The sequence below is a fragment of the Modestobacter excelsi genome (assembly GCF_005930495.1).
Classification (GTDB): Bacteria; Actinomycetota; Actinomycetes; order Mycobacteriales; family Geodermatophilaceae; genus Modestobacter; species Modestobacter excelsi.
Genome location: NZ_SJEX01000045.1, coordinates 1 through 41,317, shown reverse-complemented (window position 1 = coordinate 41,317; position 41,317 = coordinate 1). Strand labels below are relative to the sequence as shown.

The following is a 41,317-nucleotide window of genomic DNA, read 5'->3' as shown; positions in this document are numbered from 1 at the left end:
CTCCAGGCGTTCGGCTCCGCTCCCCCGCCCGGTGGCCTCCTCGTGCTCGCTCGCACCCCGGCCGGGCGACCTCGCTCGCCCCGCCGTGCTGGGGTGCGTCACTGCTCCGCCCGGAGGGCGCTCCCGCGTTTCGTGTCCGGGGGTGCTCCCCCGGGGACGGCGGGCCGGTCGGGCGGCGGCGGCGTTGGGGATAACGGTGCGGTATGGTGCGCCGAGGCGCCGTCGCCAGGTCGGCAGCGCCCGACCGGGCGGCGCCCCACGGAACTCCCTAGGGTCGGCACGAGCTGCGGCACCGCCGCTCTCCCGGTCCCCGCCGGGAGCCCACGACCCGAGGAGCACCGGCATGGCCGACCGCCCCACCCCGCCGAACCCCTACGACTTCCTCCCGCAGGTCCCCTCGTTCTCGCTCGAGAGCACCGACATCGGGCACGGCGAGCGCCTCCCCGCCCCGCACACGAGCGGCGCGATGGGCGTCCCCGGCGGTGAGGACCGGTCCCCGCAGCTGAGCTGGTCCGGCTTCCCCAGCGAGACCAAGGGCTTCGCGATCACCGTCTACGACCCCGACGCCCCGACCACCAGCGGCTTCTGGCACTGGGCGGTCGCCGGCATCCCGGCCTCGGTGACCGAGCTGTCCAGCGGCGCGGCCTCCGACGGCCTGCCCGCAGGTGCGGTGCAGCTGCGCAACGACGCCGGGTTCGCCGGGTACGTCGGTGCGGCGCCGCCGGCCGGGCACGGGACCCACCGCTACTACGTGGTGGTGCACGCGCTCGACACCGACGACCTCGGGGTGCCCGCCGAGGCGAGCCCGGCCTACCTCGGGTTCAACCTGTTCAGCCACACCCTCGCCCGCGGCACGATCGTCGCGGAGTACGACGTCGAGTGACCCGGCGTCCCGCTGGGCCGGTGCGCCGGCTCAGCGGGACGGGCGCTCCGCCAGGCAGGTGGTGCCGGCCCGGGCGAACCCGGCCCGCTCGTAGACCCGGGCCACGTCGTCGTCACCGGCGGACAGGAACACCAGGTCGGCGGTCTGCCGGGCGTGCTCGACCAGCGCCGAGGTGAGCCCGGCGCCGAGGCCGCGGCCGCGGAACCGGGGCAGGGTCGCCACGCCGACCACCTCGCTGATCTCCACACCGTCGACGTCGACCGGTTGGTGCGAGCCGATCGCGACCGGCTGGCCGTCGTCGACCGCGACCATCATGACCGTGCGGCCGGCGGCCACCCGCTCGCGCAGCACCTCGGTCGGCGGCAGGTCCGCCGGTCCCGGGTCGCCGAGGGCGACGTCCGGGGTGCTCCGCCCGGCCGCCGCGGGGACGGGGGCCACCGGCCCGGGCGAGGCGAACGCCAGCTCGGCCAGCCGCTGGTACAGCCCCAGCTTCGGGTCGTCGGCGCCCACGAGGTAGAGCCGGACGCCCACCGGCAGCAGCACCTCGACCGGGTCGTCGGCGACCAGCAGCGGCAGGTCCTCCACGGCCAGCCCCGCCGACCGCGCGACCCCGGCCAGACCGCGGCACCGCTCGCCCAGCCACTCCAGCGACGCCGGGACGCCGGACCGTTCCTGCAGCGCGACGGCGGCCCGGACGTCGGCGACGGTGACGGCGGCCTCGCGCCCCGGCAGGGGACGCGCGGGGTACGGCCAGTCCGGCGACCCGATCGGCACGGCCAGCGAGCCCACCCGGTGCACCCGGGCGTCCGCCAGGGCCGCGAGGGCGAAGTAGCGCTCGATCCGGTCGAGGAGCCCGGGCGACGACACGCCCAGGACCCTAGACGCCGCAGCGCCACCGCCGGCCTCCCCGCACCCCGGGGACCACCCGGTCGGGGGGTGGGCGGAGCCCGGACGGCACCATGGGCGCCGTGACGGTCGGCACGCGAGCGCAGGTCTCGCCCTTCACCGCGTTCGACCGGGAGTCCTGGCGTGCCCTGGCGGCGGGTTCGGACCTGCCGCTGGACGCCGCCGACGTGCGGGCGCTGGCCAGCCTCGGCGACCGGATCGACGTCGACGAGGTCGCGACGGTGTACCTGCCGCTGGCCCGCCTGCTGCACCTGCACGTCACCGCGAGCCGCCGGCTGTGGGCGGCGCAGACCCAGTTCCTCGGGGCGCGCACGGCGAAGGTCCCCTTCGTCATCGCCGTGGCCGGCAGCGTGGCCGTCGGCAAGAGCACCACGGCCCGGCTGCTGCAGGCGCTGCTGGCCGCCGCCCCGGACACGCCCCGGGTCGACCTGGTCACCACCGACGGTTTCCTGCTGCCCAACGCCGAGCTCGAGGCGCGCGGGCTGCTGGACCGCAAGGGCTTCCCGGAGAGCTACGACCGGCGGGCGCTGCTGCGCTTCCTCGCCGACGTGAAGTCCGGCAGGCCGGAGGTGAGTGCGCCGCTGTACTCGCACGCGTCCTACGACGTGCTGCCCGGGGAGCGGCAGGTCGTCGACTCCCCCGACGTCCTCGTGCTCGAGGGGCTCAACGTGCTGCAGGCCGGTGGCCGCCCCGACGGCCGGGTGCCGGAGGTGTTCCTCTCGGACTTCTTCGACTTCTCCGTCTACGTCGACGCCGCCGAGCACGACATCTCGCGGTGGTACGTCGAGCGCTTCCTGGCCCTGCGGCGCACCGCCTTCTCCGACACAGCCGCCTACTTCCACCGGTTCGCCGACCTCACCGACGAGGAGGCGACGACGACGGCACGGGGCATCTGGCGGGGAGTCAACGAGCCCAACCTGCGGCTCAACATCGCGCCCACCCGCTCCCGGGCCCGGCTGGTGCTGCAGAAGGCCGCGGACCACTCGGTGCGCCGGGTGCTGCTGCGCAAGCTCTGACGAGGTCGCGCTGCGCGGCGGGCTCCCGACCGGACCGGGCGGATCACCACACACTGTGCCAACTCCGCAGCGTGACGTCGTCACCTCGGCCTCCGGGCGACATACGTGACCGCGCGCACACTCGGTCCACCGCACGGCAGGCCGCTCCGCCCGCCGACCGGGTCCGACAGGAGACCAGGATGTGTGCTCACGTACGTAGCTGCCCCAGCGCCACCGCCGACGACCGGGTGCTCGCCGTGCCCGTCAGCCGGCACCCCGAGCAGGGCTGGACCCTGCTGTGCAACGGCGTCGTGCTCTTCGACGACGACGGCGAGCTCCTCCCCGACGGCCAGGTCGTGCTCGACCGCCGCTGGCAGCTCGCCACCGCCTGACCCCGACCGGCCACCCAGCGCGGTCGGCACGCCGGGACCACTGCCCGCGAGGGCGGCATTCCGGGACGCTGTGCCGCATGGTCGGCTCCGGCGCCGCGCGCGTCCGCCCCGGCGCCGGCTCACGCCGACGACGACGGTGCTCGCGCTCACCGCCGCCCTCGCCTCATCGGTCGGCGAGTGCCCGCCGGCGCGAGCGGCGGACCCGCATCCGACCGCGGCCACCCGGCCCCCGCCGCGACCGGTCCCGGCCGGGCCGCCCGCTGTCCGGCTGCCCGGGGCCGTGCCGCCTCCCCCGGTCGTGGACCCCGCGGCCGGGCTGGCCGTGCTCACCGCCGCCGGGGAGGCCGCCGCCCGCGTCGGCGGGACGGTGCACGTCGCCGTCCTGGACCCCACCGGCGCGGAGGTGCTGACCGGCCCGGGTGCCCGCATCCCCGTCCTGACCGCCTCGCTGGTCAAGCTGCTGGTGGTCCAGCAGCTGTTCGCCCGGGACGCCGCCGGTCTGCTGCAGCTCTCCCCGGCCGACCTCGACCGGATGCGGCGGGCCGTCGTCGCCTCCGACGACGACGCGATGAGCCTGCTGTGGGACCGCTTCGACGGCGCCGAGCTGGTGGTCGCCGCGGCCGCCGACTTCGGGTTGACGGGGAGCGACCCTCCGGCGCAGGCCGGTCAGTGGGGCGAGGCCGTGACCACCGCGGCGGACACGGCGCGGTTCCTGTCCGCCCTCCCCGACCACCTGCCCGCCGACGACCTGGCCACGCTGACCGGCTGGATGGGGTCGCCGACCCGGGTCGCGACCGACGGCTTCGACCAGCGGTACGGGTTGCTCGCCCCCGCGGTGACCGCAGCGACCGCGGTCGCGGTGAAGCAGGGCTGGATGTGCTGCATCGACGCCCGCCGGCAGCTGCACTCGGCCGGCGTCCTCGCCGACGGCCGGGTCGTCGTCCTGCTCGGCGGCTTCCCGACCCGCACCAGCTGGGCCCGGGCCCGGGCGGCCCTGGACGCCGCCGCCCAGGCCGTCGTCAGCAGCACCTGAGGGGCTGCCCGGGCGTCAGTCGAAGGAGGCGGCGTCCGCGGCCTGGTCGAGCAGGGCGGTGAACGCGGCCTGATCCGGCTCGGCTCCGTCGGAACCGGTCTGCGCCAGCATGAGCGCGCGCGAGCCCTGGGTGACCACGCCCACCAGGCCCGACTGCGAGCCGGCCGGGGAGGTCACCGCGACCGCCAGTGCGGTGGTCGACCCGCCGCGGGCTGCGGCGTCGAGCTCGGTCACCGAGAAGGTCGCCGTCATCCCCCACGGCCCGGTCACGGTCACGTCGGAGCAGTTCTGCAGCAGCTGGTCGACCGGCAGCTGCAGGCCCTCCAGCGCCGGTCCGTCGGCGAGGACCTCGAAGGTGCGCAGCTGGTCGGTCGTGGCGACCTGGCCGGCGACGTCCGGCTCGTCGTCGGGGAGCTCCGGCAGGCTGGCCAGCACGTCGGCGCACGCCGCCGGCTCGACGCCCGTCCCGTCGGGGAGGCCGCCGGCCCCGTCGCCGTGCCCCCACCAGCCGCCGTGGTCCCAGCCGTCGTGCCCGGACCACCAGCCGGGCATGTCGTCGGGGAGCTGGACGACCTCGGCGTCCGGGCCGAACGCCGACTCCGGCAGCAGGCCCGCGGCCAGGTCGCCGGCGGGCGCCTCGGTGATCGCCGTGGCCGGGCCGGCGCTCTCCGTCGCCGCCGCCTCGCTGACCCCGACCGGGCTGGCCGCGTCCACCGCCGGTTGACTGCCGCACGCGGTCAGCAGCACCGCCGCCCCGGCCACCAGCACCCCGCCCGACACCGACCCCCGCACCGACGTCCTCATGCGGAGAGGGTCCACCCTCCGCCGGTGATCCGTCGAGCCCCTGCCGGCCTGCCGTTGCCAGACCGTGTTCAGGCCTGAGCGCCCACCACGTCGGCCGTCGTCCCGAGGTCGTCCGGGGCGCCCGCCGCGCGGGAGGGCTCCGTCGCCACCGGCGGGTGCGCCTCGTGCGGCTCCTCGAACGCCTCCGGCGCCGGGCAGGAGCAGACCAGGTTGCGGTCGCCGTAGGCACCGTCGATCCGCCGGACGGGGGCCAGGTAGCTCCGCCCGACCAGCCGCGGCACCGGGTGCACGGCGGTCTCGCGGGCGTAGGGGTGATCCCACTCCCCCGCCAGCATCTTCAGCGTGTGCGGCGCGTTCCGCAGCGGGTTGTCGGTGCTGTCGTACTCGCCGCCGGCGACCTTCTCGATCTCCTCGCGGATGAGCACCATCGCCTCGACGAAGCGGTCGAGCTCCGCCTTGTCCTCGCTCTCGGTCGGCTCGACCATCAGCGTCCCGGCGACCGGGAAGCTCATCGTCGGGGCGTGGAACCCGAGGTCGATCAGCCGCTTGGCGATGTCGTCGTTGGTGACGCCGGTGGCCTTGGTCAGCGGCCGGATGTCCAGGATGCACTCGTGGGCGACCAGGCCCGTGGCACCGGTGTAGAGCACCGGGTAGTGCGGGCGCAGCCGCTCGGCGACGTAGTTGGCGGCGAGGATGGCGTGCTCGGTGGCCCGGAGCAGCCCGTCGGGGCCCATCAGCCGCAGGTAGGCCCAGGAGATCGGCAGGATCCCGGCCGAGCCGAAGGGCGCGCCGGAGACCGCCGGGCCCTGCCCGCCGGTCTCGACCAGCGGGTGGCTGGGCAGGAAGGGCACCAGGTGCTCCCGGACGCCGATGGGGCCGACGCCGGGGCCACCGCCACCGTGCGGGATGCAGAAGGTCTTGTGCAGGTTGAGGTGGCTGACGTCGGAGCCGAACCGGCCCGGCCGGGCCAGGCCGACCAGGGCGTTGAGGTTCGCCCCGTCGACGTAGACCTGGCCGCCGGCGTCGTGCACCGCCGCGCAGATCTGCTGCACCTCGACCTCGAACACCCCGTGCGTCGACGGGTAGGTGATCATGATCGCGGCGAGCCGGTCGGCATGGGTGTCGACCTTGGCGTGCAGGTCGGCGAGGTCGACGTTGCCGGCGTCGTCGCAGGCCACGACGACGACCCGCATGCCGGCCATGACCGCGCTGGCGGCGTTGGTGCCGTGCGCGGAGGACGGGATGAGGCACACGTCGCGGTGGCTCTCCCCGCGGGAGCGGTGGTAGCCGCGGATCGCCAGCAGGCCGGCGAACTCGCCCTGCGAGCCGGCGTTGGGCTGGACGCTCACCGCGGCGTACCCGGTGATCTCTGCCAGCCCGGTGCAGAGCTCGTCGATGAGCCGGGCGTACCCGCGGGCCTGCTCGACGGGGGCGAAGGGGTGCAGCCCGGCGAACTCCGGCCAGGTGATGGCGGCCATCTCGGTGGCGGCGTTGAGCTTCATCGTGCACGAGCCCAGCGGGATCATCGTGCGGTCCAGCGCCAGGTCCTTGTCCGACAGCGAGCGCAGGTAGCGGAGCATCGCCGTCTCGGAGCGGTGCTGACGGAAGACCGGGTGGGTGAGGAACGGCGTCCGGCGGCGCAGGTCGCCGGGCAGGGCGTCGGCGCCGGCCTGGTCCAGGGCGGCGTCGTCGGTGGGCACGCCGAACGCCTCGGCCACCAGCCGCAGGACGGCGGGTGTCGTGGTCTCGTCGCAGGCGACGGCGACGGTGTCGGCGTCGACCAGCCGGAGGTTCACCCGGCGCTGCGCCGCGGCGGCGACCACCTCGGCGGCCCGGCCGGGCACCGAGACGGTCAGCGTGTCGAAGAAGTGCTCGTGCACGACCGGCACCCCGCCGGCCCGGAGCCAGCCGGCCAGCACCTGGGCGGTGCGGTGCACCCGGGCGGCGATCGCGGTCAGGCCCTCGGGCCCGTGGTGGACGGCGTAGGCGCCGGCCATCACGGCGAGCAGCACCTGGGCGGTGCAGATGTTGCTGGTCGCCTTCTCCCGGCGGATGTGCTGCTCGCGGGTCTGCAGCGCCAGCCGGTAGGCGACGTCGCCGTCGGCGTCCACCGAGACGCCGACCAGCCGGCCGGGGAGCTGGCGGGCCAGCCCCTCGCGGACGGAGAGGTACCCGGCGTGCGGGCCGCCGTAGCCCATCGGGACGCCGAAGCGCTGGGTGGTGCCGCACGCGACGTCGGCGCCCCACTCCCCCGGCGCCTCGAGCAGGGTGAGCGCGAGCAGGTCGGCGGCGACGACGACCGACGCCCCGGCCTCGTGCGCGGCGGCGGCGAGCGCCCGGTGGTCGCGGACCGCGCCGCTGGCGCCCGGGTAGGACAGCAGCACGCCGAACGCGCCGGCCGCGGGCAGGTCGGTCGGCCAGCCGGCGGACAGGTCGGTGACGTGCAGGCAGATGCCGAGGGGCTCGGCGCGGGTCCGCAGCACGGCGAGGGTCTGCGGCAGGGTGTCGGCGTCGACGACGAAGACCGCGTCGGCCCGGGCCCGTCCGGCCCGCCGGACGAGCGTCATCGCCTCCGCGGCGGCGGTTGCCTCGTCGAGCATCGAGGCACCGGCGACCGGCAGGCCGGTGAGGTCGGCGACCATCGTCTGGAAGTTGATCAGCGCCTCGAGCCGGCCCTGGCTGATCTCCGGCTGGTACGGCGTGTAGGCGGTGTACCAGGCCGGGTTCTCCAGGACGTTCCGCTGGATGACCGGCGGGGTGATCGTGCCGCTGTAACCCAGGCCGATCATCGAGGTGAACACTTCGTTGGCCGCGGCGCGCTCCCGCAGCTCGGCCAGCACGGTCGCCTCGTCGGCGGCGGCCGGGAGGTCGAGCGGGGTGCGGTCGCGCACGCTCTCGGGCACGCACGCGTCGGCCAGCGACTCCAGCGAGGAGTGACCGACGACGGCCAGCATGGCCTCGGTGTCGCCGGGGCGGGGGCCGATGTGCCGGGCCGCGAACGACCCCTGCGTGGACAGTGCGGAGAGCGCGGGGAGGGCCCCGGTCAGGAGTCCGTCAGAGCCAGGAAATCGGTCGGCCACTGCAACGACGCTACCAGCGGGCTGCGAGGGCCGACGTGGATCAGGTCACCTGATCAGAGTCCCTCCTCCCTCACCAGCGTTGCTGCAGGAGGACGGCCTTCGATCAGGTCACCTGATCACTGTCCCGGGGCACACCGACGGCGCGGGAGCGGGCTCGCTCAGGCGGAGGCGGCGCGGCGTCGGCGGCGCTGGGAGAGCTCGTCGTCGGCGTGCGGGGCGCCGTCCAGCCGCTCGGCGGGCAGCTCGGCGAGCTCCCCGGACAGCTCACGGAGGGCTCCGGACACCGCGATCCCGAACACGCCCTGACCGCCGGCGAGCAGGTCGACGACCTCCTCGGCGGAGGTGCACTCGTACACCGTGGCGCCGTCGGACAGCAGGGTGATGTTCGCCAGGTCCCTGACCCCGCGGGTGCGCAGGTGGTCGACGGCCCTGCGGATGTTCTGCAGCGAGACGCCGGTGTCCAGCAGTCGCTTGACGACCTTGAGGACGAGGATGTCGCGGAAGGAGTACAGCCGCTGCGTGCCCGACCCGGTGGCGCTGCGGACGGACGGGGCGACCAGCCCGGTGCGGGCCCAGTAGTCCAGCTGCCGGTAGGTGATGCCGGCGGCCGCGCAGGCCGTGGGGCCGCGGTACCCGACGGTGTCGCTGTCGACGTCGTCGTAGGAGAAGGCGCCCACCGCTGCGTCGCTGAACAGCTGACCCTGCGAACCGTTGTCCTGGTCGCTCACGGGCTCTCCTCGCTCTCAGCACCCAGCAGCTGGGCCGCGCCGGCTGTCGCCGGACCGGTCACAGCGCGCGGCTCGGGAGTTCCACGCACGTGATTCGCTGAAGGTAGGCCCGGGCCGGGGACCCGGTCAACCGAAAGGGGCGGCGTGTCGGTCGGCTCACCCCTCCGGAGTGAGCCCCTGACCTGCACACCGACCGTTCAGGCGGGGCCGCCGCCCGAGCCGGAGCCGGCGCCGAAGTCCTCCGGGCTGATGTTGTCCAGGAACTCCCGGAACTTCTCGACCTCGTCCTCCTGCTCGTCGGGGATCTCGATCCCGACCTCGTCGAGCAGGGCCTCCGCACCGTAGATCGGCGCCCCGGTGCGGACGGCGAGGGCGACGGCGTCCGACGGGCGGGCGCTGACCGTGCGCTCCTCACCGAACACCAGCTCGGCGATGTAGATGCCGTCGCGCATCTCGGTGATGTGCACGGCCTCCAGGTTGGCGCCCAGCGCGCGCACCACCTCGCGGAGCAGGTCGTGCGTCATCGGCCGGGCCGGCCGGACGCCCTGCTGCTCGAACGCGATGGCGGCGGCCTCGGCCGCGCCGATCCAGATCGGCAGGTAGCGCTCCCCCTGGGTCTCCTTGAGCAGCAGGATGGGCTGGTTGCCGGGCAGCTCGACCCGGACGCCGACGACTCTGAGCTCCTGCACGTCTGGCTCCCCTCCGCTGGAGTCCCCGCCGGGTCCTCCGTGGTGCACTGCTGTGCCCGTCTGGTGCTCGTCCCGCGGGTGCCCCACCTGCGGCCTGCGGAGCTGCCGGACCGGGGTACCCGCTGTGCCGCAACGGTACGCCAGCGATCAGCCGCCGAGGACCTCGCGCAGGCGGGCCTCGAGGAGCGCTGCGTGCAGCTGGGCGGACAGCCCGGCGAGCTCGGTCAGCTGCTCCGCGGCGCGGCTGCGGGCGTCGTCGGACCGGGCGCGCAGGGTGGGGGTCACCAGCTGCTCGAGCAGCGCGGCCTCCCGCTCGGCGGCCGTGCGGTGCAGCCGCAGGTGCCGCGGCTCGATGCCGTGCTGCGCGAGCCCGGCGGCGGCGCGGGCGACCGGGAGGTCGCTGGGCCGGTGCCGGCCGTGCGCGTCCGGCGCGACCAGGCCGAACTCGACGCAGTCGGCGAGCTGCTGCTCGGTCAGCCCGGCGGCCTCGGCGAACTCGGCGGCCGGCAGCGGGGTGGTGGGCACCGGCTGGTCCTCGGCGGCGGCGTGCCCGGGCAGCGGCTCACCGCGGTCGAGGGCGTCCAGGTGCTCCTTGATGACCCGCAGCGGCAGGTACTGGTCGCGCTGGGCGGCCAGCACGTACCGGAGCCGGGTCACGTCGGCCGTGGAGAACTTCCGGTAGCCCGAGGGGGTGCGCTGGGGGTGCACCAGCTCCTCGGACTCCAGGTACCGGATCTTGCTGATGGTCACGTCCGGGAAGTCCCCGCGCAGCGCGGCGAGGACCTCGCCGATCGTCAACCGGGGTGCCGTGGGGTCGGTGTCCCGGTCCGCGCTCCCGTCGGGCTGGGGCACCGCGGTCACGACGCCCGCGCGCCCGGGACTCCGCTGACCGGGCCGGTCATGCCCCGGCCGGCTCGCCCGTCCGCGGCCCGGTCAGGTACACCAGGCGGAACTTGCCGATCTGCACCTCGTCGCCGCCGGCGAGGGAGGCGACGTCGACCGGCTCCCGGTTGACGTAGGTGCCGTTGAGGCTGCCGACGTCGTGGACGGTGAAGCCGCCGCCCTCGCGGTGGAACTCCACGTGCCGCCGGCTGACGGTGACGTCGTCGAGGAAGATGTCGCTGTCGGGGTGCCGACCGGCGGTGGTGACCTCCTGGTCGAGCAGGAAGCGGCTGCCGGCGTTGGGGCCGCGCTTGACCACCAGCAGCGCCGACCCGGCGGGCAGGGACTCGACGGCCCCGGCGTGCGCGTCGGCGGTCGACTCGGAGACCTCGGCCTGCTCACCGGAGTCCTCGCCGCCGACCTTGGGGATGATGCTGGTCGACTCGCCGACCCGCTCGGGGCTCAGAGCCGAACCGCACTGGGCGCAGAATCGGCTGCCCTCGGGGTTCTGGTGGCCACAACGAGTGCAGGTCACGTCGGTCTCCTCCGGTGCAGGTGGCACCGCCGCGGGCCTGGGGTGGGCCGCGGTCGGCCGGCGGGCGTCGGGCCGGTCGGCCCGTCGCAGGTCGGCCGCCGCAGGATCGCGGTCGGGCCGGGGGTCATGGAACCGTGCGGCCGACCCGGGGGTCAACCGCACGTACAGCGTGAGGGTCGGGGCCCGCATCGGTCACGGGACCGGCCGTCCCGGTGATGATAGTGATCGTGTGCCGGGGCGCGGGGACGCCGGGGGGTACGACCCCGGGACGTCGGCCGCACCGCCCCGGCGGGGGGCTCAGGAGGCGCTGACGACGGCCTCGTAGGCGGCGGCGTCGAGCAGCTCCGCGGTCGGGTCGCCGCCGTCGGCCGGCACGGTGACCTCGATCAGCCAGCCGGCGTCGTAGGGGTCGCTGTTCACCGTCTCGGGGGCGTCGGTGAGGGTCTCGTTGACCGCCGACACGACACCGGAGACCGGTGAGTAGACGTCGGAGACGGACTTGGTCGACTCGACCTCACCGACCGGGTTGCCCGGCGCCACCTCGGCGCCGACCTCGGGCAGCTGCACGAAGACGATGTCGCCGAGGGCGTCCTGGGCGTGGTCGGTGATCCCGACCCGGACCACCGTGGAGGCACCCTCGGTGCCCTGGACCAGCGCCCACTCGTGCTGGTCGGTGTAACGGCGGTCATCGGGCGTGGCCATGCGGCATCTCCAGGAGTCGAGGGGTGGTGGGCTCGTACGGCCCTGCACGGGGGTCCTTGTTCAGTTGCCGCTGTCGGGAGCAGCGTATTGAGGCGCGTCGAGGGGTCGCAACGCGTCCACCACGACCCGGTCGGACTGCACGATGTCGACGCTGCCGCCACGGCCGCCGACGGTGGAGACGACGCCGCCCGGGATGCTCATCGCCGTCGCCATGTCCTGCGAGGAGCCGATGACCTGGAAGACGTAGGGCGCCTGGAGCTGCTGCCCGTCGATCGCCAGGTTCCCGGGGGTGCCGGTGACGGCACTGCTGACCCCGATCCGCACCTGGTCGACCTGCATGGTCTCCGCGCCGGCCCCGCGCAGCTCCTGGATCGCGGTGAGCAGCACCGAGGAGGTGATGCCGGTGGCGGGGTCGCGGATGGTCATCGTCATCCCCTCCCCCTGGGCGGCGACCGAGCCGTTGAGGATGGACAGCGCCTCCGCCCGCTCGCGGGCCTCCTGCAGCGCCACGGCGGAGTCGCTGTCGGAGCTGCCGAGCTGGTCCAGCGCGGAGCGCTGGTCGGCGATCTCCTGGCGCAGCCGGTCCTGCTGGGCGGTGAGGTCGTCGAGGATGCGGACCAGGTCCTCCTCGCGGGCCCCGGCGAGCTGGGTGTCGGTGTCGGTGCTGCGGACCTGGACGGCGAAGGCGAAGCCCAGCAGCAGGGTGAGCACCCCGATGAGGACGGCGGCGAGCGGGTCGCGGCGCCGGCGGCGCCGGGCGGGCGCGGCGGCCTCGGCAGGAGCCGGGTCCCCGGGTGTCCCCGCGGGTCTCTCCGGCTGCCCGGCAGCCGGTGCCTCGGCCGCCTCGGCCGCCTCGGCGGCCGGGACGTCGTCCGGGGTGCGGTCCCGCTCCGGGTGCTCGGCGCTCATGCCCGGAACAGGTGCCGGCGGATCGCGGCCGCGTTGCCGAAGATGCGGATGCCGAGCACGACGACCACGGCGGTGGACAGCTGGGCGCCGACGCCCAGCTGGTCGCCGAGGAACACGATGAGCCCGGCGACGACGACGTTCGAGACGAAGGAGACCACGAAGACCTTCGCGTCGAAGATCCGGTCGAAGCGGGCGCGGACGCCGCCGAACACCGCGTCCAGCGCGGCCACCACGGCGATCGGCAGGTACGGCTGCAGCCACAGCGGCACGCTGGGGTCCAGCAGGAGCCCGAGGACCACGCCGATCGCGAGTCCGAGGATCGGGATCACGCGTCAGCCTCCGTCGGTGGTGCGGTCAGGGGCGACCAGGTCGCTGCCCGGATCGGTGCCGGGAGCCGTGCCGGGATCGCTGCTCGGGACGGGGCCCGGGTCCAGCGGGGTGGCCCAGCGGAGCTCGGCGCTGGTCCCGGCCGGCAGTGCCAGGTCCTCGTCGCGGGCGAACTCGAAGACCAGACCGTAGTCGCGGCTCAACCCGGCCACCACGGAGGCCTCCGGGGTGGACAGGAAGGCGTTGCTGAGGTCCTGCGGGTCGCCGATCGCGGAGATCTCGTAGGGGGTGTTCACCGGGTTGAGGTCGACCAGGATCGCCTTGCCGGCCTGCCGGATGGCGGTGGTCGCCCCGATCCGCTGGCCGTTGATGCTGATCGCCTCGGCACCGGAGGCCCACAGCGCGTTGACCACCAGCTGCAGGTCGCCGTCCTGGACGATGCCCGCACCGGCGACCTCCTCGGAGCCACCGACCGGGTCGCTGTCGGCGGCGGGCGGCGCGTTGTCCATCGTCACCCGCAGGCCCGGGCCGGAGACGGCGACGACGGCGGCCGCCTGCCCGGCCACGGCGAGCTGCTCCAGCGCCCGCTGACCGACCACGCTGGCCTCCAGGGCCTGCTGCCGGGTGCGGGTGACCTGGGCGGTGAGCTCCTCCAGCTGGGCGGTGAGGTCGTCGGCGGTGTCGGACTGCTCACCGATGTCGTCGCGCAGCGCCTGCCGGGCCTGGTCCCGGCCCTGCGCGCCGGCGGCCGCCTCGTCGTAGGTGATCGAGGCGAGCAGCCCGGCCAGCAGCAGGGTCAGCGCGACCAGCAGCTGGCCGCGGTACCGCCGCAGCCACCCCGGCCCGGGGCCGCCGCCGTCGGGCCCGGCGGCGCGCGCCGTCCTCGCCGCGGCGGCCTGCGCGTAGGCCGGGTCGAGGGTCTCGGCGAGGACCTGGTCGAGCAGCGAGGCGCCGAGCGAGCGCTGCCGGCCTGGGGCCGGGGCGCTCACCGGGTCGCCCCGACCCGCCGGTCCCCGGCGAGGAGCCCCACCGCCTGCACGACGTAGAGGACCCCGGCGAGCACGTACAGCGCCGCACCCCAGACGGTCAGCGCGTAGGCGATCGGCTGGACGACGGCCGCCACCGGGTTGTCCCCGTCGGCGAGCAGCAGCAGCGGGAAGGCGTAGAGCAGCAGGAAGGTCGCGGCCTTGCCCAGGTAGTGCACCTGCAGCGGAGGCCAGCCGGCCCGGCGCAGCAGCAGCAGCGTGACCCCGAGGACCAGCTCCCGCCCGAGCAGGACCAGGACCACCCACAGCGGCACGACCTCGCGGATGGCCAGCGCGACCAGCGTGGCGACGATGTAGAGGCGGTCGGCCGCCGGGTCGAGCAGGGCGCCCAGCCTGCTGGACTGGCCCAGCGCGCGGGCGAGCTTCCCGTCGGCCCAGTCGGTGAACCCGGACACCGCCAGGACCACGATCGCCCACCCGTCGGCGTGCGGGCCGAGCAGCAGCCAGAGGAACAGCGGGACGCCGAGCAGCCGGAGCACCGAGAGCAGGTTGGGCAGCGTGAGCACCCGGTCGCTGAGCTGGTCGCGGCCCAGCGACCGGGCGGCGGCCCGGCCGGCGGGGGTGCCCGCGGGGACGTCGGCCGCCCGGTCGTCCGCCGTCGTCATCGCCGCCTCACCTCGCCGTCCACCGCAGGCCAGGTTAGTGCCCGGCACCGGCGATGCCCGCCGCGACCGGCCCGACGCCAGGATCCCGCCGGTCGCGGCGTCCGGTCAGCCGACAGCCGGTCAGCCGACAGCCGGTCAGCCGACAGCCGGTCAGCCGGCGGCCGGTCAGCCGACGGCAGGCCCGGGGCGGAAGGTGGCCAGTGCGGTCGCCAGCATCTCGTAGTAGCCGACCAGCCAGACCAGCGCTGCCAGGCCCGGGGTGCCCAGGACGGCGGACGCCCGCTCGAACAGCGGGTCGTCGAGGGTGTGCCGCGCCAGCAGTGCCCGCACCACCTGCAGCCCCACCTCCTCGGCCGGGGCCAGCCCGCCCGGCGCCCGGTCGTCCAGCAGGTCCTGCAGCTGGGCGGGCTCCGCACCGGCCTCCAGCGCGGCGGCCTCGTGCGCCGCCCACTCGAACTCCGAGCCGACGGCCGCGGCGACCGTGAGCACGGCCAGTTCGCGCAGCCGGGCCGGCAGGTCCTCGTCGAACCTCAGCGCCGCGCCCACCGACTGCACGGCGGCGCCGATGCGCGGGGACAGCAGCATCAGACCGAACGGGCCGAGCAGCCGGCCGTCGCCGTCGACGAGGGGCACCCTGGCCTGGGCCCGCCGGGGACCCTCGGCGATCAGCGACCACAGTGCCCGGCGCTCGTCGTCCAGCTCCTCGGGGCGCGGTGCGCAGCTGCGGGCCGGTCCGGGCTGCGCCGGCCGGCCGGTCAACTCGGCGTCAGGTCGCACGGGCGGTCCGCGCGGTCCGGGCGAGGTGCTGCCAGGTGTCCACGACGGTGTCGGGGTTCAGCGACATCGACTCGATCCCCTGCGCGACCAGCCACTCGGCCAGGTCGGGGTGGTCGCTGGGGCCCTGCCCGCAGATGCCGACGTACTTGCCGCGCTCCAGGCAGGCTGTGATCGCCATCTCCAGCACGGCGAGCACCGCCGGGTCGCGCTCGTCGAAGGCGCCGGCGACCAAGCTGGAGTCGCGGTCCAGGCCCAGCACGAGCTGGGTCATGTCGTTGGAGCCGATGGAGAACCCGTCGACGTGGTCGAGGAAGGCGTGCGCCCGCAGGGCGTTGCTCGGCAGCTCGCACATCATCACCACCGACAGGTCGTTCTCTCCGCGGCGCAGTCCGTGCTCGCCGAGCAGCCGCACCACGCCCTCGATCTCGGCCACGGTCCGGACGAACGGGATCATGATCTTGACGTTGGTCAGGCCCATCTCGTCCCGGACGTACCGCAGCGCCGCGCACTCCATGGCGAAGCACTCGGCGAAGTCGGCCGACAGGTACCGGGAGGCCCCCCGGTAGCCCAGCATCGGGTTCTCCTCGTGCGGCTCGTAGAGCTCGCCGCCGAGCAGGTTGGCGTACTCGTTGGACTTGAAGTCGCTCATCCGGACGATGACCGGCTCGGGCGCGAAGGCCGCGGCGAACATCGCGACGCCCTCGGCGACCCGCTGCACGAAGAAGTCCCGGGCCGAGGGGTAGGCCACGATCCGCTCCTCGACCTGCGCCTTCAGCGGCGCGTCGAGGGTGTCCAGCTCCAGCAGCGCCCGCGGGTGGATGCCGATCTGCCGGTTGATGATGAACTCCAGCCGGGCCAGCCCGACGCCGGCGTTCGGCAGCCGGGAGAACGCGAAGGCCTGCTCCGGCGTCCCGACGTTCATCATGATCTTGGTGGGGATCTCCGGCATGGCGTCCAGCCGGGTCTCCTCGACCTCGAAGCCGACCTCACCGGCGTAGACCAGGCCGGTGTCCCCCTCCGCGCAGGAGACGGTGACCGGGTCGCCGTCGGTGAGCCGGCGGGTGGCGTCGCCGGTGCCGACGACGGCCGGGATGCCGAGCTCGCGGGCGATGATCGCCGCGTGGCAGGTGCGCCCGCCGCGGTTGGTGACGATCGCCGAAGCCCGCTTCATGATCGGTTCCCAGTCCGGGTCGGTCATGTCGGCGACCAGCACGTCGCCGGGGGTGAAGCTGTCCATCTCGTCGATGTCGGAGAGCACCCGGACCGCGCCGGCGCCGATCTTCTGCCCGATCGCCCGCCCCTCGACCACGACGTCGCCGCTGCCGGTGAGCCGGTAACGCTGCGAGGTGTTCCCGGACCGGGACTGCACGGTCTCCGGTCGGGCCTGCAGGATCATCAGCTCACCCGTGAGCCCGTCCTTGCCCCACTCGATGTCCATCGGCCGGCCGTAGTGCTCCTCGATCCTGACCGCCTGCCGGGCCAGCTCGGTGACCTCGTCGTCGGTGAGGGACAGCAGCCGGCGGTCGGCCGGGTCGACGTCGACGAACTCGGTGGTCCGGCCGACCTCGGCGTCGGAGGTGTAGACCATCTTGGTGGCCTTCTCCCCCACCCCGCGCTTGAGGACGGCGGCCCGCCCGGCGGCCAGCGCGGGCTTGTAGACGTAGAACTCGTCGGGGTTGACCGCCCCCTGCACGACGCCCTCGCCCAGCCCGTAGGCAGAGGTGATGAACACGGCGTCCCGGAAGCCGGACTCGGTGTCCATGGTGAACATGACGCCGGACGCGCCGACGTCCGAGCGCACCATCCGCTGCACGCCGGCCGACAGCGACACCGCCTCGTGGTCGAACCCGTGGTGGACCCGGTAGGCGATGGCCCGGTCGTTGTACAGCGAGGCGTAGACCTCGCGGACCGCCTGCAGCACCGCGTCGATGCCGCGCACGTTGAGGAACGTCTCCTGCTGGCCGGCGAACGAGGCGTCCGGCAGGTCCTCGGCGGTGGCGGACGACCGCACCGCGAAGGAGGCCTCGGCGTCGTCGCCGGCCAGCCGGTCGTAGGCGGCCCGGATGTCGGCCTCGAGCGCCGGTGGGAACGGCTGCTCGACGACCTCGCGGCGGATCTGCCTGCCGGCCGCAGCCAGTGCCCGGACGTCGTCGGTGTCCAGGTCGCGGAGCTGGGCGTTGATCCGGTCGGCCAGCCCGGTGTCGCCGAGGAACCGCTGGTAGGCCGCCGCGGTGGTGGCGAAGCCGTCGGGGACGCTGACCCCGGCGTCGGCGAGGTGGGAGATCATCTCGCCCAGCGAGGAGTTCTTCCCGCCGACCACCTCCAGGTCGACCAGCCCCAGCTCCGCGAACCAGCGGACGTTGTCGGTGTCGTCGGCGGGGGTGCGCCCGGTGGACGCCTCGGGTGCGGTGTCGGTGCTCATGAGCGGGTGGTCCTTCCTCGCGGGAGGTCGTGGCCGGACGGGGGGCGGTCACCGGCGCTGCGGCGTTGCCGGGCCAGGGTCTGGATCACCACGGCGGCGATCTCCTCGACGGAGGCCGCCGAGGTGTCCACCGTGGGCAGGTGGTGCCGGTTGTACATCGCCGTCGCCCGGCGCAGCTCGAAGCGGCACTGCTCCTCGGAGGCGTAGCGCGAGTCAGGGCGTCGTTCCTGCCGGACGCGGCTGAGCCGGGCCACCGTGGTGGTCAGCCCGAAGCAGCGGTCGCGCAGGTCCTTCACCGGGCGGGGCAGGTCGGTGGTCTCCAGGTCCTCGTCGACGAGGGGGTAGTTGGCCACGAACAGGCCGTGCTGCAGGGCCAGGTACATCGCCGTGGGGGTCTTCCCGCACCGCGAGGGCGCCAGCAGCACGACGTCGGCCCGGTCCAGGCCGCGCGGGCTCAGGCCGTCGTCGTGCTCGATGGCGAACTCGATCGCCGCCATCCGGCTGTTGTAGCGCCGGACGTCGCCGACCCCGTGCAGCCGCCGGGCCTCGCGCAGCCCGCGGGCCCCGAGCTGGGCCTCGACCCGGTCCATGTGCAGGCCGAAGAAGTCGATGATCGGGGCCGTGGTCTTCAGCAGCTCCTCGCGGACCTCGTCGACGGCGGCGGTGGTGAACACCAGCGGGGTGACCGGGCCGGCCATCACCTCGTCGAGCTGGGCGACGACCTCGCGGGCCTCCTCGACCGAGGAGATGAAGGGGATCAGGGTGCGCTCGAAGCGCACGTCCGGGAACTGGATGAGCAGCGCGTTGCCCATCGTCTCCGCGCTGATCCCGGTGCTGTCGGACAGGAAGAACACCGGGACCACGGTGTCGGCGTCCAGCGCCCGCGCCCCGGCGGGCGACGGATCGGTCAACGGGCACCCCGGCGCGACGCCCGGACGGGCCGTCGGGAAACGGTCATCTCCAGCACCTCTGAGGTCACGCGTCGTTGCATGCAGGTCAGGTGGCTCGGCCGTGAGTATCGCCTGCCGGGGTGCTCCGGGTCACCCACCCCCTACCCTCCGGCCATGACGCTCACCACACTCCTCACCGGTGGCTCCTTCTTCGAGGGCCCGCGCTGGCACGACGGCAGCTGGTGGGTCTCGGACTTCTACCGCGGCACGGTGAGCCGGGTGTCCCCCGCCGGTGAGGAGACCGTCGTCCTGGAGGTGCCCACCCAGCCCTCGGGACTGGGCTGGCTGCCCGACGGCTCCCTGGTGGTGGTGTCGATGACCGACCAGCGGCTGCTCCGGTGGGACGGCGGCACGGCGACGACCCACGCCGACCTGGCGCCGTACTGCGGCGGGCTGCTCAACGACCTGGTGGTCGACCGCGCCGGGCACGTGTTCGCCGGTGACTTCGGCTTCGACCTGATGGCCGGCGGCGCGCCCCGCCCGGGCAGCCTGAAGCGCGTCGACCCCGACGGCACGGTCACGGTGGTCGCCGAGGACCTGCTGTTCCCCAACGGCATGGTCATCACCGCCGACGGCGGCACCCTGCTGGTCGGCGAGACGCTGGGCAACCGGTACACCGCCTTCGACCTGGCCCCCGACGGCGCGCTGTCGAACCGGCGGACCTGGGCGGAGTTCGGCCCCGCGCCCTCCGGCGCCACCCTGGACGAGGTGCTCGGCCAGCTGGTGCTCGCACCCGACGGCTGCGCCGGCGACGCCGACGGCCACGTCTGGGCCGCCGACGCCGTCGGCGGCCGGGTGGTGCGGGTGGCGCCCGGCGGGGAGGTCGTGGACCAGGTGTCGGCGCCCGACGGCCTCGGGGTGTTCGCCTGCGCCCTCGGCGGGGTGGACGGGCGCACGCTGCTGCTGTGCTGCGCACCGGACTTCCTCGCGCACCTGCGCGCGCCGGTGCGCGAGGCCGTGCTGGTGACCGCGTCGGTCGACGTGCCGGCCGTCGGCCGCGGCTGACGGCGGACGTCCCCGGCCGTCAGCCGCTCGGGTCGAGGACGAACGCCAGGGCCAGCAGGCCGGTGACCGCCCCGCTGACGGCGAGGGCGGCCATCGGCAGGCCCCCGGCGCGGACCGCCGACAGGCCGCCCCCCGAGGTCAGCGCGCGGCGCACGGCCCGGTACCTGCCGGCCGCGCGCCAGCCGACCGCGACCGCCTGGAGCAGGCCGAGCCCGGCGAGGGCGAGGGCGACCACGCCGAGCGTCGGGGCCGCGAGCCGCCCGGCACCGGCCGCGGCCACCGCGAGGGCCAGCGACGTCCGCCGCCAGGCCAGCGCGGTGCGCTCCGCCTGCAGGCCGGGGTCGGGGGCCGGGTCCGGCGCGCCGGTCACCCCAGCAGCAGACCGAGCAGCAGCAGCACCCCGGCGACCAGGGTCCCCACTGCGATCAGCGGGCTGAGCAGCGGGGACGGCAGCGGCCGGCGGCAGCGCATCGCCCGCTCGCTCGCCGCCCAGCCCCACCACGCCTGCACCGGGGCCAGCACGCCGAGGCAGACCAGCAGCAGGGCGCAGGCCAGCCGCAGCCCCCGGGCCACCGGGACGTCGAGCGCCTCCAGCGCCACGCCCGCCGCGGACAGCGCCAGCGACGTCCGGATCCAGGCGAGGAACGTGCGCTCGTTGGCCAGGCTGAACCGGGGGTCCGGCTCCTCGCCCACGCCGTAGACCGACCGCGGGAACCGGGCGCGGCCCGGCGCGCCCGTGCTGGTCACCGCAGGCCCCCTCCGCGCTCGCCGTCCTCCGCGGAGCAGTAGACCACCGCCGCAGCAGGTCAGCCGACCGCGCGCCGCTGAGCGCGGGGTCCTGCTGCTCGGCTCGTCGGCCGTTCCCGGGTCGGCCGACCGACGTTCCGGAACGATCGGGCACCGGACGGCGAGAACCGACGGTCGGCGGGGTAGGGACAGCGGCATGGAGTCTCTCTCAGCATCCCCCACCCCGTCCGGTCACACCCCGGCAGGCGGTGTGCTCGTCGGCAGCGACGGCGCCCGCCGCCGGCTGGTCGTCTTCGAGGACCCGCAGTGCCCCTACTGCCGGCACTTCGAGGATGCCTCGGGGGACCTGCTGCGCCGGGAGGTGGCAGCCGGTGCGGTCGCGGTGGAGTACCGCATGCGGTGCTTCCTCGGCCCGGAGTCGGTGCGCGCCGACAACGCGCTCGCCCTCGCCGCGGAAGCCGGCCACTTCGACCAGCTGCGCCGCGAGCTGTTCGCCGCCCAGCCCGACGAGCACAGCGGCGGTTTCACCGTCGAGGACCTGCTCGACCTGGGCCGCCGAGCCGGACTGCAGAGCCCGGCCTTCGTGACGGGGGTGCGCGAGGGTCGGTACGACCTCTGGGTGACCGAGGTCGACCAGACCTTCCAGGAGCAGGATCCCCAGGGCACCCCGGCAGCCCTGCTCGACGACCAGCCCGTCGACGCGGCGGTGCTGTACGACCCCGCGGCGCTGGGCGCGCTGCTGCGCGGCTGAGCAGTGGTCCGTCCAGGGCTCGCCCTGCGGGCCGCCACGCAGGAGCACCTCCCCACCGAGATCGCCGCCGCCGCGAGCCGACCCGGCGCGCGACCGGCACGGGACCGGCACGTGACCGGCACGTGACCGGCACCGGCATGCCTTGACCGCCTTCCGACACCGGTGGTTCGCTCGGGAGGCACGTCACAGCTCACCCATCCGCGCCAGGTCCAGCGGTCGCCGTGGCAGCAGGCCACGGACGCCCCCTTGACCGGGCGTGGGTCGGTCCCTGCCCTGGACCCGACTCCCGGAGGCGCCCGGTGACCGTGACCCAGCCACCGTGACCCGGACCGGACGGTCCTGCGACACGACGGCCGGGACACGACCGCCGCGGCGTTGCTCGCGGCGGTCCACCGGTACGCCCGGGCGCTCGCCCGGCTGGGGACCGGGCGAGGGGACCTCGTCGCGCTCCACCCCCCGAAGCACCCGGAGGCGCTCGCCGTCCCGTGGCCCGGGAGGACCGTCTCCCCCACGGCGTGCCGGGCCGCTGTCGCCGACGCGTACGGCGCGGAGGTGGCCGGCACCCTCGTCGTCCTGCCGCTCGACCGCGTTCCCCTGACCGAGCAGGGGAAGCCGTCCCGGCCCGAGATCCGACGCCAGGCACGGGCCGCCCACCTGGCCACCTCCTCCGAGGGGACGACCCCATGACCGCACCGCCCGCCCGCCCCGCAGCCGACGACGACCACCGGACCGTGCTCGTGGTGGGCGCCGGGCCGGTGGGCCTGACCGCGGCCTGCGAGCTGGTCCGCCAGGGCAGCCGCGTGCGGCTGGTCGACGCCCTGCCCGAGCCGACCACCCAGTCGCGCGCCGTGATCATCCACCCGCGGACGCAGGAGCACCTGGCCGCGATGGGGGTGCAGGACGTCGTCGAGCGGCAGGGCCTGCCGCAGACCGCGATCGAGCTCTACACCGGGCGGGAACCCACCCGTCGGGTGCACCTCACCACCGAGCACGTGGACTCCCGGTTCCCGAGCCCGCTGGACCTCGCCCAGCCGCAGACCGAGGCCGTCCTCACCCGGTTGGCCGCCGACCTGGGCGTCGTCGTCGAGCGCAGCACCACGCTCGACGGCCTCGAGCAGGACGACGACGGGGTCACCGTCACCCTCACCGTTCCGACCGGGACCGCCCGGCACCGGTACGGCTGGGTGGTCGGCGCCGATGGTGGCCACAGCGCGGTCCGGGCAGCGGTCGGCACCCGGATCGAGGGGGTGTTCCAGGGGCAGCACTTCCTGTTCGCCGACGTGGCCGCCCGCTCCCAACGCTCGACGGACACCATCCGGATGTTCGTGCACCCGGACGGGATCGGTGCGCTGTTCCCGATGCCCGGGGGCCGCACCCGGTTGATGTTCGAGGTCGACGACCCCGGACCGGGTGCCGTGCCCACCGTGGAGCAGGCACAGCGGCTGGTCGACGAGCGGATGGGCGGGCAGTGGCAGGTCGGTGACCCGAACTGGCTGCTCTACTACGAGGTGCACCACGGGCAGGTCCCCCAGTACCGCCACGGTCGCGTCCTCCTCGCCGGGGACGCCGCGCACGTGCACAGCCCCGCGGGCGGTCAGGGCATGAACACCGGCATCCAGGACGCCGTCAACCTGGCCTGGAAGCTGGCGCTGGTGAGCACCGGCCGGGCCGGGCCGGGCCTGCTGGACAGCTACCACGCCGAGCGGCACCCGGTGGGCGCCGCGGTGGTGCGGCAGACCAACGCGATGACCGACGCCATGACCCTCGAGGGACCGGCCGCGACGCTGCGCGCGGTCGCCCTGTCCGTGCTCGGGCACCTGCCGGCGGTGACCGACCGGCTGATGACCACCCTGACCGAGACGGCCATCGCCTACCGGGGCAGCCCGGTGGTGGGCGGCGCGCCGGCCCACGGCCGGCACGCGCTGCCTGGGGACCACGCCCCCGACATCGCCGGGCTGAGGACGGTCGACGGCGCCGAGGCCTGGATCGGGGACCTGCTCCGCCGCCCCGGGCACCTGCTGCTCAGCACCGCCGCCCAGCCCGCGGTGCTGGACCGGCTGCGCGACGCCCTGGGAGCGCTCGGCACGGTCGTGCCCGTGGTCCGCGCCGCGGCAGGGGCACCCGCGGACGCGCTGGTCGACGCAGCCGGGGCGGTGGCCCGTCGGTACGGCATCGGCGACTCAGGGATGGCGCTGGTCCGGCCCGACGGCTACCTCGGCTGGCTGTCCACCCGCGCCGACGAGGCTGCGGTGACCGGCTACCTCGACGGCCTGCACGTGCCGGCCCGGCCGGCGGTGCGCGCCGCCCCGGTCACGCCCGGCCCGGTCAGCTCCTGATCTCGGGGAGGTCGTCGTCCCGCCACTCGGCCGGCCCGGTGTCCGCGGCGCCCGCCAGGGCCTCCTCCCGGCCGCGGAGCTCGACCCGGCGGATCTTCCCGGAGATGGTCTTGGGCAGCTCGGCGAACTCGATCCGGCGCACCCGCTGGAACGGCGCGAGGTGCTCGCGGGCGTACCGGAGGATCGACACCGCGGTCTCCCGGCTCGGCTCGTGCCCGGGGGCCAGCGCGATGTAGGCCTTCGGCACGGCCAGCCGGATGGCGTCCGGTGCCGGCACCACCGCGGCCTCCGCGACGGCCGGGTGCTCGATGAGGACCGACTCGAGCTCGAAGGGGCTGATCTTGTAGTCCGAGGCCTTGAAGACGTCGTCGGTCCGGCCGATGTAGGTCAGGTACCCGTCCTCGTCGACGCTCGCGACGTCGCCGGTGTGGTAGTACCCACCGGCCATCGCCTCGGCGTTGCGCTCCGGGTCGCCGCGGTAGCCGGTCATCAGCGGCAGTGGCGACCGGGACAGGTCCAGGCAGATCTCGCCCTCCCCCGGTCCCTCGACCCGGGCACCGGTGACCGGGTCGACCAGGGCGACCGGGACGCCGGGCAGCGGCCGCCCCATCGAGCCGGGCACGACCGGCGACCCGGGGGTGTTGGCGATCTGCGCGGTGGTCTCCGTCTGGCCGTACCCGTCCCGGATGGTGAGCCCCCAGTGCCGTTGCACCTGGGCGATCACCTCGGGGTTGAGCGGCTCCCCGGCGCCGAGCACCTCCCGCAGGGTCCCCGGTCCACCGCTGAGGTCGGTGTTGATGAGCATCCGCCAGACGGTCGGCGGGGCGCAGAAGGAGGTGACGCCGTGCTCGGCCAGCCGCCCGAGCAGCGTCCCGGCGTCGAAGCGCGCGTAGTTGTGGACGAAGACGGTGGCCTCGGCGATCCACGGGGCGAAGAAGCACGACCAGGCGTGCTTGGCCCAGCCCGGCGAGGAGATCGCCAGGTGCACGTCACCGGGCTGCAGCCCCAGCCAGTACATCGTGGTCAGGTGTCCCACCGGGTAGGACACCTGGGTGTGCTCCACCAGCTTGGGGCGTGAGGTGGTGCCCGAGGTGAAGTACCACAGCAGCGGGTCCCCGGGCGCGGTGCCCGGGTGCGGCGCGGGCCCCGCGTCGAGTGCGGCAGCCTCCCGCAGGTCGGCCCAGCCGGCGGCCGCCCCGACGCTGATCCGGGTGTACCCACTGGGCACCGAGGCGAACTTCGCGGTGTCGGCGGCGTTGCAGATGACGTGCCGCGCACCGCTGCGGCTGATCCGGTCGGTGAGGTCGGTCGGGCCGATCGCCGTCGTGGTCGGCATGACCACCGCACCGAGCTTCATGATCGCCAGCATCGACTCCCACAGCTCGACCTGGTTGCCGAGCATCAGCAGGACCGGGTGGCCGGTGCCGACGCCGCGCTCGGCCAGCCACGCGGCGAGCCGGTCGGAGGCGCGCGACATCTCGGCGAAGCTGCGCTCGACCGAGGACCCGTCCTCCTCCACCACGACCAGGGCGGGGCGGTCGTTGCCGCGGGCGATGGCGTCGAACCAGTCGACCGCCCAGTTGAACCGGTCGCCGAGCTCGGGCCAGGCGAACTCGGCCACGGCGCGGGCGTGGTCCCCGCGCAGCGCCAGCAGCTGGTCCCGGCTGGCGCGGTAGGCCGCCGTTGCGTCCATCGGTGTCTCCTCGTGGCGCCCGCACCGCGGGTCCGACGTCGGGCCGGACGTCACCCGCCAGGTCGACGGGGTGTCGACGGCTGTGACGGGCACCATAGACACCCACCCGCCGGCCCGGCAGCCCTGGCGTCAGACCGCCCGCTGCGGCGCCGGCGGATCGTGTCGTCCGACCAGCGGGGGCGCGTCGGTCCCCAGCTCGTCGACGACCGCCGTCTCGTAGCGGCGGGTCACCCGGCGCCCGAGGGCGATGATCAGGCAGGTCTCGAGACCGAGGCCCAGCAGGCACACCAGCACCCACACCATGGAGTCGCCCCTCCGCCCGGCCGCGTCGACGTGCCGTCGTCGCCCGCGGCCATCGTGGGGCGGTCCACCGGGTGAGACCTCACCCGGTGGAGGTGAGGTGGGAGGGACCTCCGAGGTGGTGTCCCACCTGGCGATCACCTCCGGGCTGCTCGAGGACCCGATCGACGGGTCGACGCCGATGGCCGGGTTCGTCGAGTCGCTGCGGCCGCTCCACCCGGCGGAGGAGCGGTTCGCGCACTCCTCCCGGGAGTCCCGGCTGGTGGTCCCCGAACCCCTCGTGGCGCTGCCCGGGGTCTGGCGCGAGGTGCCGGCGGGGTCGGCGGAGGTGTGCAAGGGGCGGGTGGACCAGCTGCCCTTCACGCCGCGGCCCCTGGCTGAGCGGACGTCTGCGGGGTCCTGGCCGTTCCTTCCGGGCGGCGTCGTCCAGGTCACGGCCGGGGCACCTCCGGCGGTGACTCACGGCGTGAACGGGCCCGCCGGGGCGCGACGCGATCGGCATTGTCCGATGCCACTGCGTGAGTAAGTTGTCGCCCGTGACGGCAGAGGAGCTCCCCGACGCAGATGACGGGGAGCCGGCGAGCCTCGGTGACGTGATGAGCCGGGTGGCCCGGCAGCTGCAGCAGGACCACGGCGACGTCGACGCGACCCTGCGGACCATCACCACGGTCGCCGCCGCGACCATCCCCGGTGCCGACGAGTGCGGCATCAGCTACGTGGTCGCCCGCCAGCAGGTCGAGCGCCGCGCCTGGACCGGGGACCTGCCCCAGGACGTCGACACGCTGCAGGGCGACCTGCGGGAGGGCCCCTGCCTCGACGCGGTCTGGGAGAGCACGGTCGTCCGGGTCGACGACGTGGCCGCCGAGGAGCGCTGGCCGGCCTTCGCGCGGAAGGCCTCGGCGCTGGGGATCGGCAGCATGCTGTGCTTCCAGCTGTTCGTCGAGGGCGACAAGCTCGGCGCCCTGAACCTCTACAGCCGGCAGCGGAACGTCTTCGACGACGAGTCGCGCGACATCGGCCTGATGTTCGCCGGCCACGCCGCCGTGGCGCTGGCAGGCGCCGAGCACGAGGAGAACCTCCGCGGCGGCATGGCGCACCGTGACGTGATCGGCTAGGCCAAGGGCATCCTGATGGAGCGGTACAAGCTGACCGCGGACCAGGCGTTCGGGGTGCTGGTGCGCACCTCGTCGCTCACCAACCGCAAGCTGCGCGACATCGCCGACGACCTGAGCACCACGGGTCAGCTGCCCGCGACCGCGAGCTGACGAGGCGACCCCACGAGCCGGTTGCTCGACCGGCGGGGTCTGACCTCGGTGACTGCCCGGAGCCGTCACAGCGGCTGGGGCCAGCATCTCCCGCGCGCACCGGCCGGGCCACCTGACGCACAACCGGACTGCACGTACGCCCGGCCTCCCTCCCCTGCTGCTGCGCCCGGAGGGCGCCTCCCGTGAGGTCCGGACGTCTTGCTCAGCCGGGGACGCCACCCGGGATTCGGCGCGTTTGTTGGGGATAACGGCTGAGGTCAGGGCGTCAGGCGTCCGCTGAGCCGCCCCCGGCTCCGTCGTCCGCACGGGACGGGACGCGATTCCTACCTCAACGCACCGGCGGTCTGGGTGGTCGCTGGGGCGGCCGCGCGGGTGGCTGGGCGCGGCGAGCCGGGAGAGCTGTACGGCTCGGGGATCAGGGACCAAAGCCCCGAGCCGGGGCCTCCGCCGGCCAGCACGATCGGCAGGAGCCGCCGGGACCACCGTGCGCAGAGGAGCAGCCATGGCGACCCCCTCCCCCGCCGTCGTCGTCGGCGTCGACGGCTCGCCACCCGCCGCCGAGGCAGCCCGCGCCGCGGCGCGGGAGGCGGGGGGCCGGGGGCTGCCGCTCCGGCTGGTCCGTGCGTTCCACTGGCCGACCGGTGACGTGGCCGGTCTGCCGGCCGCGTACGACGCGTGCGCCGCCTCCCGACGGTCGGCGCACGCCGACCTGGAGCGGATGCGCACCGGCCTCGCCGACCTCCTCCCCGCGTCGGCGGTCACCACCGAGCTCGTGGACGGCCGCCCGGGAAGCGTGCTCTGCCGGGCAGCCGGCGCGGAGGACCTGCTCGTCGTCGGGGCCAGCGGGCTCACCTGGGGCGCCGGCGACCTGCTCGGCTCCGTGGCCGAGGCCGTCGCGGTCACCGTGGGCTGCCCGGTGCTCGTCCACCGCAGCCCCTCACCGCTGGGTCCGCGGCGGTCCGGCGTGGTGGTCGGGGTGGACGGCTCGGCCGGCAGCGCAGCGGTCCTGGCCACGGCCGCCACCGAGGCGCAGCTGCGCGGCGAACCGCTGCGGGTGGTGCACGCCTGGCGGCAGCTCAGCGAGGACGCCGTCCAGCGGCTGCGCTGGCGCCTGGACGAGGCCACCAGCACCAGTGCCGAGACCGCCGCCGTCGAGCCGCTCGTGGTCGGGCTGCGCTCCCGCCGACCCGCCCTGCCGGTGGCGCTGGACGTCGCGAAGGGCCGGGCGGGTCAGGTCCTGGTGCAGGCGACGGCCACGGCCACGCTGCTGGTCGTCGGCCGCCGGGACGTCACCGCCGGCGGGCCTGGCGCGACCGTGCACTCGGTCCTGCACCGGGTCGGCGTCCCGGTGCTGGTCGTGCCGGTGCCCTCGCCGGTCGGGCCCGGGCTCCCGGAGCGGGCCGCGGTGGCCGCCACCGGCTCGCGGGAGGGCTGAGGGCGTCGCGGCTCAGCCGACGGTGCCGAGCACCTCGGCGACCGGACCGCGACCCGTGGCGGGAGGCGGCTGAACGGGCCACCCCAGCCGGAGCAGCATCTGCGGGTGCCCGACCGACGACAGCTGCAGCTGCAGCCGGGTGCGCGTGGCCGGCCAGTCCAGCGCCTGGGTGAGGGGTGAGGCGGCCAGCCCGGCCGCGGTGACGTGGAGCAGCGCAGGACGGTGCTGACCGTCGCCGTCGGACGGGCCGGAAGGGGTGCCCCGGGAGCCCCGTGGCTGCGATCCTGCAGGGGATGAGCACCGCGTCCGCGCCGTCCCAGGAGCCCGCCGCCGGCGGCGGGCCGGACGGCGCGGTCTCCCCGCTGGCGGGCATGCGGCTGACCGAGCTGCTGGACGAGGTGCAGGAGCGGTTGTCGACCGTGGCCCGCGCGCAGGCGCGGGTGGAGGACCTGCTGGACGCGTTCCTCAGCGTCTCCAGCGGCCTGGACCTGGACACCACGCTGCGCCGGATCGTCGAGGCCGCCACCCGGCTGGTCGACGCCGGGTACGGCGCGCTGGGCGTCCTGGCCCCGCAGGGCGGGCTCAACGCGTTCATCACCGTGGGGATGACCGCCGAGCAGCGGGGGCGGCTGGACCACCTGCCCGAGGGCAAGGGCGTGCTGGGGCAGCTGATCACCGACCCGCACCCGCTGCTGATCGCCGACCTCGGCACGCACCCCGCCTCGGTCGGCCTCCCGCCCGGGCACCCGCCGATGCGCACCTTCCTCGGGGTGCCGGTGCTGGTGCGCGGCACCGTGTTCGGCAACCTCTACATGACCGAGAAGCACGGCGGCGGTCTGTTCACCGCCGAGGACAGCGCCGTGCTGGTGGCGCTGGCCGGGGCCGCCGGCATCGCGGTCGACAACGCCCGGCTGTACGCCGAGGGCGAGCTGCGCCGCCGGTGGCTGACGGCGGTGGGCGACGTCCGGTCGACGCTGCTGGCCGGCCTGTCCCCCGACGAGGCGCTGCGGCTGGTCGTCGGCCGGGTGGCCGAGCTGACCGGGGCCGACGGCGCCTGGCTGGTCTCCGGGCCCGACCCGGACGGCGGCGGTTACCAGGTGAAGGCCCAGACCGGTGCCGGGCTGGTCGACATCACCGGCACGGTGCTGCACCCGGACGAGGCACCGGCGCTGCAGGCCGTCGTCACGGCCGGCACCGCGACCACCCTGGACATGACGGGCATCCCCTACGACGGGCCGAACGGGCACGTGACCTGGGGGTCGACCATCGGCGTGCCGCTGCGCAGCACCGACGCCCGCGCCGCGGTGGTGATCGCCGCCCGGCGCGGGGGCCGCCCGGGCTTCGACCCGGCCGTGGCCCCGTTGATCACCGAGTTCGCCGACCAGGTCGCCCTGGCGCTGGACATGGCGGCCCGGCAGCAGGTCGCGCGGCGGCTGGACGTCTACGAGGACCGCGACCGGATCGCCCGGGACCTGCACGACCACGTCATCCAGCGGCTGTTCGCTGCCGGCCTCAGCCTGCAGGCGGCGGCCACCCGGGTGCGCGACGACCCGGTCCGGCAGCGGCTCTGCGCCGTCGTGGACCAGCTCGACGAGACCGTCCGGGACATCCGCACCACGATCTTCGACCTGCACACCACCGACGGCGCCGACCACCCCGACAGCCTCCGCCGCCGGCTCCTCGACATCGCCACCCAGAGCGCCGGGGAGTCGCTGCGCCCGACGGTGCGGATGTCCGGCGCGGTCGACAGCCTGGTCACCGGCGAACTGGCCGCGGACGTCGCCGCCGTCGTCCGCGAGGGGGTGAGCAACGCCGCCCGGCACGCCGGCGCCCGGCACGTCGTGGTCACCGTGGAGGTGACCGACACGGTCGTCCTGGAGGTGCGGGACGACGGGCGGGGGATCGATCCCACCGTCGCCCGCAGCGGGTTGCGGAACATGGAGCAGCGGGCGGAGCGGTGGGGCGGTCGCTCCTCGGTGGCGCGGGCGGCCGACGGCGGCACGCTGCTCCGCTGGCAGGCACCGCTGCCGGTGCGCCAGGACGTCTGACCGACGGTCAGCCGCGCGGGGAGGCGGCGCCCGACCCCCTCAGCTCGGTGGCCAGGATCGCCGCCTGGGTGCGCCGTTCGAGCCCCAGCTTGGCCAGCAGGTGGGAGACGTAGTTCTTCACGGTCTTCTCGGCGAGGAACATCCGCTCGCCGATCTGCCGGTTGGTCAGGCCCTCGCCGATCAGCAGCAGGACGGTGCGCTCCTGCTCGCTGAGCGTGGCCAGCGGGCCGGCGGGCTCCGCCGCCCGGCGCATCCGGGCGAGCACCGCGGCGGTCGCGCTGGGGTCCAGCAGGGACCCGCCGCCGGCCACCGTGCGCACCGCGGCGACCAGGTCCTGGCCGAGGATCTGCTTGAGCAGGTACCCCGACGCCCCGGCCATGATCGCCTCGAACAGGGCCTCGTCGTCGCTGTAGCTGGTCAGCATCACGACCTTGAGGTCGGGCATCCTCGACCGCAGCTCCCGGCACACCGACACCCCGTCGCCGTCGGGCAGCCGCACGTCGAGGACGGCGACGTCCGGGCGGAGTGCCGGCACCCGGGCCAGCGCCCCGGCGGCGTCCTTGGCCTCGCCCACCACGGTGATGCCCGGATCGGTCTCCAGCACGTCGGCGACGCCGCGCCGGACGATCTCGTGGTCGTCGAGCAGGAACACCCGGACCGGGGATCCGTGGCCGTCGGTGGTGGTCACGGCAGCACCCCGTCCGTCCGGCTGCCCGGCGCAGGCAGCGACGACGCCGACCGTAGGCCCCTGACCCGGCTGCCGGCCCAGGGTCGAAGGTCCCGCCGAGCCGGCTCGGTGGCGCTGCACGTGGCGGCGCACTCCCGCTGCCCGGCCGTGGTCGTGGTCGTGCGCGGCGACCGGTTGCCGACCGGGACCTCCGGCCCTGCGCCGGCCGTCCCCGCTGCGGTGCGATGAGGGCCGGGAGGTCCCGCGCGCGGCCCGGCCCGTGCGGGAGGAGTGGGACCGGCTGGCCATCGGGACGACGGCACCGGCGACCTCCGGGCCGGAGCCGCTCACCGGTCTGCCGGAGCCCGCCCGGCGCTGGCTCACCCACGCCATCGCCCCCGGGACCCCGCTGTGGCGGACCGTGGAGCTGGTCATGGCCGGCGAGCTCCGGCTGGGCCGGAGCTGGCGGCCGTTCACCGCCCGCCAGGTGCTCGCCCCGCCGTCGGGCTTCATCTGGGCAGCGCGGGCACGCGTCGCCGGGTTGCCGGTCACCGGCTACGACCGGTTCAGCGCCGCCACCGGGGAGATGCGCTGGCGGCTGCTCGGGCTGCTGCCGGTGGTGTCCGCCGCGGGCACCGACGTGTCACGCAGCGCCGCCGGCCGGCTGGCCGGCGAGGCCGTCCTCCTCCCCACCGTCTTCCGGGCCGCCCGCTGGGAGGCGGATGAGCAGCCCGACACCGCCGTGGCGGTCTGGCGGCTGGCGACCGGTGAGGAGCGCACCCGGCTGCGTGTCGGTGCCGACGGCCGGCTCCTGAAGGCGTGGATGCAGCGCTGGGGGAACCCGGACGGCGGGTCGTTCGGTCGTCACCCCTTCGGTGTCACCGTCGAGGAGGAGAGGACCTGGAACGGGGTGACCATCCCCTCAGCCCTGTGCGCGGGCTGGTGGTGGGGCACCGACCGGGCCGCGGAGGGCGAGTTCTTCCGGGCCCGGATCCTCCCCGCCCGCTTCTCCTGACTGTGAGGCCGCCGGGTCACCGGTCCTGACCCGCAGGACGCGGCACGGCATCGAGGGACGCGCCGGACAACGGGCCGCCGCACCGGCCGGGGCGCCGCGACCCGTAGACCGGACCCCCGGCGCACCCCCAGACTGAGCGGCACTCTTCGGTCAGGGGGCCCCGCGCGTGGAACTCGGCATCGATCTCGGTACCGCCAACACGGTCGTCAGCCACGGCCGCCGAGGCATCCTCTACGACGAACCGACCGTCATGCTGCTCCGCTCGGGCCGCTCCCGGCGGGAACGCGTGCTGGCCGTCGGGCACGAGGCCGCCGACCTGCTCGGTCGCACCCCGGCCGGGCTCGCCGCGGTCCGGCCGCTGGACGACGGGGTGGTCACCGACCTGGAGACCGCCCGGACCTACCTGCGCTCGGTCCTGCACAAGGCCGGGCGGCGGGGCTGGAGCCCCGGCGTCCGCGCCGTGATCGGGGTCCCGGTCGGCTCCACCGCGCTGGAGCACCGCGCGGTCCTGGAGGCCGCGGAGGAGGCCGGCATCCGCCCGGTGACCGCCCTGGACGAGTCGATCGCGGGCGCGATCGGCTGCGGCATCGACCCGCTGGAACGGCGGGTGCACATGGTCGTGGACGTGGGGGGCGGCACGGCCGAGACGGCGGCCTTCTGCTTCGGCGGGGTCCTCGCCCACCGGACCAGCAAGCTCGCCGGGAACGAGATGACCCTGGCCGTGGCCCGCTACGTCCGCGAGCAGCACCAGCTGCACGTCGGCGAGCTGGAGGCCGAGGCCCTCAAGATCCGTGCCGGGGACGAGCTGGACGGCCCGCTCGTCGTCCAGGGCCGGGACGCCGTCACCGGGCGGCCGCGGCTGGCGACGGTGCAGCCGGCCGAGGTGGCCGACGCCGTGCGGCCGGTCACCGACGACATCGTCCGGACGCTGAGCGCGTGCCTGGACGACCTCGCCCCGCAGGCCATCGCCGACGTGATGGCGGAGGGCGTGCTGCTGTTCGGCGGGTCCTCGCAGGTCCCGGGTTTCTCCACCGAGCTGGAGCGGAGCCTGGGCCTGCCGGTGAAGCTCGCCGAGGAGCCGCTGACGTGCGTGGCCGAGGGCGCCGCCCGGGCGCTGCGCAACCGCCGGCTGCTGGCGGCCTACGGCCGCAGCTGACCGTCAGGGCGCCTGCGCCGGGCCGGTGGCGACGACGTCCTGCTGGTGCTCGAGGTAGTGCCGCAGGCCGTCGGCCACGACCGCCGACGCGCTGTTGGCGCCCGTGCCCGGCCCCTGCACCATCGCCGTCATCACGATCTCCGGGGCGTCCATCGGCGACGCGGCGGTCATCCAGTTGTCGTACTCGTCGTCGCGGAGCCCGCCGTCCTGTGCGGTGCCGGTCTTCGCCCCCACCGGGGCGGGCAGGCCGGCCAGCCGGACGGCGGTGCCGCCGGTGACCGTGGTCCGCATCCCGTCGCGGACCGGCCCCAGCTCGGCCGCGAAGGGGACGGGCGTCGCGGTCGGCGCGGGCAGCGCGGTGTACGTCGCGCCCTCCGTCCCGATCGCCATGCCCAGCCGCGGGGTGACCAGGTTCCCGGTGCTGACGGCGGCGGTCCACCGGGCGTTCTGCAGCGGCGAGACCTGCAGCTCGCCCTGCCCGATGCCGAGGATGACGGTGGACCCGCCGTACCAGGCGCCGCCCTTGGCCTTGACCGACTCGGGGGTGCCGAGGTAACCGGCGGACTCGCCCGGCAGGTCGATCCCGGTCGGCTCCCCCACCCCGAGCGCCCGCGCCGTGTCGATCAACCTCTCGGCACCGAGCGCGAGGGCGAGCTTGTAGAAGTAGACGTCGTTGGAGATGGCGAGGGACTGCACCAGGTTCATCGGGCCCATCGGCTTCCAGTTGTGGAAGACGTGGCCGCCGTAGCTGAACTCGGCCCCGGTCGGGACCACCTGGTCAGGCGCCCACACCCGGTGGGCCTGGTTGGCGGCCGCCACCACCAGCTTGAAGGTCGACCCGGGCGGCGCGACCGCCTGGGTGACGTGCTCGAGCATCGGGGAGCCCGGCGCGTCGGCCGCCGCCTGCAGCGCCCCGGCGTCGATCGGGGGCCCGTAGGCGTTGTTGTCGAACGAGGGGGTGCTGGCGATCGCGAGGACCTGGCCCGACCGGGGGTCCATCGCGACGGCGGCACCGATCTTCCCCTGCGGCCGGGGCTGCGCGCGCAGGGCCGCGGCCAGGCTGGTGTCCAGCTGCCGCTGCAGCCCCAGGTCGATCGAGAGCCGCAGGTCGGCGCCGGGCACGGGGTCCCGCCGCGCCCCCAGCGCGACCGGCACGCCCGACGGGTCCACGTAGAGGCACTGCTGCCCGTTCACCCCGCGGAGCACCGCGTCGTACTGCTGCTCGAGACCGGCCCGGCCGACGACCTCGGCCTGCGGCAGCCCGGGCCAGCGCTCCTCGTCCTCGGGCGTGGCCACCCCGACGAAGCCCAGGACCGGCCCGAGCAGGGCGCCCTGCGGGTAGGCGCGGCGGGGCTCGGCGACCACCAGGACGCCGGGGATCCCGGCGGCGGTGACCGCGTCGGCGACGGTCCGGGGCACCTCGGCCACCGGCAGCGACAGCGTGGTGGGCTCCGCCGCCTCGATCTCGGCGTGCACCTCCGGGCGGGGCCGGCCGGTCAGGTCGGCCAGCCGGTCGACGTCCGCGGGCCGGGTGGCGAGCAGGGCGGGCACCACGGAGACCCGGTCCACCCCGCTGCCGACGTCGGCGGCGTTCACGGCCAGGGGCTGGTCGTGCCGGTCGGTGATCGCGCCGCGTTCGGCGGGCAGCCGGACGCAGCGGGTCATCTGCTCGTCCCCGACGGCGGCCAGCGCCTCGCCCTCGTCCCGCTGCAGCCGCCACCCGTAGAACCCGAACGAGACCAGCAGCAGCGACAGCGCGACGGCGGTCAGCCGGACCAGCCGCGGCCGGGGGTTGCGCCAGCGCGGCGGCGCCCACAGCCGCCGGCGGGCGCCGTCCCGGCGGACCCCGAGCACGACGCCGATCGCGGCCAGGTGCACCACGAGGGCCGTACCGCCGTAGCTGAGCAGCGGGAACGGGACGCCGGCCAGCGGGAGCAGCCCGAGGTTCGCGCCGACCGAGACGACGACCTCGACCCCGAGCAGCACCGCCAGCCCGCCGCCCACCAGTGCGCCGTGCGGCGTCCGGGACGTCCGGCTGGCCAGCGCGAGCCGCCACACCAGGATGATCGCGGCGAGCACCACCCCGGCGCCGGCCACCAGCCCCCACTGCCCGACCAGGCTGGACAGGGCCAGGTCGGTGTCCCGCTCGGGCAGGTACTGCGCGCGCAGGACGCGCTGCGGGTCGTCGGTCCGCCCGAACAGCCCGCCGGAGCCGAGCGCGATGTGCGCCTGCCGCAGCGCCCACCCCGAGCCGGTCGGGGACTCGTGCGCACCGACCAGGAAGGTGCCGAGCCGCTCCACCTGGTAGGGCCGCAGCAGGCTGATCATCAGCGGTGCCGACACCACCACGGCGGCGATCACGGGCAGCAGGAACCGGGCGGGCACCCTACCGATGACCAGCATGGAGCCGAACAGGACGACGAGCAGCATCGTGGTGCTCAGGTCCGGCTGGAGCAGGGTGAGCGCGATCGGCGGGATCGCGAGCAGCACCGCCAGCGTGAAGCGCCACCCCGGCGGGCGGGCGGAACCGAGCACGGCGGCGAGGGCCAGCAGCAGCCCCAGCTTGGCCAGCTCGGAGGGCTGGAAGGTGAGGGAGCCGATCGCGAACCACCGGGTGGCGCCGTTCGCGGACAGGCCCACGGTGAGCACGCCGACGAGGAAGAGCACCGCCGCGCCGTAGGCAGCCCAGCCCAGGACGTCGAGGTAGCGGACGCGGAACCGCCAGCTCACCGCGAGGGCCAGCACCCCGGCGAGCGCGATCGCGCCCTGCCGCGCGGCCAGCTCGGTCTCGCCGATGAGGTACAGGTTCGCCAGGCCGAAGCCGACCAGGGCCAGCGCGGCCGCGACCGCGAGCAGGTCGAAGGCGGCGCTGCGGCGGTTGCGGCGCTGCTCCCGGGTCCGTCGCCGGCCCGGTCGCCCCTCCGCCGGCGCCCCGAGGGGTGCGGACGCGGCGCCGCGCAGCCTGCGGCGCTGGCGCCGGGTCCAGCGTGGGCTGCGCTCCCCGTCCGCAGGCAGCCCGGCCGTTCCGACCATCGGCATGGCGATCCCCCTCAGCCGGTTCCGTCGGGTCGGTCGGTCAGGCACGAACCGGCGGACACCGGCGCGGAGGCCGCGGTCGCCGGGGAGCTGGTCACGGCGACCACCGCCACGGACCGCTGGTCGGGCAGGGCGACGGTGCCGACGGCGGCCGCCTGCTGCCCGCCGGCCGGCACGGTGACCGTCCCGCCCGGCACGGTGGTCGCGGTCCCCGTGCAGCGGTCGACGAGCCGGTAGGACCAGGTCACCGTCTGCGGGTCCGGTCCCGGGACCAGCCGCACCAGCACGCGCAGGGTGCAGGGCGCGGCCGGCGCGCACTGCGCCAGCGGCCGCAGGTCGACGGCGGCCACGCTCCCGGCTGCCGCGGGGGCGGGTGGTGCGATCGGCAGGCCGTCGGGCTCGGGCGCGGTGGACGACGCCGACCCGCTGCGCCCGGCGTCCAGCAGCAGCTCGATGTCGGCGCCGATGTCGTCCCGCAGGAACGCGACCTCCACCACCACGCCCGCGGCGAGGACCACCACCGAGAACAGCCACATGCCGATCCGCCGCATCGTCGTCCTGCTGCCGCCCGACGGGACGCGACCGGCCGCGACCGTCCGGGCCCGGGGCGATCCGCTGCCTGCCCGGGCCGGACCCGTCGCCGATGCGGTCCGGTCGTCGACCGCGCGCACGAGCGCGGCGAGCTCACGGCGGACCGCGGCCCGGTCGATCCCGGCGACCGTCTCCTGCAGCCGCGCCGCGACGGCGGGCACCCCGGCGTCGGGCAGGTCTCCCGCGGCCCGGTCGAGCTCGGTCAGCAGCTCCTCGGCGGCCGGGTCGGCGGGGCGGCCGCGCAGCCGGGCCGCTCCGGCCACCTCGGCGAGCACCGTGGCCAGCGCCTCGCCGGCCCCCGTGCCGTCCGATGGGCTCCCGATGCCTCCGCCCCCCGGGGCCGGGCCGAGGACCACCCGTCCGTCGGTGCCGACGAGGGCCCGGTCCGGCCCGGCCGGATCGTCCTGGCCGGCCGTCTCCGCCAGCAGGCCCGCGGCCAGTTCGAGCGCCTGGGGGGCGGTGAGCCGGGCCAGGGCGAGCAGCCGGGTCAGCTCCACGCCGTCGGGGGCGGCGGCGGGGCCGGCCGCCGGGCGGACGTCCCGGTCGGCGAGCCCGGGGACGGGGTCGGGCTCGCGCAGTTCGGCGCCGCGCGCCGTCGTCAGGTCCGTCATGGACCGCCTCCCCCGCCGTCTGCTCAGCCAGGCACATCCCCCGTGACGGACCGGACCCATGGTGGCCCGAGCTGACGCCGCTGTCAGCGGGTTGCCGCGCGGTCGGCACCGGCACGCCGTCGCCGCGCCGATCGATGCCGCCGGTGTCACAGCGCCCGCACATGTCCCACCTCGGTCACGCCAAGGTCTGCCACCTGGCTGTCCCGGCAGCGACGTCGAGGCATCCGCGCTCCTTCGAGGACGTCCTCGGCCGGCGGGTCCGGCGCCTTGCCGGCGCTCCCCCCTTCGACGACGCGGTCGGCGAGGTCAGCGGGCACGTCGTGGTCGGCCGCCCGGGGTCGACCCCGGTGAGCTGGCCGCCTGGTCCCGCGACCCGGCCGGTGACGTGCTCGGGTTCCACCAGGAGGCCGTGGCGTCCCGGGCCCGACCGGACTGCGAGCCCCGCCGCGCGGTCAGGACAGCTGCGGTCCCTCGTCGTCGGCGTGGGCGGTCCAGCCGTGGTACGGCGGCGCTCACCTCGTACGGGTGAGGCCCGCGGCCTCGCGCGCCCGCAGTGTGAGGGCTGGTGTCGGCACGCCGACCGGTGGACGGCCGCCGGCGGGGCGCGCACCGGGACGAAGGGACGTCGAGTGGTCCGATCGTCGCGCCGGTCGCGCCGGTCGCGCTCCGGGGCACTCGCCTCCCGGCCGGCCAGGGACGCGCAGTTCCTGCGCGGCCGCGACGTCGCCGTCACCTGCCGTGACCGGTCCCGCGGCACCGCCGCGGACGACCAGCCGGCGCCGCGGCTGCTGGCGGGACCCGGCAACACCGGCGGCCCTCGCACCGTCCAGGTCACCGTCGGCGCGTGCCTGGTGGCCGGGCGCGCGGCAGAGATCCGGTCCGTCGTGACCGAGGCGCTGGCACGGGCGCCGGAGCTGCTGGTGCTGCGGCTGGACGAGGTCCAGCGCTTCGACGCGGCGGGAGTGGGCCTGCTCCTCCGGCTGCACGCCCAGGCACGCCTCCTGGGGACCGCCCTGCGGTGCACCGACGCGCCTTCCCAGCTGGTCGCCGTCCTGCACCGCACCGGAGCCGACCACGTGCTCACGTTGGGGGCGTGACCCACCAGCCACCCCGGGTCCCGCTGCGCGGTGGAGCGCTCTCACCGGGTTGACGGCCGTCGCCCGACGTCGCGATCCTGGCAGCTGAGCACCTCGGGGACCTCCGCACGTCGAGCAGGACCGAGAAGGGGTCGGACGGACCGATGCAGGTACCCCGCAGCAAGCTGCACCGGCCCTCCCCCGGGGGGTCGGTGGTCGACCGCACCTGGCTGCTGCGCCGCCCCGTCCAGGCCGGGCAGGACGGGTCCGACGGCGTCCCGGTGACGCTGGTGTCCGCGCCGCCCGGGTACGGCAAGACGACCCTGATGGCCGACTGGGCGAGGGACCGGGCCGCCTGCGGGGACCGGGTCGCCTGGGTGTCCCTCGACGACGAGGACAACGACCCGGTGCGCTTCCGGGCGACGCTGGTCGAGGCCCTCCGCTCCGCCGTGGCACCCGACGGGCCCGGCACCGTGGCCGGCCGGACGGACGACGCCCCGACCACCGACGACGCCCTCCCCCTCGTCGAGCTCGAGAGGCTGGTCTCCGCGGCCGGGACGCCGGTCTGGCTGCTGCTGGACGACGTGCAGGCCGTCTCCGCCCCCGCCGTCCTCGCCGACCTCGACACGCTGCTCCGCCGGCTGCCCGACGGGCTGCGGGTGGTGCTGGGCACCCGCCGTGACCCCGCGGTGGGCCTGCACCGGCTGCGGCTCGCCGGGCGGCTGCGGGAGATCCGGGCCGGCGACCTGGCGCTGGACCGCAGCGCGGTGCAGCAGGTGCTGGCCGACCACGGCGTCACGCTGGAGGAGCTCCCCCTGGACCTGCTGGCCGACCGCACCGAGGGCTGGGCCGCCGGCGTGCGGATGGCGGCGCTGACGCTGTCCCGCGCGGCCGACCCGCAGTCCCTCGTCCAGGACTTCGGCGGCGACGAGCGCGCGGTCACCGACTACCTGGCCGCCGAGGTCCTGCACCGGCTGACGCCGACCGAGCGGGACCTGCTCCGGCTGTGCGCCGTGCCCGAGCAGCTCTCCGCCGACCTCGCCGTCGCGGTCACCGGCGACCCGACCGCGCCAGCGCTGCTGGAACGGCTGTACCGGGAGAACGCGCTCGTGGACCGCCTCGTGCAGCCCAGCGGCTGGTACCGCCTGCACCCCCTGCTCCGCAGCTCCCTGACCGCCGAGCTGCGCCGGACGAGCCCCGGGCTGCTGGACGCCGCGCACGCGCGCGCCGCGGGCTGGCTCGCCCATCGGGGCTCCCTGCTGGAGGCGCTGGGGCACGCCGTCGCCGCCGGTGACGACGGCCTAGCCGCCCGGATGCTGGTGGCGCACGGGCCCACGCTGCTCGCCGGCGGCCGGGCTGGCCAGCTGCTCCGGCTGATCGACTCGAGCCTGGACGGCGTCCGGGCCGACGCCGACGTCCAGGAGCTGACCACCCTGGCGGAGCTGGAGCTGGGCTCATCGCTGCCCAGCCGCATCCCCCGCCCCCGGAGGACCGTCGAGGACGACGATGCCACCCCGCTCCGATCGCTGGTCTACCTGCAGCAGGCCCGGCACGGTGACCTCGCGCTCTCCGACGCCGCGCTGACCGCCAGCGCTCCGGCGTCCGACGGCCGCGCGGACGACCTGGGGCTCCTGCTGCGCCTGAACCGCGGTCTGGTCCTGCTGCTGGCCGGGGAGCTCGAGGAGGCCGGCGCGGAGCTCGCCGCCGCAGCCCAGCTGGCCGTGTCGGCGCACAACGACCACGTGCTGCTGCGGGCCACGGCCGGGCTGAGTGCGCTGGCCAGCAGCCGCGGCGACTTCCGGCGCACCTGGCTGCTGGCGGACGAGACCGTGCGGGTGGCCGCCCGGGTCGACGCGCTGCGCGGGGCCGAGGTCGCCGCCGCCCTCCTGCAGGGCGCGCAGTCGGCCTACCAGCGGCTCGACGACGACGGCGCGCGGAACCTGGCGGAGCGTGCCCGGAGCGCGCTGACCGGGTCGCGGGACGCGGTGGTCGAGCTGGCGCTGACCACCCTGCTGGGCATCCTCGACATCGAGGACGGCACGTGGCCTGCTCAGGCCGCCCGGCGCATGCACGAGAGCTGGGTGCAGTTCCGCGGTCAGCGACTGCCCACCCTGCTCGTCGTGCACCTGGCCTACGCCCAGCACCGCTGCAGCTGGTTGGTGGGCCGGCCGGACTGGGCTGCCGAGGCGCTGCACGAACTGCGGGTGCGGGTCGGGCCCGGCGGGGAGCTCGAGGTGCTCATCGCCACCGAGCACCTCGCCCGGGGCCGCGGGGACGCCGCCCGCCGGCGGCTGGCGCCGGTGCTGGACGGCACGCTCCGCTGCGCCCACCCGCTGACCCTGCAGGTGGCCTGGCTGGCCGAGGCGGTCCTCTCCGGCCAGGAGGGCCAGCACGCCCGCTGCCACGAGGCGCTGCAGGCGGCCCTCGTCATCGCCGACGAGCTGGGCGCGCTGCGGGCCTTCCTGGACATGCCCGGGGTCCCGGCCCTGCTGGACGAGGACGCGTCCCGGTTCGGCCGGCTCGACCCCCTGGTGACGACGATCCGCGCGGGTGCCCGCGTCCGGGACCGGAGCCCGTACGCCCTGCTGACGCCCAAGGAGCTGGAGCTGCTCACCGACCTCCCGGCCCAGCTCACCCTGGAGGAGATCGCCGCACGGCACCAGGTCTCGCTGAACACGGTGAAGACCCACGTCCGCTCGATCTACCTGAAGCTGGGTTCCCAGAGCCGACGCCAGGCGATCAACGCGGCCCGGCAGCGCGGGCTGCTCTAGCCCGAGCACCTCTTGCCCCCGGACGCCGGCACCCCGCTAAGGTAATCCGCATGCAACCGGTCGGATTTGTCGGGTTTGCACTCGTCGAGCGCAGGCACGTCGACCTGCTGCGGTGCGCGAGCGCCCGCTGTCGGGCCTGACCCGCCGCC

The 41,317-nt window shown here is 75.6% G+C and carries 39 protein-coding genes; 17 read left to right on the top strand and 22 right to left on the bottom strand.

The window, feature by feature from the left end; genetic code table 11:
- Positions 1 to 343: 343 nt before the first annotated feature.
- Positions 344 to 883, top strand: coding sequence for a YbhB/YbcL family Raf kinase inhibitor-like protein (locus FHL80_RS15225; protein WP_138734237.1), 540 nt, complete (start codon positions 344 to 346; stop codon positions 881 to 883).
- A gap of 30 nt (positions 884 to 913) precedes the next feature.
- On the opposite strand, the gene FHL80_RS15220 is transcribed toward FHL80_RS15225, so the two are convergent.
- Positions 914 to 1,750, bottom strand: a complete 837-nt coding sequence (locus FHL80_RS15220; protein ID WP_138734236.1) for a GNAT family N-acetyltransferase — start codon at positions 1,748 to 1,750, stop codon at positions 914 to 916.
- 92 nt (positions 1,751 to 1,842) lie between these two features.
- Between FHL80_RS15220 and coaA the strand changes: the two genes are divergently transcribed.
- The 3 genes from coaA to FHL80_RS15205 all read left to right on the top strand — a co-directional run bounded on the left by coaA (position 1,843) and on the right by FHL80_RS15205 (position 4,209).
- Entirely contained in the window at positions 1,843 to 2,805 is a 963-nt protein-coding gene (gene coaA, locus FHL80_RS15215) for a type I pantothenate kinase (RefSeq protein ID WP_138734235.1), read from the top strand.
- A gap of 179 nt (positions 2,806 to 2,984) precedes the next feature.
- The gene (locus FHL80_RS15210) at positions 2,985 to 3,176 is read left to right on the top strand and encodes a DUF5999 family protein (protein WP_014740683.1); all 192 of its coding nucleotides are present in this window, start codon (positions 2,985 to 2,987) and stop codon (positions 3,174 to 3,176) included.
- Positions 3,177 to 3,456: 280 nt separating this feature from the next.
- Complete coding sequence (locus FHL80_RS15205; RefSeq protein ID WP_138734234.1) at positions 3,457 to 4,209, top strand: serine hydrolase; 753 nt, start codon at positions 3,457 to 3,459, stop codon at positions 4,207 to 4,209.
- Positions 4,210 to 4,224: 15 nt separating this feature from the next.
- On the opposite strand, the gene FHL80_RS15200 is transcribed toward FHL80_RS15205, so the two are convergent.
- The 14 genes from FHL80_RS15200 to FHL80_RS15135 form a co-directional block, all read right to left on the bottom strand.
- Positions 4,225 to 5,013, bottom strand: coding sequence for a hypothetical protein (locus tag FHL80_RS15200; protein WP_138734233.1), 789 nt, complete (start codon positions 5,011 to 5,013; stop codon positions 4,225 to 4,227).
- 68 nt (positions 5,014 to 5,081) lie between these two features.
- The gene (gcvP, locus tag FHL80_RS15195) at positions 5,082 to 8,093 is read right to left on the bottom strand and encodes an aminomethyl-transferring glycine dehydrogenase (RefSeq protein WP_246078700.1); all 3,012 of its coding nucleotides are present in this window, start codon (positions 8,091 to 8,093) and stop codon (positions 5,082 to 5,084) included.
- Positions 8,094 to 8,251: 158 nt separating this feature from the next.
- Positions 8,252 to 8,821 carry a MerR family transcriptional regulator gene (locus FHL80_RS15190; protein ID WP_138734232.1) on the bottom strand — a complete coding sequence of 190 codons (570 nt, stop codon included), beginning with the start codon at positions 8,819 to 8,821 and terminating at the stop codon, positions 8,252 to 8,254.
- A gap of 197 nt (positions 8,822 to 9,018) precedes the next feature.
- Positions 9,019 to 9,510 (bottom strand): bifunctional nuclease family protein, encoded by a 492-nt coding sequence (locus FHL80_RS15185; RefSeq protein WP_138734231.1) that lies wholly within the window; start codon positions 9,508 to 9,510, stop codon positions 9,019 to 9,021.
- A gap of 147 nt (positions 9,511 to 9,657) precedes the next feature.
- On the bottom strand, positions 9,658 to 10,362 hold the full coding sequence (gene ftsR, locus FHL80_RS15180; RefSeq protein WP_246078699.1) for a transcriptional regulator FtsR: 705 nt from the start codon (positions 10,360 to 10,362) through the stop codon (positions 9,658 to 9,660).
- Positions 10,363 to 10,408: 46 nt separating this feature from the next.
- Positions 10,409 to 10,927 (bottom strand): oxoglutarate dehydrogenase inhibitor Odhl, encoded by a 519-nt coding sequence (gene odhI, locus FHL80_RS15175; protein WP_026845538.1) that lies wholly within the window; start codon positions 10,925 to 10,927, stop codon positions 10,409 to 10,411.
- Between the two features lie 297 nt (positions 10,928 to 11,224).
- Positions 11,225 to 11,629, bottom strand: coding sequence for a glycine cleavage system protein GcvH (gene gcvH / locus FHL80_RS15170; protein ID WP_138734230.1), 405 nt, complete (start codon positions 11,627 to 11,629; stop codon positions 11,225 to 11,227).
- Positions 11,630 to 11,689: 60 nt separating this feature from the next.
- On the bottom strand, positions 11,690 to 12,538 hold the full coding sequence (locus tag FHL80_RS15165) for a DUF881 domain-containing protein (RefSeq protein WP_138734229.1): 849 nt from the start codon (positions 12,536 to 12,538) through the stop codon (positions 11,690 to 11,692).
- Positions 12,535 to 12,867 (bottom strand): small basic family protein, encoded by a 333-nt coding sequence (locus FHL80_RS15160; RefSeq protein WP_138734228.1) that lies wholly within the window; start codon positions 12,865 to 12,867, stop codon positions 12,535 to 12,537. The genes FHL80_RS15165 and FHL80_RS15160 overlap by 4 nt, the downstream gene beginning before the upstream one ends.
- Before the next feature lie 3 nt (positions 12,868 to 12,870).
- Positions 12,871 to 13,854, bottom strand: a complete 984-nt coding sequence (locus FHL80_RS15155; protein ID WP_138734227.1) for a DUF881 domain-containing protein — start codon at positions 13,852 to 13,854, stop codon at positions 12,871 to 12,873.
- On the bottom strand, positions 13,851 to 14,516 hold the full coding sequence (gene clsA / locus FHL80_RS15150) for a cardiolipin synthase ClsA (RefSeq protein WP_138734226.1): 666 nt from the start codon (positions 14,514 to 14,516) through the stop codon (positions 13,851 to 13,853). The genes FHL80_RS15155 and clsA overlap by 4 nt, the downstream gene beginning before the upstream one ends.
- A 165-nt stretch (positions 14,517 to 14,681) precedes the next feature.
- Positions 14,682 to 15,293 carry a carboxymuconolactone decarboxylase family protein gene (locus FHL80_RS15145; protein WP_138734225.1) on the bottom strand — a complete coding sequence of 204 codons (612 nt, stop codon included), beginning with the start codon at positions 15,291 to 15,293 and terminating at the stop codon, positions 14,682 to 14,684.
- Positions 15,283 to 17,715, bottom strand: a complete 2,433-nt coding sequence (gene ppsA, locus FHL80_RS15140) for a phosphoenolpyruvate synthase (protein WP_138734224.1) — start codon at positions 17,713 to 17,715, stop codon at positions 15,283 to 15,285. The genes FHL80_RS15145 and ppsA overlap by 11 nt, the downstream gene beginning before the upstream one ends.
- The gene (locus FHL80_RS15135) at positions 17,712 to 18,626 is read right to left on the bottom strand and encodes a pyruvate, water dikinase regulatory protein (RefSeq protein WP_138734223.1); all 915 of its coding nucleotides are present in this window, start codon (positions 18,624 to 18,626) and stop codon (positions 17,712 to 17,714) included. The genes ppsA and FHL80_RS15135 overlap by 4 nt, the downstream gene beginning before the upstream one ends.
- 153 nt (positions 18,627 to 18,779) lie before the next feature.
- Here FHL80_RS15135 and FHL80_RS15130 point away from each other — a divergent pair, with 153 nt between their 5' ends.
- On the top strand, positions 18,780 to 19,670 hold the full coding sequence (locus tag FHL80_RS15130) for an SMP-30/gluconolactonase/LRE family protein (RefSeq protein ID WP_138734222.1): 891 nt from the start codon (positions 18,780 to 18,782) through the stop codon (positions 19,668 to 19,670).
- 19 nt (positions 19,671 to 19,689) lie between these two features.
- Here the strand turns inward: FHL80_RS15130 and FHL80_RS15125 are convergent, their stop codons facing one another.
- Together FHL80_RS15125 and FHL80_RS15120 are read right to left on the bottom strand one after the other, a co-directional pair.
- Positions 19,690 to 20,040, bottom strand: a complete 351-nt coding sequence (locus tag FHL80_RS15125) for a DUF202 domain-containing protein (protein ID WP_138734221.1) — start codon at positions 20,038 to 20,040, stop codon at positions 19,690 to 19,692.
- The gene (locus FHL80_RS15120) at positions 20,037 to 20,417 is read right to left on the bottom strand and encodes a YidH family protein (RefSeq protein WP_138734220.1); all 381 of its coding nucleotides are present in this window, start codon (positions 20,415 to 20,417) and stop codon (positions 20,037 to 20,039) included. Before FHL80_RS15120 ends, FHL80_RS15125 begins: the two co-directional genes overlap by 4 nt.
- Positions 20,418 to 20,613: 196 nt before the next feature.
- Between FHL80_RS15120 and FHL80_RS15115 the strand changes: the two genes are divergently transcribed.
- The 3 genes from FHL80_RS15115 (at position 20,614) to FHL80_RS15105 (ending at position 23,504) form a co-directional block, all read left to right on the top strand.
- Positions 20,614 to 21,168, top strand: a complete 555-nt coding sequence (locus tag FHL80_RS15115; RefSeq protein ID WP_138734219.1) for a DsbA family protein — start codon at positions 20,614 to 20,616, stop codon at positions 21,166 to 21,168.
- A gap of 375 nt (positions 21,169 to 21,543) precedes the next feature.
- Positions 21,544 to 21,855, top strand: a complete 312-nt coding sequence (locus tag FHL80_RS15110) for a hypothetical protein (RefSeq protein WP_216870755.1) — start codon at positions 21,544 to 21,546, stop codon at positions 21,853 to 21,855.
- Positions 21,852 to 23,504: an FAD-dependent monooxygenase gene (locus FHL80_RS15105; RefSeq protein ID WP_138734217.1), complete on the top strand. Its 1,653-nt coding sequence runs from the start codon at positions 21,852 to 21,854 to the stop codon at positions 23,502 to 23,504. Before FHL80_RS15110 ends, FHL80_RS15105 begins: the two co-directional genes overlap by 4 nt.
- Here FHL80_RS15105 and FHL80_RS15100 read toward each other — a convergent pair.
- Entirely contained in the window at positions 23,494 to 25,197 is a 1,704-nt protein-coding gene (locus FHL80_RS15100; RefSeq protein ID WP_138734216.1) for an AMP-binding protein, read from the bottom strand. The two genes, FHL80_RS15105 and FHL80_RS15100, sit on opposite strands and share 11 nt — an antisense overlap.
- A 129-nt stretch (positions 25,198 to 25,326) precedes the next feature.
- Positions 25,327 to 25,500 (bottom strand): hypothetical protein, encoded by a 174-nt coding sequence (locus FHL80_RS25605; RefSeq protein ID WP_216870754.1) that lies wholly within the window; start codon positions 25,498 to 25,500, stop codon positions 25,327 to 25,329.
- A 97-nt stretch (positions 25,501 to 25,597) separates the two neighbouring features.
- Here FHL80_RS25605 and FHL80_RS15095 point away from each other — a divergent pair, with 97 nt between their 5' ends.
- The 5 genes from FHL80_RS15095 to FHL80_RS15080 all read left to right on the top strand — a co-directional run bounded on the left by FHL80_RS15095 (position 25,598) and on the right by FHL80_RS15080 (position 30,245).
- On the top strand, positions 25,598 to 26,023 hold the full coding sequence (locus tag FHL80_RS15095) for a hypothetical protein (RefSeq protein ID WP_138734215.1): 426 nt from the start codon (positions 25,598 to 25,600) through the stop codon (positions 26,021 to 26,023).
- Between the two features lie 10 nt (positions 26,024 to 26,033).
- A complete protein-coding gene (locus FHL80_RS15090; RefSeq protein ID WP_246078698.1) occupies positions 26,034 to 26,612 on the top strand; it encodes a GAF domain-containing protein in 579 nt (192 codons plus the stop codon).
- A gap of 9 nt (positions 26,613 to 26,621) precedes the next feature.
- Entirely contained in the window at positions 26,622 to 26,762 is a 141-nt protein-coding gene (locus FHL80_RS26305) for an ANTAR domain-containing protein (protein ID WP_342777336.1), read from the top strand.
- Between the two features lie 502 nt (positions 26,763 to 27,264).
- Positions 27,265 to 28,197 (top strand): universal stress protein, encoded by a 933-nt coding sequence (locus tag FHL80_RS15085; protein WP_138734214.1) that lies wholly within the window; start codon positions 27,265 to 27,267, stop codon positions 28,195 to 28,197.
- Between the two features lie 293 nt (positions 28,198 to 28,490).
- On the top strand, positions 28,491 to 30,245 hold the full coding sequence (locus tag FHL80_RS15080; RefSeq protein ID WP_138734213.1) for a sensor histidine kinase: 1,755 nt from the start codon (positions 28,491 to 28,493) through the stop codon (positions 30,243 to 30,245).
- A gap of 7 nt (positions 30,246 to 30,252) precedes the next feature.
- On the opposite strand, the gene FHL80_RS15075 is transcribed toward FHL80_RS15080, so the two are convergent.
- Complete coding sequence (locus FHL80_RS15075; RefSeq protein WP_216870753.1) at positions 30,253 to 30,933, bottom strand: response regulator; 681 nt, start codon at positions 30,931 to 30,933, stop codon at positions 30,253 to 30,255.
- Positions 30,934 to 31,192: 259 nt separating this feature from the next.
- Between FHL80_RS15075 and FHL80_RS15070 the strand changes: the two genes are divergently transcribed.
- A complete protein-coding gene (locus FHL80_RS15070) occupies positions 31,193 to 31,927 on the top strand; it encodes a DUF6544 family protein (protein WP_216870752.1) in 735 nt (244 codons plus the stop codon).
- 166 nt (positions 31,928 to 32,093) lie between these two features.
- Positions 32,094 to 33,083 carry a rod shape-determining protein gene (locus FHL80_RS15065; protein ID WP_138734211.1) on the top strand — a complete coding sequence of 330 codons (990 nt, stop codon included), beginning with the start codon at positions 32,094 to 32,096 and terminating at the stop codon, positions 33,081 to 33,083.
- Positions 33,084 to 33,086: 3 nt separating this feature from the next.
- Here the strand turns inward: FHL80_RS15065 and FHL80_RS15060 are convergent, their stop codons facing one another.
- Together FHL80_RS15060 and FHL80_RS15055 are read right to left on the bottom strand one after the other, a co-directional pair.
- Complete coding sequence (locus FHL80_RS15060) at positions 33,087 to 36,122, bottom strand: FtsW/RodA/SpoVE family cell cycle protein (RefSeq protein WP_246078696.1); 3,036 nt, start codon at positions 36,120 to 36,122, stop codon at positions 33,087 to 33,089.
- Positions 36,123 to 36,133: 11 nt separating this feature from the next.
- Positions 36,134 to 37,321, bottom strand: coding sequence for a hypothetical protein (locus tag FHL80_RS15055; RefSeq protein WP_138734210.1), 1,188 nt, complete (start codon positions 37,319 to 37,321; stop codon positions 36,134 to 36,136).
- Between the two features lie 629 nt (positions 37,322 to 37,950).
- Between FHL80_RS15055 and FHL80_RS25600 the strand changes: the two genes are divergently transcribed.
- Together FHL80_RS25600 and FHL80_RS15045 are read left to right on the top strand one after the other, a co-directional pair.
- Positions 37,951 to 38,418, top strand: a complete 468-nt coding sequence (locus tag FHL80_RS25600; RefSeq protein WP_216870751.1) for an STAS domain-containing protein — start codon at positions 37,951 to 37,953, stop codon at positions 38,416 to 38,418.
- Positions 38,419 to 38,561: 143 nt separating this feature from the next.
- On the top strand, positions 38,562 to 41,168 hold the full coding sequence (locus FHL80_RS15045; protein ID WP_138734208.1) for a winged helix-turn-helix domain-containing protein: 2,607 nt from the start codon (positions 38,562 to 38,564) through the stop codon (positions 41,166 to 41,168).
- Positions 41,169 to 41,317: the final 149 nt, after the last annotated feature.

Bases quoted from the DNA above. Each gene is read 5' to 3' on its own strand.
- FHL80_RS15225 (WP_138734237.1), top strand. From the start codon at position 344: ATGGCCGACCGCCCCACCCCGCCGAACCCCTACGACTTCCTCCCGCAG.
- coaA (WP_138734235.1), top strand. From the start codon at position 1,843: ATGGGCGCCGTGACGGTCGGCACGCGAGCGCAGGTCTCGCCCTTCACC.
- FHL80_RS15210 (WP_014740683.1), top strand. From the start codon at position 2,985: ATGTGTGCTCACGTACGTAGCTGCCCCAGCGCCACCGCCGACGACCGG.
- FHL80_RS15200 (WP_138734233.1), bottom strand. From the start codon at position 5,013: ATGAGGACGTCGGTGCGGGGGTCGGTGTCGGGCGGGGTGCTGGTGGCC.
- gcvH (WP_138734230.1), bottom strand. From the start codon at position 11,629: ATGGCCACGCCCGATGACCGCCGTTACACCGACCAGCACGAGTGGGCG.
- FHL80_RS15165 (WP_138734229.1), bottom strand. From the start codon at position 12,538: ATGAGCGCCGAGCACCCGGAGCGGGACCGCACCCCGGACGACGTCCCG.
- clsA (WP_138734226.1), bottom strand. From the start codon at position 14,516: ATGACGACGGCGGACGACCGGGCGGCCGACGTCCCCGCGGGCACCCCC.
- ppsA (WP_138734224.1), bottom strand. From the start codon at position 17,715: ATGAGCACCGACACCGCACCCGAGGCGTCCACCGGGCGCACCCCCGCC.
- FHL80_RS15130 (WP_138734222.1), top strand. From the start codon at position 18,780: ATGACGCTCACCACACTCCTCACCGGTGGCTCCTTCTTCGAGGGCCCG.
- FHL80_RS15115 (WP_138734219.1), top strand. From the start codon at position 20,614: ATGGAGTCTCTCTCAGCATCCCCCACCCCGTCCGGTCACACCCCGGCA.
- FHL80_RS15105 (WP_138734217.1), top strand. From the start codon at position 21,852: ATGACCGCACCGCCCGCCCGCCCCGCAGCCGACGACGACCACCGGACC.
- FHL80_RS15100 (WP_138734216.1), bottom strand. From the start codon at position 25,197: ATGGACGCAACGGCGGCCTACCGCGCCAGCCGGGACCAGCTGCTGGCG.
- FHL80_RS25605 (WP_216870754.1), bottom strand. From the start codon at position 25,500: ATGGTGTGGGTGCTGGTGTGCCTGCTGGGCCTCGGTCTCGAGACCTGC.
- FHL80_RS15085 (WP_138734214.1), top strand. From the start codon at position 27,265: ATGGCGACCCCCTCCCCCGCCGTCGTCGTCGGCGTCGACGGCTCGCCA.
- FHL80_RS15080 (WP_138734213.1), top strand. From the start codon at position 28,491: ATGAGCACCGCGTCCGCGCCGTCCCAGGAGCCCGCCGCCGGCGGCGGG.
- FHL80_RS15060 (WP_246078696.1), bottom strand. From the start codon at position 36,122: ATGCCGATGGTCGGAACGGCCGGGCTGCCTGCGGACGGGGAGCGCAGC.
- FHL80_RS15055 (WP_138734210.1), bottom strand. From the start codon at position 37,321: ATGACGGACCTGACGACGGCGCGCGGCGCCGAACTGCGCGAGCCCGAC.
- FHL80_RS15045 (WP_138734208.1), top strand. From the start codon at position 38,562: ATGCAGGTACCCCGCAGCAAGCTGCACCGGCCCTCCCCCGGGGGGTCG.